A 56,436-nucleotide genomic window follows, 5' to 3' on the forward strand; every position below is an offset into this window, starting at 1 on the left:
AAGCCAGGCAAGCTGGTGGTAGAGCGGCGAGACCACCGAGCGGCGGACATGGTAGCCATAATCGACCGGCGGCACGAAGAAGTGCTGGTAATGCCAGAACAGCACCCCGCACGCCGCCAGCAGGCGCGACAGGTCGAGCAGGTTGAAGTGCCGCTTTTCGAGCCTGAGGCCGGGGAGAAGGGCGGCTGAACCGCTCACAGCCAGCCCGAGACGAAGCCTAGCGCGACCACGGCGGCGCCGGCCAGCGCGGAGAACACATAGCCGCTCCAGCGCGGCGCGCGGCGGCGGTCCCACATCAGTTCGATGGGCGGCAGTGGTGGCGCTTCGGGCGCGCCGCCCTTGGGCGGGAAGCGTTCCTCGATCCGGCGGACAAGGTCCGGGATGCGCAGCAGCGTTTCGGTGTCGGTGCGGATGCGCTCGGCAATCGCGGCCTCCGGCCCCAGCTCGTCGCGAATCCAGTTGCGCACGAAGGGGGCGGATACGTCCCACATGTTGATTTCGGGATCGAGCTGGGTGGCGATGCCTTCGACCATCACCATCGTCTTCTGCAGCAGCAGCAGGTGTGGCTGGGTCTGCATGTCGAAATCGCGGGTGATGGCGAAGAGGCCGTCGAGCATCTGGCCCACGGACAGTTCGCTCACCGGCTTGCCGCGCATCGGTTCGCCCACCGCGCGCAGCGCCGTGGCGAACTCGTCGACCAAGTGATAGCTTGGCACGTATTGCGCCTCGAAATGGATCTCGGCCACGCGGCGGTAATTCCCGGTGGTCAGGCCATAGAGGATTTCCGCCAGCCACTGCCTTGCCTGGCGGTCGATCCGGCCCATGATGCCGAAGTCGATCGCGGCGATGGTCCCGTCCGGTTCCACGAACAGGTTGCCCTGGTGCATGTCGGCATGGAAGTAGCCGCCGCTGATCGCCTGGGTCAGGAAGGCGAGGACGAGGCGGCCGGCCAGCGACTTGCGATCATGCCCGGCGGCATCCAGTGCGGCAGTATCGCTGATCTTGATCCCGTCGATCCAGTCGAGCGTCATCACCCGGCCGTTGGTGCGGTCCCAGTCGATGGTGGGCACACGGTAGCCGGCATAGGCCTTCATCAGCTCGGCCAGTTCCGAGGCGGACGCCGCTTCGCGCCGCAGGTCCAGCTCGCGCACTGTCCAGCGCTTGAAGTTGGCGATGACCAGCCTTGGGCGCAGGCGCGATGCTTCGCCGCCCAGCGCCTCGAGATGGGCGGCGGCCCATTCGTAGGTATCGATGTCGCGCGCGAACTTTTCCTTCACGCCGGGGCGCAGCACCTTCACCGCCACCTTGCGCCCGTCGGTGGTGACGGCGCGGTGGACCTGCGCGATGGATGCGGCGCCGACCGGTTCGGGATCGAAGCTGGCGAACAGCGCCTCCAGCGGGCGTTCGAAGGTGCGCTCGATCTCCGCCCTGATCAGCGCGAAGTCCACCGGCGGCAGGTTGTCCTGCAGCGCCAGCAGGTTGTTGGCTGCCTCCTCTCCCACCAGGTCGGGCCGGGTGGCCAGCGTCTGGCCCAGCTTGATCGCTGCCGGGCCGATCGCGCGAAAGGCGCCGGCATAATCGGGCGTGCCCGGCTGGCGCGCGCCGAAGCGCGCCACACGGCACAGCGTGCGCACGGGGGATGGCGTGTTCGGGTCGTTCTCGATCCCGCGCAGCGCCCCGTGCCGGGCGAGCGTACGCCCCCAGCCGAGCAGGCGACGGATATGCGTGGCGGGCAGCGTCATGGAGCCGCGCCTCAGGCCTTCCAGCCGGAATGGATGGCGACGAGGCCGCCCATGATCGGTTCGACGCGCGTGTGGCGGAACCCGGCGGCAGCGATCATCCCCTCGAATTCGCGCATCTTGGGAAAGCGGCGAATCGATTCGATCAGGTACCGATATGAATCGGCATCGCCGGCAATCGCCTGCCCGATCTGCGGCACCAGCTTGTGCGAATAGAGGTCATAGGCCTGGGCGAAGCCGGGCCATTCGGTGGTGGAGAATTCGAGGCAGAAGAACCGCCCGCCCGTCTTGAGCACGCGGTAGGCTTCGGCCAGCGCGCGGTCGATGTGGGTCACGTTGCGGATGCCGAAGGCGATGGTGTAGGCATCGAAGGCCTTGTCACCAAACGACAGCTCCTCGGCGTTCTGCCGCGACCATTCGAGCCCGTGGATGCCGCGTTTTTCCGCGCGTTCCATGCCCACGTCGAGCATGTCCTGGTTGATGTCCGACACGGTGATCGCTGCGCCCGAGGGCGCCATGCGAAAGGCGATGTCGCCCGTGCCGCCCGCCATGTCGAGAATCGCCTCGCCACTGCGGGGCTTTACCCGGCGGACGAAGCGATCCTTCCATAGCCGGTGCATGCCGCCCGACATCGCATCGTTCATGATGTCGTACTTGCGCGCGACGCTGGAAAAAACGGCGCCCACGCGCGCCTGCTTCTCCTCGGCGGGGATGTCCTCGTAACCGAAGGTTGCGGTTTCGCCGGCGGTGTTTGGATCGGTCATGGTCATGGGCCTTTAGTGGGGAATTGCCGCCACCGCAAAGGATGATAGGGGTGGGGGCAAGATGCCTGAACTCCCAGAAGTAGAAACCACCGTCCGCGGCCTTGCCACCGTCCTCGAAGGGCAGGTCGTCTCGCGGCTGGCGGTCCACCGGGCGGACCTGCGCCGCCCCTTTCCGGTCGATCTGGCGCAGGCGATGACCGGGGCGCGGATAACCGGCCTCAGCCGGCGCGCCAAATACGGCCTGATCCACACCGACCGTGACCGCACGATGGTGTTCCATCTCGGCATGTCGGGCCGCTGGCGGATCGATCCGGGCGAGATCGGCAAGCACGACCATCTGGTGATGGAAACGGGCAACGGCCATGTCCTCGCCCTCAACGACGCACGCCGCTTCGGCTCGGTGGATCTGGTCGATACGGCAGGCCTTGAGGACTGGCCGCCCTTCGCCGCGCTGGGGCCGGAACCGCTTGGGCCGGGCCTTGCACCCGCCCACCTGGCGACCGCGTTCAAGGACCGCATTGCGGCGGTGAAGCTGCTGCTGCTGGACCAGCGAATCGTGGCTGGGCTGGGCAACATCTATGTCTGCGAGGCGCTGAACCGCGCGCGCATCCATCCCGAGCGCGAAGGGGGCATGGTCACCCGCCCGATGCTGAACCGACTGGTGCCCGAAATCCGCGCCGTGCTGGAGGAATCCATCGCCGCAGGCGGCTCCACGCTGCGGGATTATGCCCGGCCCGATGGCGAACTGGGCTATTTTGCCAAGGACTGGCGGGTTTACGGACGAGAGGGCGCCCCCTGCGTCTGCGGCGGCACGGTGGAGCGCATCGTGCAGGGCGGTCGGTCGACATTCTTCTGCCCGCGCTGCCAGAAATGAAGCCCTGAGGCGTTACTTCGGCGCCAGCCAGCCGGCCTTGCGCGCCTGCGCCTCTTCCTGCGGACCCAGCGCATCGCCTGCGGCCATGTCCTGCGCCTGCTGCATGATCTCCTGCGCGCTGCCAGCCTGGCGGTATTCGCCACTGCCTGCGCCCGGCGCACCCGCCCCCTCCAGCTTCCAGCCCTGACCGTCCCTGCAGGCGATCCCTGCGCTGGCGCCATCGGCAAAGGCGCGGCAGAACGCGCCGCTGCGGGCCCTGAAGCTCAACAGGATGCGGCGGGCGCCGCCCGGTTGCTGGTCAGCCACCAGCTGGTTGTCGAGCATTGCCGCCAGTTGCGACCCGGCATAGCCGGCAGGCGGCGGCGAAGGCCGCAGCACCACCGCCAGCGCGACCGAAGCCGCCAGTGCGGGCCCGGCCAGCCAGACCCAGCGCGGCCGTGCGCGGCGAACCGGCAATGCGGTGACATTGTCCGCGCCGGTCAGGGTCTTCAGATGATCAAGGTTGGGCGGTTGCCGCATCAACGGGGCAAAGTGGGCGGCCAGCCGGTCGCGCAGCGCCTTGTGCGCGGCCACTTCGGCCTGCAGCGCTGGCGAAGCGCGCACCGCAGCTTCCACCGCCAGCGCCTCTGCGCCTTCCAGCTGACCATCGGCCCAGGCGGCGACCTGTTCGGGCGTCGGCGTCATGCGGCTTCTCCCAGTTTCGCCAGCAAGGCATCGCGCCCGCGCACCAGCCGCGAATTGAGCGTGCCCACCGGACAGCCCACGATCTCCGCCGCCTCCTTGTAGGAATAGCCTTCCACCATCACCAGGATCACGGCCTCGCGCTGTTCCTCGGGCAGGGTGGCCAGCGCGCGATCGATATCGCCGAGCGTGGCACCCGCTTCCTGCCCACCGTCCGCGCCAATGGCCACGCCCATTTCCTCTTCCATGAAGGTCTGTCCGCGCCGGTTGCGGGCGCGCACCTCGTCAATCCAGATATTGCGCATCATCTTGTAGATCCAGCTGTCGAGCCGGGTTCCGTCCTGCCATTTGTCCCGGTTGCGCAGCGCGCGTTCCAGCGTCGTCTGGCACAGGTCATCCGCCTCCACCCGATCGCGCGACAGGCCGCAGGCGAACCGCCGCAGCCGTGGCAGCAGGCCGAGCAGGGCCGATGAAAACGAATCCAGGGCAATTGGGTCGGACAGGAAAACCGCCTTTCTGCCGGATGCAACGGACGGGCTCGCCCGTTTCATCCATCAGCAATGCGGTTTATGGAAAATGGCGATGATGTACAGACACTTGGCTCTTGCAGGACTTGCCGTCGCGCTGGCCGCCGTCCCATCATCGGCGCAAGTCGGGGTGCCGGCGGTGCGCGATGCGCTGGGATCGACAACCGGCGCGGTGCGCGGCGTACTCAATCCTGCGCTGGACGACCTGGCCCAGTTGCCTGACCGGGCACAGGACCTTGCCCGCCAGCGGATCGAACGGATCGACCGCCTTGTGCGCCGGCAGCGTGAAGCCATCGAGCTCGATCCCGAAGGCCAGCCTGCACGCAAGGGTGTCCTGCTGGTCATGGACCCTGCGCCCGATCTCGCGCAGCGCCTGGCCGGAACCGGCTTTCGCGTGGCTGCAACCGAGAGCCTTGGCGAACTCGGCCTGTCCGTGGCGCAGGTGGAAGTGCCGGAAGGCCTTTCGCTGGACACGGCCCGGAAACGGCTGGTGCAGCAAGTGCCCGGTGCGCAGGTGACGGCGGACAATATCCTGTTTCCGCAAGGGACGACCCTTTCCGGGCGAAATGCCACCAGCGGCAGTGCGCGCACCCCCTTTGTGGCCGCGCCCGTCGGCGTCATCGATAGCGGGGCAGCCGGCACGCTGGAGGAGCAGAAAGGCTTTGCCCGGGGCGGACCTTTTCCCGCCAACCATGGCAGCGCCATCGTCTCGTTGCTGCGTGGTGCGGGCGTGCGCCGCGTGCTTGTCGCCGATGTCTATGGCACTGACCCGGCGGGCGGCAATGCGCTGGCCATCGCGCGCGCGTTCGATTGGCTGGTGGGCCGCAAGGTGCGCGTTATCGGCATCAGCCTTGTCGGCCCGCCCAATCCGGTGCTGCAACGCGCCGTGGCGGGGGCGCAGAAACAAGGCGTCACCATCATCGCGCCCGTGGGCAACGATGGTCCGGCCGCGCCACCCGCCTATCCCGCTTCGTTCAACGGCGTTCTCGCTGTCACCGGCGTTGATGCGCGCAATCGGGTGCTGATCGAGGCCGGCAGGGCGCTGCATCTCGATTATGCGGCGCCGGGCGCAGACATCTTGGCCAGTGATGCAAAGGGCCAACGGCGGCGGCTGCGCGGCACATCCTTCGCCGTGCCGCTGGTCGCGGCGAGGGCGGCCGCTGCACAGGGCAGCGTCGTATCTGCGCTGGATCGCGAAGCGGTGGACCTCGGCCCGAAGGGGCCGGATTCCCGCTATGGCAGGGGCCTGATCTGTGCAGTCTGCCTCACTCCGTGAAAGTTTCTGCGGTTTCGATGCATTAAACCCGAAAGCCGGTCCGTTCCCCAATTCGAAGGACGCGAAGACGTGAAGCGTCTGTCTGACGATGAAAGGAACCTTGCGATGCGCACTCTCCTGATTGCTTCGGCTGCCATGCTGTTCACCACCATGCCCGCCCATGCCCAGCTGCTTGGCGGCGGAGGATTGGGCGGCAGTCTGGGCGGTACGCTAGGCGGCACCCTGGGCGGCACGCTGAATGGTGGGCCGCTCGGCTCGACCATGGACTCGGTTGAAGGCACTGCCACGGGCAGCGTGCGCGGCTCCGGCTCGGCCAGCGCGCACAAGTCGGTCGACCGCAAGAGCGGCAAGGTCCACGCCGATGGTGCGGGCCGCGGCTCGCTCACTGGCAACGCCACTGGCAACCTGACCTCCGCCACCGCCCCGCTGACTGGCGACGCTTCGGGCATGGCGACCGGCCGCGCGAAGGGGCAGGGTTCAGCCAGCGTCGACGGCCAGCTGATCGGCACTGACGCGGTGCGCAACTCGGCCGCTTCGGCCAAGGGCATGGCCATGGGCGCATCCGATACGGCGCTCACGGCAACCGGGTCGGCTGTGGGCACCTTGTCCGGCACGGCCAGCGCGACCGGCAGCATGGCAGGTTCTGCAGCGGCGAACGGAAGCGGCGCGGCGCAGGGGGCTGCCAGCAACCTGGCCCTGGCCGGAAGCCTCGCCTCGTCTGCCGACGGCGCATTTTCGGTGTCGAAGGGCATGCCGGTCAACGCGCCCGATGGCAGCCGGATTGGCACCGTGCGCAAGGTGATCAATGATGCGCGTGGCAACGTGCAGTCGCTGGTGGTGAAGGCAAAGGGCGAGACCGCGACCCTCCCGGCCGGAAACTTCACCGCCAGCGGCAATGCGCTGATCTCGGCCGCTGGCACAGGTGAACTGGACAAGCAAGCCAAGGCTCCGGCTGGTTCCGGCGCGGCCAAGTCGGCCAAGGAAAGCGCAAAGTCCGCAAAGGCTGGCAGCAAAGATGCCCGCTGATCTCTGAGCCTGCCGCAGCTGCGGGATCAGCACATCGAGGAGCCGTGGCCCAAAGGCCATGGCTCCCTGCGTGTTCAGGATCAGGGCCTGTTGAATGGCGAGACAGGCAAGCAGTCAAGCCGAGCTGGCCTGATCCGTCTTTCATCGGGGCCAAGCGTGGGCGAAAGTGCACGGATGGCAACCAGCCTGTTCAACCGAAGGCTCCATCCAAAGGTGTCGGGCGCACCGGGGATGCCGGGCAATTCAGTCTCTCGCCAAGTTCCCGACAAGGGTTGCCAGGCTGCCTATCGCCAGCCTCACCAGATCGGTTTGCCGGGACACGCCGATCTTCGCGAGGATTCGCTTGGTCTGGGTTCGAACGGTGTGCTCGCTGAGATCGAGCGCCTGCGCAACTTCCGCAATCGCCCCTCCCGCGGCCAGGCCTGAGAGCACCCTGGCCTCTGCCGGTGTGAGGTCGAACAGTGTCGCCAGAAACTCGGGCGGCGGTGCCGGGGAGGCTGCACGATCATGGAGATAGGCCACAAGTGCGGGCGCGCTCACGAGACCGAAGTCGTGTCCGGGATCAATATTGATCAGCAGAACTTCGACCACACGTTCCGGCGTGTTGGGGTCGATGGTGCACAACAAGCGCGGCTCAGGAGCAGTGCCGTTAGCCAGGCTTTGCCGGAGCATGGCTTGGTGTTCAGGGCGAGCAAAGCGCAGTTGAGCGTCTTCTGAAATCCTGATCTGGCCCGACGTTCCAACGATCTGTCTGGCGGCCGCATTGCTATAGAGCACTCCCGCCTCGCGGTTGAGTATCATCATTCCCAGCGCCATCCGGTCCAACACCTGCGCCTGGAGTCCGGCGACGAACTGGCTCAAGCGCAGGTGACCAAAAACCCGGACGGCGCGCGTGAAGGCCGGGGTGTGCGCCTCCCACCAGCGCAGTTGTTCCGGGGACAGGTCTCCCAGTTCAGCTTTGCGGACCAGATGGATCACCGCGTGGAATTCGCCCGCTGAAATGCAGAAGCCATACGCGTTGCCAACCCCGGAGGGGGTCAGATAATCGGTCCAGAAAGGGTGATCCTCGCCGACAAAGTCGCGGATCGAATAGACCTTTCCCTGCTCCATCTGCTCGAACGGCATCGGATTGATGTGCTGGTAGCGCTGCCCGTAATCGCGCCGCATGGAAGAGACGTCGGCGTCTGCGGCTGCTATCCCTATCCCGACGGCACCTTCCTGCACCGGTCGGAAGGACATGTAGACCAGGCGTGCGTCCAGTGCTGCGCGAAAGCTGGCCAGCGCGGCTTTCCACGGTCGCTCTTCCAGCGGCGCATCATAGATCGCCTCGCGCAGGTCAGGCAGGTCAGGCATGGCTCCCCATCGGTTCTCGCGCGAACGATACACCAAATGGTGGATGGCAGCCCGCAGCGTCTCCCCTAGCACACTCTCAAAGCACGACGACGAGAGGACGTCCATGACAGATGCACTGCCCGGGGCCCGATTTGACCCGATGAGCGAAGAGGCCAAGGCCGACGCCGGCAAATTCTATTCCGAACTGCGCCGCGAATGTCCGTTCTACCATCGGCAGGGTGAAAAGTACGACTTCTGGATGCTGAGCGAATATGCCCAGATCAAGAACGAGATCCTCAGCGACAAGACCGTCGGCGACTGGACATTCAAGTACGGAAACTCGTTGCGCACCTATGCGCACAACACCGGCATCGTCACCGATCCGCCAGAGCACGACAAGTGGCGCGCCTTCCTGCTCCCGGCCGTGGTCCAGCCCACGCTGAAATCGCTCGACCCGGTGATCAAGGAACTGGCCGACGAGATCATCGACGCCATGCTCGCCAAGGGCGGCGAAGCCGAACTGCACGATGACTTTGCCCTGCCGCTGACCGGCCAGGTGATGTGCATCATGCTGGGTGCCCCGCGCGAGAACTACAAGCTCTACAAGCATTGGGGCGACGAGCTGATGATGGGGATCTACGACGATCCCGAGAGCGGCCGCGACCGGGCCGTGTACCCCGAATTCGCCGCGCACTTCGGCGAACTCATCACCCAGCGGCGCGCAGTGGCGGCAGCCGCCGGCATCACCGAACCGACGGACGATCACGTCGGCACCGTGCTGTCGGATGACTTCCTGTCGCGCATGCTTGCGGCGCGGATCGATGGCCGCTCGCTGACCGACCCTGAAATCGCCAACATGTGCGCCACCTTCCTGACCGCGGGGCAGGAGACCTCCACCTCGCTGATCATGAACTGCGTCTGGCGGCTGCAGCAGGAACGCGAAACCCGGTGGGAGCGCGTCGTGGCCGATCCCGAACTGGTCAAGCTGGCGATCGAGGAAAGCCTCCGGTTCGATCCGCCGGTGCTGGGCCAATGCCGCGCCGCCGCGCGCGAGGTGGAGATCAACGGCGCGACGCTCCAGCCCAAGGACCGCCTGTTCTTCTCGATTGCCGGGGCGAACCGCGATCCGGCGGTGTTCAGCGATCCTGACAGCTTCAGCCTGGACCGCCCGATGGGCGAGGCGATGAAGCACCTCTCCTTCGGCTGGGGTTCGCACCTGTGCATCGGCGCGCCGCTGGCCCGGCTCGATGCGCGGATCGGCATTGCCGCGCTCGTGCGCCGGGTGCCAACCTTGCGCATGACCGGCGAAACCCGCCGCATCCACCCGTGGATGAACTGGGGACGGAACTACCTGCCCGTCACCTGGTGACGGGCCAGCCGGCAGCACAAGAATAAAAGGCATTGGGAGAATTTGGACATGGCCGAAACGGCGGCACCGGCATTCGAAGAGGTGCAGATCAGGCTTGGTGACACGGCGCAGACGGTGCGACGCCCGGTCGTCCCCGAAGGCGCGGACTTTTCCGAAGCCGCCATCGTCGCGGCGGCGCGCAAGCAGACCGGCCTGCACTTCTTCGGGGACGATCCGTTCCGCGCCAACCTGCGCGTCCTGATCCGCTCGATGGAGGACGAGGCGAAGCTCAACGCCTTTGGCCGGGTCATGGCGCGGCAATTCCTGATCGCCCGGCTGGCCGACCGCCTGCGCGCGCAGGACCTGTTTGATCGACACCCCGAAATCCTCGAGACCAAGCTGGGGCCGATGACCTTCATCGTCGGCGCGGCGCGATCCGGCACGACCCGCGCCCACCGGCTTCTGTCCAACGATCCGCGCTTCCTTTACCTGCGCGACTGGGAGATCAACTTCCCGGTGCCCGTCGCCGCCAGCTTCGGCGAGGGGCCGGACCCGCGCATCACCCGCGCCCGCAAGGCTCATGCGGCATTCCTGGCGATGAACCCGGAGAACGCCAACATCCACACCCTGGAAGCCGAAGCGCCCGAGGAGGAGATCGGCCTCCTCAACATGAGCTTCGCCACCCAGATGATCGAGGCGCAGCGCTTCGTGCCGACATACGGCCGCTACTGCATGGAGACCAACCAGCAGGCCGCCTATGCCTACATGAAGAAGCTGATCCAGCTGATCGCCTGGTTCCGCAAGGACGATCCGCAGCGCCCATGGGTGTTCAAGTCGCCCCAGCACATGCAGGATCTCGACGCGCTGATGCAGGTGTTCCCGGAGGCGAAGATCGTGTTCATGCACCGCGATCCGCGCAAGACGGTGGCATCGACCTGCTCGATGTTCTGGAACATCTCGATCCTCGGCTCGGACGAGAACGATCCCGAGGCGCTTGGCGCCTACATCGCCGAAAAGGTCCAGCGCCAGGTCGAGAAGGTCGAGGAAGAGCGCGCGACGCTTGTGCCGCCCGGCCAGCAGCTCGATGTCCGCTATGCCGATATCAACGCCGACTGGGAGCGGGAGATGCAGCGCATCTATGACTTCATCGGGCTTGATTTCAGCGCCGAGGCCCATGCGGCCCTGAACGCCGCTTCGGGCGACAAGGAAGCCCGTCACGGCGGCCATCGCTACAGCCTTGAACAGTTCGGCCTGTCGGCTGACGATATCGACCAGCGTTTTGCCGGCTACATCGGCAAATACGGCATTCCGCAGGAGGGCAAATGATAGACCTTACCGACAAGATCGTCGTCGTGGCCGGGGCGAGCAAGAGCACCGGACGGATCATCGCCCTCGCCGCGGCAGACGCTGGCGCCAATGTCGTCGTTGCGGCAAGGTCCGCCGCCGGGGTTGAAAGCGTTGCCGCCGAGATCGTTGCCAAGGACCGTGAGGCGCTGGCGGTGACGGCGGATTTCGCCTCGGTCGAGGAATCGCGCGCCGTGATTGCCCAGGCCGTCGAACGTTTCGGCCGGGTCGATGCGCTGATCTACAACGCCGCCTATCTGGTGCGCCGCTCGATCTTCAAGATCGACGAGGCGCACTGGGACCAGATGCTCGACACCAACCTGAAGGGCTATTTCTTCATGGCCCAGGCTGCGGCCAAGGCGATGGTCGATGGCGGGGTGCGCGGGGCGATCGTCGGGATCAGTTCGACGGCAGGTTCGGTGGGCTATCCCGGCATTGCCGACTATGCGGCATCGAAGGGTGGTATGAACGCGCTCACCAAATCGCTGGCGCTGGATCTTGGGCGCTGGGGCATTCGCGCCAACTGCGTTGCTTCGGGCTTCATCAACGGTGAATCGGTGGCCGAAGGCGAAGCTGCCGGTGGCGGAGCCGTGCTGAACGCCTTGCGTCAGTTCATTCCAAGCCGGCGCTTTGCCGAGCAATCGGAAGTCGCCTCGGCAGCCTTGTTCATGGCAAGCGACCTTGCCGGATATTGCAACGGATCGATCCTGATGGTGGACGGCGGGCTGACCCTGGGCAACCTGCCCGCGGTCGGCTGATGGGGGAGACCCGCACAGCCCACTCCTTCTGCCGCATCTGCTCGGGCAGTTGCGGCGTGGTTCTCGACGTGGCTGATGACCGGATCGTCGGCATCCGGGGCGACAAGGCGCACCCGCTGACCCGTGGCTACGCCTGCATCAAGGGGCTGCAGGCGGCGGACATGCTGCACGGCCCCGACCGGCTGAGCCAGCCCTTGCGCCGCGGGCCTGATGGCCGCCACGTCCCGATCCTGCTCGACGAGGCGCTCGACGAGATTGCCGAGCGCCTCGGCACCATCATCGACCGGTTCGGCCCGCGCGCCGTGGCCGGGTGGCGTGGCACCAATCCCTGGTTCCAGACGCTCAGCCATTATGCCCTGCCCGGCTGGCTGGCCTCGCTCGGCAGCGACCAGTTCTATTCGAGCATGACGATCGACCAGTCGGCAAAATGGGTGGCGATGGAGCGGATCGGGGTCTGGGCAGCCGGACGCCAGTTCGTGACCGAATCCGATGTCTGGATGCTCGTCGGCAACAATCCGCTGGTCTCGGTCTCGGCGGGCGCCCTCTCGTTCAACCCGCAGAAGACGTTGAGGGACCTCAAGGCCAGGGGCCTCAAGCTGATCGTGATCGACCCACGGCGGACCCAGACCGCCGAAATGGCCGACCTGCATCTGGCTGTCCGCCCCGGCGAGGATGTCACCCTCGCTGCCGGATTGCTGCACGCCGTGCTGGCAGAGGGGCTGGAGGACCGGGAGTTCTGCGACACGTTCGTGGCGGGCCTTGATGCGCTGCGCGCTGCCGTCGCGCCCTTCACGCCGGCTGCCGTGGCCGAACGGGCCGACGTTCCGCAAGAGGATATCCTGGCCGCAGCCCGCCTGTTCGCGGCAGGGCCGAAGGGCTGCGTCCAGACCGGCACCGGGCCTGACATGGGGCCACGTTCGAACCTTGCCGAACATCTCTATGAATGCCTCAACGTGATTTGCGGACGCTTTCCCCGCGCCGGAGATCGGGTGGGCAATCCCGGCGTGATGAGCCGGCCCTTTCCCCGCCGCGCCCAGGTTGCTCCCCCGCGTCGGCGCTGGCAGCAGGGCCGCCCCAGCCGGGTGCGCGGCATCGGTCCGCTCCAGGGCGAAATGATGGCCGGCACGCTGGCCGAAGAGATCATGGCTCCGGACGAGGACCGCGTGCGGGCGCTGTTCGTCGTCGGCGGCAATCCCGCAAGCTCGATGCCCGACCAGCAGCGCATGGTCGAGGCGCTGCGCGAGCTGGACCTGCTGGTGCTGATCGACCCGGCCTGGAACGAGACGGCCCGCCTGGCCGATTTCGTCCTTCCCGGCCGCCTTCTCTACGAGGTTCCCGCAGTCCCGCTGCTCAACGTCGAGCCCTATTTCTTCCCGATCCCGTTTGCCCAGTATACTCCGGCGGTGGTGCCTGCCCCGCCCGAAACGCGCGATGACTGGCGCTATCTGTGGGAGCTGAGCCGGCGGATCGGCCGTCCCTACAGCTTCAACGGCATCGCTCTCGACATGGAAGCGCCGCCCACATCCGAAGCGCTGCTCGCCCGCCTGCTCGAAGGGGCGCAGGTCCCGCTCGAGGAGATCGCCCGCCATCCATCGGGAGGCGTGTTCGAGGTGCCCGAGCAATTCGTCGAACCGTCCACGCGCGAAACCCGGTTCGAGGTGATGCCCGCCGATGTCGCCGCCGAACTGGGCACAGTGGCGCAGGAAGGCTGGGCGCGGACAAGCGCCGTTGACGCGGCATGGCCCTTCCGCCTGATCGTCCACCGCGTGCGCGAGACCTACAACGGGCAGTACCGCGACCTGCCGGCCATCCGCAAGCGCCTGCAGACCAACCGCGCGTGGTGCCACCCGGACGATCTTGCCGCTGCCGGTTTCGCGCCGGACGACCTAGTGGACATTGTCTCCGCATTCGGCCGCATCCCGGCCGTGCTCGGCGAAGATGCCTCCGTTCGGCGCGGAGCCATTGCCATGACCCACGGCTTTGGCGGGCTGCCCGACGACCCGCAGGATGCGCAGGCGCGCGGCGCCAACCCCAACCGCCTGATCGACGCTGCGCGAGACTGCGAGCCGATCAACGCCATGCCGCGGATGAGCGCAATTCCCATCCGCATCGAACCGAAAGGACAAGCCCGTTGACCGAGACACTCACGCCCGAGGCCGCCCGCGCCATTGCCGAGGAAGCCTTCGTCTATGCCTATCCGATCGTGCACGGCTACCGCGCGATCCACTGGCTGGGCGTGCGCAAGGGCGGGTTCAACCGGTTGGACCACTACCGCCACATCATCGACCCGGCGGACGACCTCAACAAGGAAGTCCAGATCAACCTCGACACGCTCTACACACTGGTCCCGTTCGACATGCGGCGCGAACCGCTGGTGCTGACCGTACCGGCCTTTCCGGACCGCTATTTCAGCGTGCAGTTCTCCGACTTCTACATGCACAACTATGCCTGGCTCGGCACCCGCACGACCGGACAGGGCGGCGGCCGCTACCTGCTGGCCGGGCCCGGCTGGAACGGGGAAAAGCCTGAGGGTATCGACGCGATGATCCCCTGCGACACCGAGATTTCCTACTTCATCATCCGCATCCTGTGCCGCGGCAAGGCCGACGAGCCTGCCGTCAACGCCATCCAGGACGGGTTCCGGCTCGAGCCGCTGTCCACCTTCCTCGGCACCACGCCGCCGGCCGAAGCACCGGACCCGGAATGGATGTGGCCGTCAAAGACCATGTTCAACAGCACCGACATCTATTCCTATTTTAATTACCTGCTGCGCTTCCTGGAACCGCGCGAGGATGAGCGGGAGCTTTTCGCCGAGTTCGCCCGGATCAATCTCGGCTGGGGCAAGCACTTTGCTCTCGAAGACTTTGCACCGGACATCCAGCAGGCGATCCGCGAAGGCGCCACCGCCGCGTTCGAGCGGATCTGCGCCGCCGCCGCCAGCCCGGGCAAGATGGTCGACGGCTGGTATCTCGTCCCCCGCATCCGCGGAAACCGCGAACTGCTGTCAGGCACGGCGGAAAAGCGCTTTACCCGTGCGGTCCAGGCACGGGTCGGGATCTACGGCACCGATCTGGAGGAATGCGTCTACATCCCGTCGGAACACGAAGCCGATGGCAGCCGCGTGGACCCTTCGACCGGGGACTATATCCTTACCCTCAAGCCGCCGGTTCCGGCCACGGGGTTCTGGTCGATCACGGCCTATGCCGCCGACACCCAGTTCCTCGTGCCCAACGAACTTGGCCGCTATGCCCTGGGGGATCGCGATCCGCTGATCATCGATCCGGACGGGCTGATCCGCATCCACCTCCAGCAAACCGCACCCAAGGCAGAGCGGATGGCCAACTGGCTGCCGGTTCCCGGCTGTCCGCTGCTCATCGTGCTGCGTCTTTACATCCCCTCGGCCGAGGTGGTGGCGGGCAACTACGTCCCGCCGCCCATCGTGAAAGCGGCCGCATGACTGTGCCGGCTGACAAACCGATCATCATCGTGACGGGCGCCGGTAGTGGTATGGGCCGGGCAATTGCACAAGTCCTGCTTGCTCAAGGCTTGCCGATCCTGCTGGCCGGACGGCGGCGCGAACGGCTGGATGAAACTGTGGCCGGTGCGGCAAATCAGGATCTTGCACGCGTGGCGGTTGGCGATCTCGGTTCGCCCGCGGGTGCCGATGCCCTGCTTGACGCAGTATGCGGCTGCAGGGTTTCTGCATTGGTCGCATCAGCCGGCGGTCAAGGCGATTTCATCAGGCCCGGCGCCGGTGCGGCCGCCGCAGAGACCGCCTGGCTTGCGGCCTTGCGCATGAATCTGTTCACCGCAGTCCTGCCGATCGAGGCAGTGCTGAGCCGGATCATTGACGGCGGCCGTATCATACTGATCGGATCGACCGCCGGGATTGATGGCCAAGGTGGTCCCTATGCTACGGCCAAGGCGGCGCTGGCCGGCTATGGTCGCGATCTGGCCCGGCGCGTGGGTGGGCGTGGCATCACGGTGAACACGCTGGCCCCGGGTTTCATTTCCGATACAGATTTCTTCGAGGCTGGTGGATTTGGTCCGGTTAATTCGCTGATCGACGCCGCTGCTCGCCAGACCCTGCTCGGCCAGGTCGGTCGGTGCGACGATGTGGTTGCAGCCGTCGATTGGCTGCTCGGTCCAGGTGGGCGCTGGGTGACTGGCCAGACGATTTCCGTCAACGGGGGCACCATAATGGTCCAGTGACCAGCCGCACCTCGCTTTGAGGTGCGGCCTGTCTTGCGGGCCATCAGGCGGCGGGCGAGTTGTTCAGGCCTAGCCCATGACTGCCGATTCCCGTCAGTGATCGAATCGCCCATGTCAACGATCACCCGCAGAGCGTTGTTGGCAAGAACGCTTATGGCCAAGAACACGGGTCGGGCGCCGCGCGAAATATAGCTCACCCATGGCTTCGCCATCTCTGCCCAGGTGTCGAGACGTCGACCGTGTAGGCTCGACGCGGTGCCTGGAACGCCATCTTGGTGTCGTTCGCCGCCTGGTTCCGCGCGCTCAACCGGACAGGCCTAGGCATAGCAATGGACGATGGCCTCGGCCCTGGACAACATCGATTCGATCGGATCGGTCACGTTGTGTGACGTGTCGATCATTTGGCAGGGATTGAAGCCGTCACTCCTGTTGCCCCTGGGGCAGCACCGCCTCGGTCGGATCCGTCGAACCGAGCTGGCGGCCGATCTCGATGCATTCGATGTTGTGCTCGATTGCCTGACGACGGGCGCCGGCATCCTGGGAGGACAGCGAACCGTTGGCGTAGCTGTGGGCTTGCGTCGGCTGGTCCTGGAAAGTGCTTGCGTTGACTTGCAGCATGGCTGCCAGCCGTCGGTCGATCTCTTCATCTTCGAGCTTCGAGTCGAGATGGTCGATCCGCAGATGGTAACCTCGCTCGAGGCAAGAGCGGTACGCGCCTCTCTGCACTTTGATGGTGTAGTTGGGACCGGGGTTGTCGATCAGCAGCCCGATGATGAAGGCGTGTGCACCGGCTAGCGATCGCGCTGCGACATCGGCACATAAGACAAGCCGCCATGACCTTATCGCGCATCTTCTGCGAGACGTGGGGTTCTCCATTGACCACGCGCGACACACTCTTGATCGAGACACCCGCCGCCCGCGCGACATCTTCGATCGTCGCACGTGCCGCGCCGCTCCACTCCAGTTTCCATTGTCACGCCATTGTTGCGGCTGCGATGGTCCTTATGCCACGATCGTGCCGAGAAACGCCCGTGCCCTGATGACCGATTGCATCCGGCTGTTCGCGAACGGTGGATCCTGCTCGATATAGTAGTGCGAGACGCCGGCTGCTTCGGCAGCACGCAACAGTCTGGGCCAGTTCTGCATGCCCGTGCCGACATCCGCCGGGGCCTGCTGCATGGCGAAGTTGGGCTGGTTGCTGGCCATGATGTCCTTGACGTGGATCGCCTGCACGCGCCCGCGCAGCCTGAGCAACTCGTCCGCCGGATCGATGCCGGCCGCCGCGACCCACCCCACATCCAGTTCGACCCGGACCAGGGCGGGATCGGCTTCTTCGAGCAAGATATCCCACCCCCGGACCGTTCCTTCCAGCGGTTGGAACTCAACGTTGTGGTTGTGATATGCGAGGGAAATTCCATAAGGGCGCAGCGCCATTGCGCGCTCATTGAGCAGCTTCGCGCCTTTCTTCCAGTACGCTACGCCACCTGCGTTGGTGGCAGCAGCAATGGCCAGGCCGATGTTGCGCTCCTTGGGAATCTGAAAGCCCTTCGGCGTTGGAAGGGAAGGCATGACCACGTGACGAACGCCGAGCACATTCAACGCATCGGCAATTTCCTGCGCTGGATTGAGTATGGTCAGCGCATCGGGATAGAATGGACTGGGCGCGAACAGGTGGATCGAGCTGAAGCGAACCCCGGCGCGATCTGCTGCTGCCCTCAGTTGCTGTGGAGAGCGCCCTAAAAAGCCCGGCAGTTCAAGATCGGTGATGCCGAGCTTCGCCACGGCTGCCAAAGTGCCGTCGAGGTCCTGCTCGACATTCTCACCCACCGTGTAGAGCTGCAGCCCGATGGGCTTGCCGATGCGCTCGAAAAAGGGGCGACGGCGGGCGGCGAGCAGGGGTTCGTTCGTCATTGCGGCCAATCCCGTGGCACCCAGGGCGAACATGGCCGAGCGACGGCTGAGCTGCATTGTCCGATCTCCCGTAGCTGCAGCATCCCGTTCGCCCAGCCGTTGCAGGCCAAGATGTCGATATGATTGGCAGTGCTGTCAACGTCCGATACCGCAAGGCCTTGCTGGCACACTCATCCCCGGGCTGCGGTTCGGAAATGTTCGTTCACGTGTTCGCATTTCGCTGGAATGATAACGTCAACGCCGAAGACAGGCTTCGGGCCCGAGAGGCCATCAGTTGGCCAAGTCGGTCCCATACGCGCTCACCGGTGTCATGGTACTCGTGGTTGAGGAGGCGTTTGCCTCGTATGAGAAGCATCCTCGTCATGCCAGATTGCTGGATTGGCTGGTGCCGTTCGATCTCTAGGGATCAGCAGGCTTGGTCGATCAGAGATTCAATCCGGGCGTGCGGTAACGCGGCATTCGATGTCCTGCGCGCAGCAGGGATTGCGAACTGCATGGTCGCGGCAACCAAGCTTGCCCACCCCCACCGTCGCCGCTCGAGCTTTGTCGGACACCGGTTGGATAAAATTGTTATGCCATATACCAAATGGGTGATGCCGATCCTGCCGTGATGTATACGATGTTCCCAAAGGCAAGCATTCTTAGGTCGCGCCGCAGGGAGATGGTTCGTATGACATTTGCAATTCGTCTGGTCGTTGGTGCGTTGGCCGCCATGCTGCCCGCGCAAGTGCCGGTCCTGGCCCAGCAGCAACTACCTGCGCAATTGCAATCGGGGGCCAGCTCGGATGTGCCCGTTGCCACGCAGGTGATGCGTTGGCACATGAACGATGCCGACGTGAACAGCTTTGCCTTCCGCAACATGGACCAGCTGTTTACGACGCGAACCGTGGCGCATTCCGGATCAACCTGGACCTTTCCCAAGGTCGAGCGGCCGATGGACTTTTCCTATGCGTTCGATGGCAAGACGTTCACCGCCCAGCAGGCGCTGGAGCGGACCTATACCAATGCCCTGCTGATCATGAAGGACGGGCGGATTGTCACCGAGATCTATCGCAACGGTTCGAACGAGCGCACGCGCTTCATGGGCTGGTCGATGACAAAGTCGATCACCTCGACGTTGGTCGGCGCAGCGTTGGCTGATGGGCTGATCGGCTCGCTCGACGATCAGATCGTGAAGTATCTGCCCGAACTGAAGGGCAGCGGCTATGATGGCGTGACCATCCGCCAGATCCTGCAGATGCGTTCGGGCGTCGATTATGAAGAACGCTATGACTTCGCCAATCCCGGCATCGCGGCAAGCAATCACATCAATGCGCTGGTCAAGAACGTCGTGCGATTTGCCGATGCAGCCCGCACGATCAAGCGCAAGTCGAAGCCGGGTGAGGTTTTCGCCTACAAGACCATAGACACTGCCGTGCTGGGCTGGCTGATCGAGCGTGTCAGCGGGGGATCGGTTGCCGCCTATACCGCCCGCAAGCTGTGGGAGCCGCTCGGCACCGAGGCTGACGGGTTCTACATCATGGACGGCCAGCCTGGCACGGGCCGCGAATTCAGCGGCGCAGGCTACAACGCCACCCTGCGCGATTGGGCGCGTTTTGGCCAGATGATGCTCAATGGCGGCATGGCCAACGGAAAGCGCGTGGTTAGCGAGGAGTGGGTAACGGCGGCGCAGGCGCCCGCTGGACAGGAGACTGGTCCCGAAGGCGGCTATGGCTATCAGTGGTGGACCATGGGCAATTCGCCAGCCTATTCGGCCATCGGCCTCCAAGGCCAATACGTATACATCGATCCGGCAAGCAAGACGGTTGTAGTCAAGCTCAGCTATTTCCCGCCCCAAGACGATGTCGTTTCTCAGGAAACGCTGGCGTTTCTTGCCGCAGCTTCGGCGTGGAAGCCGGCACCGTAATAGACAAATACAGGGAGGACATAATGAAGACTCAGTTTACGCTGGGCTGCGCCATGGCGCTGGCCCTCGCCACGCAGGCCGGCAGTGCTCTTGCGCAATCTGCGCAGGAGACGGTGACTGCACCCGAGGTTGCCGAGGAAGGCGTTGGCGAAATCATTGTCACCGCGCAGCGCCGCAAGGAAAAACTGCAGGACGTGGCGGTATCGGCCACTGCATTTGATGCTGGCGCGCTGGCCGACAAGGCGGTGACCAACCTTGCCGATCTGCAGAACGCCAGCCCTGCGCTGTCGATCTCGGATGGCGGCATCACCCAGTCCATCAACATCCGCGGTATCGGCCTTGCCAGCAACTCGCCTAGCGTGACTGCGGGTGTCGCAACCTACGTCGACGGCCTGTTCCAGCCGCCGATCGTCCAGGCCAACAGCTTCTACGATCTCGCCAGCGTCGAAGTGCTGCGCGGGCCGCAAGGTACGCTCGTTGGTTCGAACTCCACCGGGGGCGCTATCTTCATCAACACGCAAAACCCGCAGCTAGACGCAGGTCTTGGGGGTTATGCGATGTTTGGCGGCGGCAACTACGGTTCTGTCCAGTCCGAGGCGGCAATCAACCTGCCAGTCTCCGACACCTTCGGCTTCCGTGCTGCGGGTTTTTACCGCAACCGCGACAGTTTCTACAAGAGCGTCGGGCCCGTCTTCAATAATGCGGGCAGGCTGCGCGAAGGCGGCGGGCGCTTCACCGCGATGTGGAAGCCGGGGTCGTTCCAGGCCGTGGCGAAGGTCTCCTTCAACGATCGTGATACAGGCGGCTACGCCTATCGTCCGATCCTCGGAACACCCTACGATGTGTTCCGCGAAGGCGACATCCGCACGATCAGCTTCGACACGCCGGTCGCGAACCGCGAACGCGCGTTCCAGGCCAGCCTAGAACTGCGGCAGGAGCTGGCGAACGGCATCACCCTGCGCTCGGTGACGGGTTACCAGCACAAGCGCATTAACGCCCTGAACGACATTGACGCTTCCGCCGGTCCGGGCGGTATTGCTGAGGACTACTTCGCCGGCGAAAAGGTCTACACGCAGGAAGTGAACATTATCTCGCCCACCGAAGGCCGGTTTGACTGGATCCTCGGCGGCTATTTCCAGCGCAATGACATCTCGATCCGTATCCTGCAGGATCAGCAGGGTTTCCCGACTGACATCATCGGTGGCAACCAGCGCACGACCACCGGCGTGTTCGCGCAGGGCAACTACGAGATCATCCCGGGTCTCGAAGCGCAACTCGGTGTGCGCTATTCGACCTACAAGGCAACCGGCTATGGCGATGTGACGATCGGCAACGGCATTCCGGGCTTTCCGCCTGGTGGTCTGGCTGTTGCTTCCTTGGCGGGGAGCCACAAGGACTCTCTGGCCACCGGCAAGTTCGCGCTCAACTGGAAGATCGATCCGGACAACTTGCTCTATGCGCTCGTCGCACGCGGGTACAAGCCAGGCGGCTTCAATTCGCCCACCTCGAACTTCGATCCGGAGCGCGTGATCAGCTATGAAGCGGGCTGGAAGTCTGCCTTCCTGCGCAATCGCATCCGCACCCAGCTCAGCGCGTTCTACAACAAGTACGCGAACTTTCAATTCAACGTGGTCGAGCCGAGCACCGGCTTTGCCGGCGTCGAAAACATCTCGACGGTCGAGATCAAGGGCGTGGAAGCGCAGGTGCAGGGGCGCTTCGGCGGCTTCGGCTTCGATGCCAACGTGGCTTATGTGGACTCGGACCTGGCCAGCGTCACTTTCGTCAACACCCGGACGTTCGGCGGGGCCAACCTTGGCCCGCAGTGCCCGACCGGTACGCCGTCATCGCCGCCGTTCTGCTTCGACTATACGCCGTTCATCCAGACCACTGGCGGCGGCCCGAACCTCTATGCTCCCCGCTGGACCTGGGGCGGTGGCGTCGAATACGAGATCCCGCTGGGTGGCGAAATGTCCCTCACCCCGCGCGTCAACTATGCCTACGTCGGCGAGCAGTTCACCTACATCGGCTATTCGCGACTGTCGGACCGGCTCAATCCGCGCGGCCTGCTTTCGGCAATCGTCACGCTCAGGATCAACGACAAGCTGAAGCTCGAGGCCTGGGGTACCAACCTCACCAACAAGGAATACATCACCGGCCAGCTCAACTCGAACGAGTTCTACGGCGCCCCGCGTGAGTATGGCATCAAGCTGAACGTGACGTTCTGATACGAAAAGGTCCGGGACGGTGACCCGTTCCGGACCCTACAACCGTGCGAGGGACTGGCACACCTGCCGCACGAGATCGGCCTGCCGCCTGACGCCAGCCTTGCCGAGCGCGCTCTTGAGCTGCATCCGCGCCGTGCCCTCGGCGATGCCACGATGCGCGGCATAGTCCTTGACTGTCATCCCGCTGACGAGATGGGCAGTCAGCGTCGCTTCGGCCATGGTCAGGCCAAACAGATCGGCTACTTCGGCTGCATCGATGTAGGGCAATGTCCCTGGCGAACACAACGCCAGCAGTACCAGATTGCGACCCCAGCGGCGCTTGTCCGCGGCATCGCGGCGCAAGACGCGCAGGTGCAGCACGTCAGCCGGCTCGTCTCCCGGCACGCGACATACATCGCCCGACTCGCCAATCAGTGCTGCCTCGACCAAAGCTGCGCTTTCGCACGTGCGAAAGCGCAGGGTATCACTGACCAGTGCGACCTGCGGCAGCTGGTCAATCAGCCGTTCGGCCGCAGCGTTCATCCAGTGTACGCCAAAGCTGAGATCGCAGGCGAGAAGCGCAAAGCTGGTCGAATCCATGAAGGCTTCGGCCACCGACAAGCGCGCCCGCTGCTCGGCAAAGTCCTTCAGCAGCTGTGAGACTTGACGGAAATGGGGCATTAGCTGGTGCAGGAATTCCTCGTCGGCCTGCGTGATGTCGCGTGTATCGTCGACATGGCGATGAAGGATGATGGTCGTGTGTTCGCCGGCTCCGGTCCTGCAATCGAGCCAGAATCCCGGCCCCAGCCCGCAATTGGCAAGCCCGTTCCGCAACTCTTCGCGGTCTTGTGCGGTCAAGGCAAGGCTGCGTTGATCGCTCTCGATCCCATATGGGCCGTGCGGTACATTGTGGCTCCGAAAGCGTGGGTTGAGCGGCGAGTTGGCCCAGGCATCGTGCCGTGCGGCCTCCTGCGTCGACCAGCTGTCTCGCATGCTGAACATCGGAACCAACTCATCGCGGTCCACCACCAGGCGCTGGAACACCGCGCTCGCCACACCCAGACGCAGCTTGATTGCGTTGAGCACGCCGGTCCAGCGAGATTCCTCGCCGACTGCGCCGTACATCGCGGCGAACAGGTCGTTGTCGTTCACCGCCTGCCTGCGCTCCTGTCCCGCAATTCACGCTGCTGCATAGCATGATTTGCAGTGGCCATAGCCGATGCCGAGCACCAGGGCGATATCTGATCAGACACGCCGCATGATGTCCTGGTTCCGCGAGCAGCTCCGGCGTCCCGCACGGTCGTCCGCTAAAACTGCATAGCCGGTGGAAAAGACGGTGACCGGCTGATTGACGTCATCTACCCCGCATTTGGCCAGCTGACGTTCCCCGTAAGGCGAACTTCGCGCATCGCCTCGCCGCATCCCGGCCTCAACTTGTCGTCAACATTTCCTGCCTGACCCAGTCAGGTACCTTCATCGCTGCGGGTATCGAATTGTACACTTGCCGATTTCACCGATCGTACCCCACCGCCATGTGGCTGCGTGCTGATGCAACTCTTGCACTCGCTCTCTTGATTCGAAACAGGTGGCCTGTTCATTAGCTCCTTGGTCGGGTTGGAGCGGGATGCTGTCAAAGCCGCTTTTGTGGAGTTCATTGCCGGGCAGAACCTGAACGCAATCCAGATAGAGCATATCACCCTGATCATCGATCACCGGACCGAACGTGGTGTGATGGCCCTCCGTCGCCTCTACGAAAGTCCGTTTACCGACATGGACGACCAAGGCGTAGCGGCCTGTTCCCGCAAGCCAACGTCACGAAGATCGTTGCCGTGCTGAAGGCAGTGGCGCCGAGAGCCTTGGGACTTGCGGCATGAAGGAGGCGGTCAGGCTGGTGCGGTGTTGTCATATGGAGTGTGAACGATCTGTCTGGCTGGGAAGCCGATCCCATTGAAGCCATTGATATCGCCGGCGGGCTTTGGGACATTGCTGCCTTTCCAACGCCCTTGCCTGAAGGGCTTGATCCGCCAGTAACAGACACCAGGACGTAGTCCGAGATCTACCAAAGCTGCGCAAATTGCGAGAATGATCAGGCTGTGGCAGGATGCCTCGAAGAAACTTGTAAAAGCTTAGCTAGCAGGATGATTTGGTTCACATTCGCTGATGCAAGGACGAGTACAGCGACGTGCATCATAGATCGCCCTGAATTTTTCAAAAATGAACTTCTGGTCCGGTCGAAGAATGAACGAGTACCTTATGGCAATGTGCACCAGTGTAACTTGTCAAAGTGAACTAGTTTAGTAACATTATTGGATGGATATGATGCTGGCTGTACTGGAGGTTTCACATGCCACCGTCGAAATGCCGCCATCGCTTCGGGGAAGGAATCCATCACCCAGCTTGTTCGCTATCGGCGTTAAGGCACTAGCTTCGCAGAGTTGAGTTCCACACGACTTAGATCGGCAGGTCGAAATGTCACACAGCAGGCCCAAACCGAAGCTTTCGGACATTGCGGCTGTTGCGGGTGTCTCGGTCGCAACGGTATCGCGTGTGCTCAGCGATCATCCGGCAATTCTTCCAGCGACCAAGGCTCACGTGCGGGCGCTTGCACAGGAACTGGGATACCCATTGCCCGATCCCGCCAGCCCACGCCAGAAGGCGCGCGCGCGGCGCCCGAAAAAGCCGGGAACGATCTGTGCAGTGATGCCGGTTGCACTACCGAGCGGAAGCCGGTTGGCCAATGCCTTCGAGATGGACCTGCTTGGCGGCGTAGGCGCCGCGATGCGCGACCACCGTCTCGACTTTTCGGTGTCGGCAAAGGCACCCTACGACAATTCGTCACTGACAAGGTTCATGGAGCAGCACCCTTATGATGGTGTGATCTTCTTCGGCCAATCCCAGTTTCATGAAGGCCTGAATGCTCTCGCCGATGGTCCTCGCCCATTCGTGGTCTGGGGCGTCGAGACGCAAGACCAACGCTATTGCTCGGTCGGCAGTGACAACTTCGCGTGCGGGCACCGCGCGACCCAGCATTTGGTTTCACTGGGACGAAAGCGGATTGCCTTTGTCGGACAGTCCGCTCCGATCACGACGGCGCAGACCAGCCAATCGCAACTGTCCGAGCGGCTGGCAGGCTTCCGCAGCGCGCTTGCCGCAGCCGGATTGCCCACAGACATCACCGCCATGCGGCCGGCCGGCTCCGGCCTGGAAGCGGGCGAGCAGGGCCTGCGGGCCTTGCTGGACAAAGGCATCGCCTTCGATGCCGTGGTGGCTTCTTCCGACCTCGTTGCGCTGGGGGCGATCCGCGTGCTCCGCAGCGAAGGGCTGCGGGTACCTGAAGACGTCGCGGTAGTGGGTTATGACGATAGCGCATTCGCGCGCCTGATGCAGCCGCAATTGACCACGATGCGGCAGGATCCGATCCTTGCCGGGCATCTTCTCGTCACGAAGCTGCTGCGCGCAATGGCGGGTTACGAAGTCAAGTCCGAACGGCTTCCAACCGAACTGGTTATTCGGGAATCATGCGGCAGCCATCGCGACCTGCCCGCTATCCATAAGGCGAAACCGATGATCGCGACATAGGCGCAAGCCGGAACCGCAAAAGCAAAGGCAATGCCGACCCGGTCGGCGAAATAGCCTGCGGTCATCGACATGACTGCTCCGCCTGCGACCGCCGTAGACAGCAGACCTGAGATCGCTGCAGGAGGGGCGTCGGCATGGTCGAGCGTCAAGGCAAAGATTACCGGGAACATGAGAGCGTTGCAGAATCCGATCGAAATCAGGGCCCAGCCGGGCAGTGGGCCTGATCCGACGATCGCGCCAAGCGAGCCGGCAAACGCGAGCGTAGCAACGGTGGCAAGAACGGCGGTCGGAGGCAGCCGTTTGAGCACGACGTATCCGGCAGCACGGCCGATCAGTGCGCTCCCCCAATAGCCCCAGGCGACGTATTGGCCGGCGCTCGCCAGGTCGAGGTTCATGATCGAGGGCTGATGGAGATAGGGAATGAGAAGGCTGCCAATAGTCCCCTCTGCGCCGACGTACAGCGCGATGGTCACCGCCCCGATCCACGCGCCGGGCGAGCGCAGCGCCTCGCCGAGCGGCGTTCCCGGATCGTCCTGGGCAGAATACTGCCACGATGCGCGGGGCACGAAGAGGGCAACAGCAATCACGGCGGCAGTGACGATTCCGGTGATGGCATAGGCAATGCCGGCCCCCAGCCGGCCGCTTCCCAGTGCCAACGTGGCGCCGAGACAGACGCCCGCCAGCACGCCCAGGGAATTGAAGGCCTGCGCCGCCGCCAGACGCGCTGCGGACGTAGCGGCAGGTCCGGCACTCACTGCGCAAAGATTCGCCACGACCTGCAGCGCTGTTATGCCCAGCGCAACTACAGCGAGAGCGGCGACCAGCAGAGCAAATGGCAGTGGCGGGCTAATGGCCATTCCGACTAGCGCGCAGCCCCCTGCGACCACGCAAAGGCCGCCGAGCATCATGCTCCTCGGCCCTGACCACTGCAGCTGCCTTGCCAGCAGCAACGAGGCCCCACCGCTGACCACGAGCGCGATCCACTGTACGGTCATGGCAGCCGTAAGCCCGACATCGAACAGACTTGGCACCAGCGGGACGAGCGTGGTTGCCATCGCCCCGGCAACGCCCATGACGAAAAATGCCCCGAAGGCGCAGACCAGCATGGCGCGCGACTCAGCGGTTCCGGCATTGGCGGGAGGCTTTGGGCTCATGGCTTGCTTATGCCTTTGCGCTCCCGCTCCGAACAGGGGCGCGAGATTTGCATATGCAAACGGATCGACAGTTTATTGCAATCGATTGCCCAGGGGTTACTCCGGCAAGGGAGAAGGTCAGACCTGCAATTGCAGGAGCGCTGAACCTCACAGGGAGAGGACAGGTCACATGAAAGTACGCAACAGTCTTGTTTTGTCGACCGCGCTCGTCGCGCTGCTGTTCAGCGGCGCTGCAGTCGCGCAGGAGGCGGCATCGGCAACGTCAGGCGATGCGGTGTCGGGAAGCGACGAGCCTACGCCCGATGACGCGATCGTCGTTACTGGCCTGCGGGCCAGTCTCGAGCGTGCGCAGGCGGTCAAGCAGAACAGCACCTCTGTCGTCGAAGCGCTTGCTGCCGAAGACATCGGCAAGCTGCCCCAGTCCAGCGTCGCGGATTCGCTGGGTCGTCTTGCCGGTCTTGCCGGTGAACGGCGCGCCGGTCGCCTGAGCGGCATTTCCGTTCGCGGCTTCCGCGAAGACTTCGTGGGCACCACGCTCAACGGGCGCGAGCTTATCGGGATCGGCGACAATCGCGGCGTTGAGTATGATCTCTATCCTTCGGAAATCATTGACAGCGCCGTCGTCTTCAAAACTCCCAGTTCCGACCTTATCGCGCAAGGTGTGGGCGGCACTGTCGACCTGCGCACGACCCGCCCGCTTGAGCACAAGCGCACACTGGTGGTGAACGGGTCGTTCGAAAAGAATGGCATGAAGTCGAAGAATCCGGACTTCAAGGATACAGGTTATCGCGCTGCCCTGTCGTTCAGCGACAAGTTTGCCGACGATACCATCGGCATCGCACTGACTGCCGCGACCACCTCGTCCCCGATGCAGGACAACTTCTTCAGCGTGTGGGGATACGACAAGGGCGCGATCACTTCAGGTCCCGACGCTGGCAAGTTCGTCCCCGCCGGCATCGACATCTCGTCGCGCTCACGCGTGCTCAAGCGCGATACGATTGCAGGCGTCCTCGAATTCAAGCCATCCGACCAGTTGTCGATTGCGGTCGATGCACTCTACATCAAGTTCTCCGACAGGGGCATCTCGCGCGGGTTCATTGAAGCCCTTCCCGTGGCCTCGAATGGCAGCACGGTGATCTCGTCGGCGAACACTTACGTGACATCTGCCCGCACTACAGGCTTCAATTCGGTTCTGCGCACCGATCCGCTCGACAAGCGCGGCGAACTCAAGACGTTCGGCGGCAATCTCAAGTACGAGCCGGCATCGGATTTCCACATCGCGCTCGATGTCTCGCATGCCCAGAGCAACAAGCAGGACACGCGCGGCGAGAGCTATTCGGGGCTTGGCCGTGCCGGCCTGACCACGCAAGGGCCGGACAATCGCCGCACCTACACGTATACGCCCAACGGGCTGGTGTTCTCCAACAACTCTCAAGCCTACAGCGACTACAACATCGTCCGCCTGGCCGGTCCGCAGTCATGGGGCGGTGGTCTTGCTCCTATCACGGAACTGAACCAGACAGCGGTCATCGGATCTAGCGGCCAGCCCATTGGCTTTGCCCAAGCGCAGGACGGGTTCGTCAACACCGGCATCTTCGACGAGAAGCTTGATGCCCTGCGCTTCGAAATCCAGAAGGACTTTGACGGCTCGTTCATCAAGCACATCAACCTTGGCGTGCGCTATTCGAACCACAAGAAATCAAAGGTAAACCAAGGCTTCTTCCTGACCGCCAAGACTTATCCGCTCGATGGTCCGATCCCCGATGATGCCCGCCGCGGCGTCGCCGATCTTAACTGGATCGGCCTGGGCGACGTGGTTGCGTATGACGCGCTCAGCCTGATCAACAGCGATTTCTACAAGCGCTACGATGCAGGAGCGCTGGAGCCCGATCGTCTCGGCGACACCTATTCGATCCGGGAAAAGGTCTGGCAGCCGTTCGCGAAGGCCGACTTCGAGGCCGAGTTCGACGGCATTCGCATGTTCGGCAACGTCGGCGTGCAGGGCGTGTTCACCAAGCAGCGCGGCCAGGGCTTCAACTCGGTCATCGGCGCACAATTGCGCACGATTGCAACCCCGGTCAGCGACGGGGCCAATTACTCGAAGATCCTGCCGAGCCTGAACCTGAACTTCGACCTCGGGAGTGGTCACACGCTGCGTCTTGCGGCATCAAAGGTAATAAGCCGTCCGCGCATTGACTATCTCAATCCAGGCTCATCGGTAAAGTTCCGCAACAACGTGGCCAACGTCACCAATACCGATCCGGGTCTTGGGCCGTGGGTTTCGACCAGTGGCAATGCGCAACTGCGGCCATATGAAGCCAACCAGTTCGATGCGTCATACGAATACTATTTTGCTCCCGACGGCTTCATTTCGATATCGGGGTTCTACAAGGACCTCGTCAACTGGAACGTCGCTGCGACAACCATCCGGGATTACACGCAGTTCTACATTCCCGGCTACCATCAGGCCGTCAGCAGCGATGGTGCGACGATTTACACGCCTGCCACGTTCAAGGGCCTCAACACCACCTTTACCGGCGGTCTCAAGGGTTCGGTCAAGGGCGTGGAACTTCAGGCAAGCGTCCCGTTCGGTCGTCTGACTTCGGCGCTCGACGGCTTCGGCCTGATCGGGGCGGTGGCGTTCACAGACGGCAAGCTCGACAACGGGTCGGACGTTCCTGGCCTGTCGAAGGAAGTCTACAAGCTGACCGGGTACTTCGAAAAGTGGGGTTTCTCGGTCCGTGGATCGATGAACAAGCGTTCGGCCTACCTGTCGGAAGATCGTGGTGGTTCCAACACCATTTCGCCGGTGAACCGTGCGGGCGAAACGCTGGTCGATGCGCAGATCGGGTATGACTTCAAGTACAGCGGCCTGAAGTACCTCGAAGGCCTGCGCGTCTCGCTGCAGGGCCAGAACCTGACCAACCAGAAGGACATCTACACCGATACCGGCAGCGGGCTCGTATCTCGTGCGGAAACCTTCGGGCGCAACTTCATGCTGAACCTCACCTACTCGTTCTTCTAGGAAGACGGCTTCACCAAGGTTCCCTGTCGGTCGCAAGGCCGACGGGGCACCGGAAAGCATGTTCGTCAGGGGAAGAGAATGAGCAATCTCATTCGCAAGGTCGTTATTCTTGGCGGTGGCACCGCCGGATGGATGACTGCGGCGTTGTTGTCGAAGGTGCTGGGCGAGCAGATCACCATAGAACTCGTCGAGTCCGAAGACATCGGCATAATCGGTGTAGGCGAGGCAACGATCCCGCCAATCCAGCTTGTCAACTCGGTCCTAGGGATCGAAGAAGCCGATTTCCTGCGCGAGACGAAGGCCACGATCAAGCTGGCCATCCGGTTCGAAAACTGGAGAGCGATCGGGGATTCCTATTACCACACCTTCGGCACGGCAGGCCGCAATCTCGCGTTCGCCTCGTTTCACCATTTCTGGAACCGGGCGCGCAAGCTTGGCAGCACGACGGATTACTGGGATTTCGATCTCAACTATCTCGCCGCCCGGGAGGGCAAGTTTGCACCGACGCGCGGCAACGACCCGGTCTGGGACATGCCGTACGCGTATCACTTCGATTCCGCGCTCTATGGCCAGTTTCTGCGCCGCTATTCCGAGGCACGCGGTGTCACCCGGACCGAAGGACTGGTCGCCGACGTCACCCGGGCTGCAGGCGTTGGTGACATCATGGCGCTGGTGCTGCGTGATGGGCGAACGGTTGCGGGCGACCTGTTCATCGATTGCTCGGGAGCGCGCGGAGTTCTGATCCAGCAGCAGCTTGGCACGGGTTACGAAGACTGGAGCCACTGGCTGCCATGCGATCGCGCCATGGCGGTGCCATCCGAGCGGTTCGAAAAGACGTTGCCGTTCACCCGTGCCATCGCTCACAGCGCGGGTTGGCAATGGCGCATTCCCCTGCAGCATCGCAACGGTAATGGCCTTGTATACTCCAGCCGCCACTACAGCGACGACGAGGCGGCGAGCATACTCCTTGGCAATCTCGATTCCCCGGCGCTGGACGACCCGCGGATCATTTCCTTCCGCACCGGCCGTGCGCGGCGTCAGTGGAACCGCAACGTGGTGGCCGTCGGGCTATCGAGCGGCTTCCTTGAACCGCTGGAATCGACGAGCATCTATCTCATCCAGTCGGCTATAACGCGATTGCTGCATCTCTTCCCGCACGCCGGGATCACGCCGGATCTGGTGAACGAGTATAACCGGCAGTCGCAGATCGAGATCGAACTGATCCGTGACTTCATCATCCTCCACTATCACGCCAACGCGCGCCGGGATTCGGCGTTCTGGCGCACGATGCGCATGCTCGAGGTGCCCGATCGCCTCGCCCGCAAGATCGCGTTGTTCCACGGCAACGGCACGCTTGTGCAGGATCAGTACGACATTTTCATGGAGCCCTCATGGGTGCAGGTGATGATGGGACAGGGCATCATGCCTGAAGATCATCATCCTCTTGCCGATGGTCCCAGCGAAGCCGAGTTGCGCGAGCAGCTCGCCCATCTGGCCGAATTGAAAGCGCGCCCCTTGGCCAAGCTTCCGAGCCATGATGCGTACCTTTCGCAAATGATCGCGAGCGGGCGGTGAAATCGCCCCCGCGCATCGCCATCGCCGGAGGCGGCAGTGCAGGCTGGATGACGGCATGCCTGCTTGCCAACCGCTGGAAAGCGCTCGGCATCCACGTCACCCTGGTCGAAGCGCCCGAGATCCCGACCATCGGCGTGGGCGAAGGTTCGACGCCGTCGCTGAAGAAGTTCTTCGAATTGCTCGGCATCGCCGAAGCGGACTGGATGCCCGCCTGTGATGCCACCTACAAGGCCAGCATACGCTTTGTCGGCTGGAGCCCCGCCTCCGGATGCGACGACTACAGCCACCCGTTCACGACCCAGATAGACCTCCATACCGAGCCAGCCTTCATCAACAACTGCAACAACCGGCGTCTGGGCCATGACGTGCCCACCCGTCCGGACCTGTTCCTGCTGAACGGTGTGCTGGCAAAGGCAAACCTGGCCCCCCTGGCCCCTGCAAATTTCCCGTTCCGGATGGAGTATGGCTATCACTTCGATTCTGCAAAGCTGGGTGCCTTCCTCCGCGAACATGCCGTCTCGCTGGGGGTCGCGCACCTGTCACGCCGCGTGGTCCGGTGCGAGCACGCGGAGAATGGAGATCTGACTGCACTTGTCACCGACCGGGACGAGCGCGTTGCGGCCGATTGGTTCATCGATTGCAGCGGCTTTTCGGCCATGCTGTTGCGAGGCGCACTGGGGGTGCCGTTTGCGAGCTTCACGGACAACCTGTTCAACGATGCCGCCGTCGTCCTGCCGACGGCGATGGGGAATGTCATTCCGGTCGAGACAGTTTCGACGGCGCTTTCCAGTGGCTGGGCCTGGTCGATCCCGCTGACGACGCGGTCTGGCAACGGATATGTCTATAGCCGCGACCATCTGTCACCTCACGGCGCCGAGGCCGAACTGCGCAACCATCTGCGGCTGACCGACGAAACGGTGGAGGCACGCCACCTGACTTTCGTGCCCGGCCAACTGGTGCGGCACTGGGAGCGCAACTGCCTCGCCGTCGGCCTCGCGCAGGGCTTCGTCGAACCGCTCGAGGCGACTGCGCTGCATCTGGTGCTGAACAGTGTCGACCTGTTCATTGACCATCTCGAGCGCGGCGATTTCACGGCCCGTTATCGTGATGCCTTCAACGCTGTGATCACCAACCGAGTCGAGCGCGTACGGGATTACATCGTCGCGCACTACAAGCTCAACACCCGCGACGACAGCGAGTTCTGGCGAGCCAATCGCGCCAACCAGACGCTGTCGGCGCCGCTTCTGCAAATTCTCGACGTCTGGTTCCGGCGGGGCGATCTGGCGCGAACCCTCGCCGAGATGGACGGCCTCAGCCACTTCCAAAGCCTGTCGTGGCACTGCCTGCTGGCAGGCTACGGGGCATTTCCGCCGCTCACTGCGCAGCCGCGCGACGACGTTGATTTCTATCGTGACCACGACGTCGCGCGGTTCCTGACCGGCTGCGCAACGAACTTTCCCGCGCATCGCGCAGCGCTGAAGCACGGGACACCAGCATGACCAGAGGAGAGAGCATGACCATCGCCAACCGAGCCGCCAAAAAAGCTTGGCGCGTAACGGCCGCCCTGCTTCCGGCGCTGCTGGTATTTGCACCGATCGCAGCCTCCGCTGCTCCCCAAGCGGAACAGCAACCGTGGTGGGCCACTGCGGTGATCTATGAGATCTATCCGCGCAGCTTCCAGGATACGAACGGAGACGGCATCGGCGATCTCAAGGGCGTGACGCAACGGCTGGATTATCTCGAGAAGCTTGGTGTCGACGCGATCTGGCTCACGCCGTTCTTTCCCTCGCCCAACAAGGACTTCGGCTACGACGTAGCCGACTACACCAACGTTTCCCCCGAGTATGGCACGATGGCAGACTGGGACGAGCTGACCCGCGAGGCCAGGAAACGTGGCATTCGCGTCATGGTGGATTTCGTCCTGAACCACTCTTCGGATCAGCACGCGTGGTTCAAGGAGAGCCGCTCTTCACGCAACAATCCCAAGCGCGACTGGTACGTCTGGAAGGACCCGGCTCCCGATGGTGGGCCACCCACAAATTGGGAATCGATCTTCGGTGGTTCGACCTGGGAGTATGACAAGGCCACCGGGCAGTACTACTACCATGTCTTCTACAAGGAACAGCCGGACCTCAACTGGGCGAACCCGGAACTGCGCAAGGCGATGCACGATGTCGTGCGTTTCTGGCTCGATCACGGCGCCAGCGGCTTTCGCCTGGATGCCACGCCTTACCTGTTCGAAGATCCGAACTGGCCAGACGACCCAGACGTCAAGGGTGGGCCATTGCCTGGCCTCAAACCCTATAACAGCAACCTTCCCGCTACCCGCGCAGCGCTCAGGGATTTGCGGAAGCTGACTGACAGCTACCCTGGGCAGCGCGTGCTACTGGGAGAGAACGCGATTTCGAGCATCGAGGACTTGCGTCGGATCTACGGCGCCAATGCCGACGAAATCAATCTGCCGATGGATTTCCTCTACACAGGCGTGAAGTCGCTGGATGCGGCTACGTTCAAGGCAAGGATCGACGAGGCGCACCTGCAACTGGATGGGCTGCCGCCAGTCTTCCATTTCAGCAATCACGATACCTCCCGGCAGTGGACACGTTTTGGCGATGGCCAGAACGATGACCGCATTGCGCGCCTCACCGCCGCCATGACGCTCACCCTGCGGGGCACTGCACTGATGTATTATGGCGAGGAACTCGGCATGGCCGACTTGCCGGCCGACTTGCTCAAGGACTTTCCGCTCGGTCCCAAGCGGACCGTTGCGGACAAGCGCGATCCCGAACGCTCACCGATGCAATGGACCGGGGGGGACGCTGCCGGCTTTACCACGGGATCGCCGTGGCTTCCGGTTCATCCCAACCGGAGCACGGTGAATGCCGAGCGCCAGCAAGCCGACAGCGGCTCGATGTTCCATTGGTATGCGCGATTGCTCCAATTGCGCAAGAACCACCCGGCCTTGCGGGATGGGGCCTATGTGCCACTTCAATCGGGTAATCGCGATGTCGTCGCCTACGCGCGTCGCACGCCTTCGGGCGCCGGCGTGCTCGTACTGCTGAACATGAGCGGGCAGCGGCAGCAGCTCAAGATCACCGGCTGGACAGGCTCAGCACCAAAAGCCGGCGAGATCATCATGCAGAGCGCTCCTGCGGGCGCGGCGAACCTCTACGATCCGGTGCTCGCCCCCTTCGCGACCCAGATCCTGAGCATTGTTCCTGAAAATCATGAGTGACACCATGTCTCTTGCCACGACCGCGTCCGAATGCCTTGCCGATGCCGAAGAGGTCGGTCAGGTCTTGATCCATGGAAAGTGCTGGGCCGCGTCCGATTTGGCCTACCTTGATCCTTCGCAGGTATCGCATTTTCCGGTTTTATGTGCCGAAGAGGTTGGAAGGGTCCTTCCCGATCTCGATGTCTGGGATGCCTGGCCGCTCGCCGATTGCGCTGGACGCCCAATCGAATGGCGTGGTGGAGAGCTGTGGTTCGCGCTTGCCGCCCCGGCTTTTGCAGATCCCGAAGAGCGGCACGGGCACGCGCGTATCCATCATTTTCACCGGCTAGGCAGCAAGTTCCGCCATCTCGGCGTGACCATGCCTGAAGGCCTGTCGCCGGGCAGCCGCGAATGGTCCGGCGCAGCGCGGCTCGAAGGCTCAGAGGTTGCTCTGTACTTCACCGCAGCCGGTATGCGCGGGGAACTCAGGCACACTTACCGACAGCGGCTGTTCGTTACGCGGTCGCGCCTGCCGACCGCCGGTTCGGTATCCTTTCCCGAATGGTCGCATCCGTGCGAGTTGCTGGCAGCAGGCGGCCCGTATCAGCCGGCAGACCAGAGCGAGGGGGCAATCGGAGAAATCAAGGCGTTCCGCGATCCCTTCCCCTGGCGCGATGACGAAGGCCGTGACTACTTGCTCTTCACGGCTTCGTCAGCCGCTGCTCCGCGAGCGTTCAACGGGCTCGTGGGGCTCGCTGCATGGTGCTCGGAAACTGGCAAATTTCGTCACCTGCCGCCGCTGATCGACGCAACCGACGTTAACAATGAACTGGAACGGCCGCATATCGTCTTTCACAACGGGCGCCTCTACCTGTTCTGGTCGACACAGGGTAAAGTCTTTGCACCGGGCCTTTGTGCGCCGACCGGGCTGTACGGGGCGACCGCCGCTTCCATCGAAGGGCCTTGGGAGTTGCTCAACGGCCATGGGCTGGTGGCGGCGAACCCTGAAAACGAGCCGTACCAGGCTTACAGTTGGTGGGTCCTGCCCGATCTTACCGTCGCAGCCTTTGTCGATTACTGGGGCGTGGACGATCCCATGGCCGCAGCAAAGCCGAACGGCCGGGACCACTTCGGCGGCACCTTTGCGCCATTCTTCTCGCTCTGGCTCGAAGGCACCAACGCCGGGCTGGCTACAACGCGCCAGAGGTAGAGAAGCGCGGCTGGATTAGGTCTGATTCTGGGTGGTTAGTTGCCGTTCCGGTTCCCTCTTCCGTAAAATTTGCCGGGCTGCCGGCGATCCTTGCCAAGCCAGCGGAATACCCGAACGTTGAGGCTTGTCAGCGGATGAAGAGATTGAGTTCTATCAATCAAATTGCACAATCGAAGCAGGCGGTCAGCGCTTAGTGGTTCAGGCGCAATAGCAGCCACTGTCCACTGCAACGGGCGGATTCGCGCAGGAACAGTAACTTCGAACCCGTGCAGCCGAAGGACACGTGCAATGCTTCCCACCTCTTTCAGCGAGGCCCGGAACCGAAACCTGTTGGGTCGCTCATCTCGCCGTGGCTTCTTCAGCCTAATCCATTTTCGCGCTTCATAGGTCCAAGGCTTGTCGGTCATTTTAAGAGGGTGAGGCTTTTTCGGAACGTCTTCAAGTGGGCGAAAGCTGACGTTAGAATTAGTCCACGCCCCCTAACGTTCTTGGATCGAGATTGAGTTCCCGTCGCGGGGCAAGCTTCCGAGGATATCTAGCAGAGTCCGTCGACGCACGGCCGAACGCTGGGGCAGCTTTCAATTTATGCAGCGCTGAGTGGTCGGAATCACCCGTCCGTTCAGCGCTTGACCCGATGACAACTGGCTAGCGTCTCATTGGCTGATCTTGGCAGGGCAAGTGCTAAAGCCGACAACCAAGTGAGGCGACCAGTCCCATCTCGAAAGGATCAGGCATTGGGAGTGCTTGCCGGGATCGCACTTTCGGCATGGAGATAGTTCAGACGGTCGGCATGGTGCCGCCGTCGATCACGTATTCAGCGCCCGTGATCGTGCCCGCACGATCGGATGCGAGAAAGGCAATCAGGCTCGCGATCTCCGACGGCTGCGACGGCCGGCCGATCGGCACCCCGCCGAGCGATTGCATGATCATCTGCCGGCCCATCTCCACTGTAACGCCATGCTCTGCTGCCAGGCGGCGTGCCAGATCAACCGAGGATTCGGTTTCGATCCAGCCGGGCGATACCCGCACCACGCGCACACCTTGCGGTGCCACTTCCTTCGACAGGCTCTTGCTGTAGGTCGACAGGGCGGCCTTGGCAGCCGCATAGGCCGTGGTCGCGTCGGGCAGGGGCAATTCGCGCTGGATCGATGTCACGTGGATGACCACACCGGAGCCGCGCGCCGTCATGGCGGGGACGAGCGCGCGATCGAGCCGAACCGCGGGCATCAAGTTGAGATCAAGCTCACTTTGCCATTGGGCCTCGCCCAGCGCTTGATAACCGCCCGCCGGTGAGGAAGAGCCGCCCAGCATGTGGACAATGATGTCGACCCCGCCGAGCCGCTCCAGCACCGTTTCAGCCACTGCGGCGCATCCTGCGGTTGTCGTCAGGTCGGCGGCAATGAATTGCTCGTCTGGCATGTCGGCCGGCTTGCTGCGCGCGGTGGTGAGGACGTGCGCGCCAAGCTCTTCGAACAGCGCAACCGTGGCGGCCCCTGCGCCCCGGGTTCCGGACGTGACGAGGGCGCGTTTGCCATCCAGCGTCAGGAACGGGCTCATGCGACGATCTCCAGCCTGGCGATCCGGTCGCCCTCGATGATGAACCGATAGCGCAGGTCTACCGGGCTGCCGGGGAAATTGCCCGCCAGGTGGCTTGTGACGACAATCCGGTCATCGTGATGCGCAAGAGCGAACGGTTCGACGGTGTAGGTGTATTGGGTGGAGGCATTCGTCATCCACTGCCGGATCGCATCGAGTCCGGCATAGGTGTTTCCCTCGTCAATCACGATTGCATCAGGGGAGAAGCAAGTGGCCAGTGATGCGGCACTCCCACGCCTGTCAGCAGCGAAATAGCGGGCGATCGGATCAGGCAGATCGATGCTCATGATCATTCTCCGGTTGGGTCAGTTGGTGCCCGACACCTGGATAGGGCTTTGACGCCGTCCGCATAAGCAGGATAAAACGAGATGAGCTATTGCGGATTACAGGACAATGCGAAGCTACAGTCTCGGTGATTTCGACGCGGTCCTGGCTATTGGGCGAAGGGGCTCGTTCCGCGCTGCCGCGCTTGATCTCGGTTTGTCGACGAGTGCGCTCAGCAACATGATCGCCAAGCTGGAAAGCCAGTTGGGAGTGCGCCTGTTCAACCGCACCACGCGCAGTGTTGCGCTGACGGATGCGGGGCGCCGCTTCATCGAACAGGTTTCGCCCGCGCTAACGGACATCCATCAGGCGCTCGACACAGTTCGCTCGCAGCAGGATACCCCCGCCGGTACCTTGCGCATCAACACCTTTGCCACCGCCGGGCGCGAGGTGCTCGGCCCCTTGGTGCTCGAATGCCTGAAGCGTTTCCCACAGGTCCGCATTGATCTGGTGACTGAGGGTAATCTCGTGGACATTGTCGCCCATGGTTTCGATTTCGGGATCCGCAGCCAGAACCTCGTGCCCAGCGACATGATCGCCATTCCGCTCGGACCGCCGCGCAAACATGCCGTGGTCGCCTCGCCCGCCTATCTGGCGGAGCGCGGCCAGCCGCGTGTGCCCGCGGACCTCGCCGGGCACGCCTGCATCCGTACGCGGCTGCCCAATGGCGCTCTTTTCCGCTGGCAATTCGAAGCTGATGGTCAACCTTTGCAGGTGGATGTCGATGGCCCGCTCACGCTCGACGAGGCCAGTCTGGCGCGGATCGCGGTGCTCGCTTCGGTCGGGATCGGTTTCTTCATGGAATCCGATGTGCGCGAAGATATCGCGGCCGGAAGGCTGGTGCGGCTGCTCGAGGAGTGGACGCCGCCGCTTGCTCCGATTTGCCTCTACTACCCCAGCCGCCGCAATCCGCCGGCTGCCTTCAGGGTCTTTGTCGAGCTCGCGCGTGAGCTGGCGCGAGCAAGAGCTGCATGAATTGCCACGGCCCGGTCAGTCGTGCGGCTGACCGGGCCGTGGCTTGCCATGGCATTATGCCTCGGTGACCACCTCAAGGCGGACCTCGATGTTCCCACGCACCGCATGGGAATAAGGGCAGATCGTATCGGCTTCGGCGACGAGGGCTTCTGCCTCGGCAGTGCCAAGCCCGGGCAGCGTGATGGCGAGCGTCACAGCGAGGCCAAAGCCCTTGTCCGCGCGCGGGCCGATGCCGACAGTGGCGCTGACACTGGCATCGGCTGGCACCTTTGCGAACGTGCCCTGCGTGCCAACGAACTTCATCGCACTGAGGAAGCACGCGGCATAGCCGGCGGCAAACAGCTGTTCAGGATTGTTGCCCTGGCCATTGCCGCCGAGTTCCTTCGGCGTCGCCAGTGCTACCTCGAAACTCCCGTCATCGGTGCGGGCGCGGCCATCGCGGCCCCCTGTGGCAGTGGCGCGGGTGGTGTACAGGATCTTGGTCATTCTAACGGTCCTTGTTGTTTGGCGTATCAGGGAAGTCAGTTGCCGAAAGCGCCGCGCAGGCGTGCGGCACCAAGGGAAATGGCGGCGCGGGCCGGTTCACTCCGGGCCAGCGGGTTGAGCATCACGAAATCGTGGATCGTGCCACCGAAGCGGGTCGTTGCAACCGGCACCCCGGCGTCGATCAGGCGGCGGCCATAGGCCTCGCCCTCGTCGCGCAGCAGGTCGTTTTCCGCCACGATGATCGTGGCCTCAGGTAGACCGGACAGCTGACTGGTCGTGGCGCGTAGCGGGAACGCGAGCACGTCCTTCCGGTTTTCAGCCGGGTAGTTGGCCTCGAGGAAGTAATCCATCGCCTTGCGGGTCAGGAACGGGCCATTGCCGAACTCGCGGTACGAGGCATCGTCCGAGACATCATCGGTCACCGGATAGAACAACAGCTGGTGGCTGATGCGCGGCCCGGCGCGATCCTTGGCCATCATGGTCACGGCAATCGCCATGTTGCCGCCGGCGCTGTCACCGGCCACCGCCAGCCGCGTGCCGTCGATACCGAGCGGCGAACCATGGGTCGCGACATATTCGAGTGCGGCATAGGCCTGCTCGTTGTTCACGGGGTAGCGGACTTCGGGCGCATTATCGTACTCGACGAAAACCACCGCTGCGCGGGTCTGCACCGCCAGTTCGCGGATCAGGTGATCATGGGTGTGGCGGTCGCCCATCACCCAGCCGCCACCATGATAATAGAGGACCGCAGGCAGATTGCCCTGCGCGTCTGCCGGACGGACGATGCGGATGCGCACCGCGCCGGTGGGCCCGATTTTCCAGACCAGATCCTGCGTGGTGGTGGGGGCAGAGGCTGCCACCTTGTCCTGCTGCACTCCGGCCAGCACGGCGCGGGCATCGATATAGGACCGTTCGTAGATCGGCTTGCCAGCGGCGGCGGCCTTGGCAAATCCGGCCGCGGAGGGTTCAAGCGTCTGGGCAAGCGCGAGCGCGGGGGACAAGGCCAGCAAGGCGCTGGAGGCAAGGGCAGAGAGCAGGATGGACTTGGTCATGGCGTGGACTCCTTTAATATCGATGGCGATTAAATCGTGTGCGATCTAAATAGCTGGATCATTCGCCTTGTCAACCATTGCGATTTAATCGCGTACGATTTATATCGCCTGACATGACCGAAACCCCTGCCCCTGCCGGCAATCCGCTCGATCAGTTCCTGTGCTTTTCCGTCTATGCGGCGGGACTGGCGTTCAACCGCGTCTACAAGCCACTGCTCGATCCCTTCGGCATCACCTATCCGCAGTACCTCGCGCTGGTGGCGCTGAGCAGCAGGGACGGCCAGACTGTCAGCGAGCTGGGCGAGCGGCTCCATCTGGAATCCAACACGCTCACCCCGCTGATCAAGCGGCTGGAAGCGGCCGGGCTGGTAACCCGCACGCGCGACAAGCAGGACGAACGGGTTGTCCGCCTTGGCCTGACATCGGCCGGCAGCGACCTTGCCAAGACAGCTCTGGGCTGTGTCCCGGGCGAGGTTCTCAAGGCAACCGGGATGGACCAGGCTGCGCTGGAAAGGCTGAACAACAGTCTAGCTGCGCTCGGTGCCGCGCTACGCGATCCTGCTGCGCGATAGGCACTCATCGGCCAGTCTTATAGGCCATTCAGACGGTTTGACGTTCCTGATCGCCACGCCAGTAAGTGTCATTGGACGTGAACCTTTTCCGGCCTGACCCGGTCAGGTACCGCCAGTGGTGGGGGTATCGAATCGGCCATTGGCGGATACCCCCCGATTATACACCCATCGCGATGTGGCTGCACGCGGACGCGTCTCCACATTGCGGGCCTCTTGTTGGCAGAATGGCGTGGGTGAAGGGCGCGTATCCAGATGCGATGGATGGATGGATCTGGATGGTAACGTGGAGCGGTAGCGGGAACCACAAAGACCCTCAAAAATGACGAATTTTCGAGTTTTTCCGCCTACGTGTTTTTCAGGTGGCCCCCAATATGGCCCCCAAATGCATTTGATGGCGATAGCTAGTGAACTCGAGACGCAAGGACCAGAGTCGCAGTTGGCTGCTTAGAACTAGGGCATGGCCTCCAGCGCGTTAGGCATCGCCCCGGATCGCTCTTGAGTTCAGTCTCGCGCCGACAAGGGACTCAACGATCTTTTGCTCAATGATTTCGATATTGTCTTCTTTAATGAGGTGCACGTCATAAATCCGGCCCAAATCAGCCAATTCCTTCCGCGAAAGGTACGCGTCCTCAAGGATTTTTGCAGCTTGGGTACGATCGGTCGCTTCGAGAAGGCGTTGGGACAGGGCGTTTAGATCGACCCGAACCTTCGATTTGGCTTTACTGCTTGACGCAGGCTGGCGGGACTTAGCCGTCTTTGATGGCTTCATAGCCTCGGTTAGTTCCGCAATTTCCAACGGGCTATTGCGTTCAATGACATCGGCAATGGCCCGCAGGAGAGAGGCAATTTCAGGGGTGCTCATGTTCATAGCCCAATCATAGATTCGAACTCGGTCGTTACTGCTTCGAGGCCATCGACCACACTTTGAAGGCTATAGTTGTTGTGCGTTGTCAGAACTACTGGAACTCCATATTGTGGGGCTCCCGCAAATAACGTATCATTTCGCTTAATATATGAACTAAAAACTGGAAGTCCGGCTTCACGCCGCACGCGAGAAATGTAGCTTCGTTGGGCAGCTATAGGTTGATTATCGTATTCCTGAATCATTGTAAATACGACCCCCACCATAGCTGGTTGAACGGGTTCATCTTTCGATGAATTATCGACCTTGATGTAGTCGTTGTAGTCAGAAATAAGGCCACGTATACTTCGCATTAGATAATCGATGCCAAGTGTAGAAAGTTCATCAGGGCGAGTCGGCACGAGAATGTAGTCACTAGCAATAATAGCAGTTTTAGTTACAATGTTAAAATTCGGCGGGCAATCGATTAAAACGATGTCATATTCATCTTGTTCAGCTAATTCCTGCAGAACTACGGAAAGTCGATTGTGAACGCTAATAAAATTCTTTTTTGCTTGAACGAGATTGGCCCCGCCAAGCTTCGTTGCTAACTCAAGATCAACATTAATTAGGCCCAAGTGACTGAATATGATCTCTAGCTTACCTCTCCCTTGTAGCCTTTGAGTAACACGGGATGGGGATGCGATCAGAGTCTCTAGCCCGATGGGCGTGCCTCCATCATGCGCGTCAAACCAAGCCTTTATAGTCCCGGCAGGCTCGTACAGCGTGCTCCATTCGTCTGGAGTAATGAACGAAAACGTGAGGCTTGCTTGCGCATCTAGGTCGATCAAAAGGACACGCTTGCCGCGCCATGCGAGTTCTGCGCCAAGGTTGGCAGTAAGAGACGTTTTGCCGACGCCGCCCTTGTAGTTGATGATCGAAACAACGTGCATCATCTTCTCCCGTGGATTCGGCAATCATAGCGCCTGTAGTGCGCCCGCGCGAGCCGATCTGCGCATGCAGTCCGGCCAGCCATAGTTCGATGTTGTCATCCTAACTCTGGTGATGGCATCGGCGCGTTTCGAAAGCTAGGGTACACACCCTACAACTGGCGCCAAAAAGTCATGTAAACCAGCTTTTTGCGCAAAACGTCGCTTCTCAGGTAGACTACCGTATCCGGGCTGCGGGCAAGTCACTTTACATTGCATTGGCATGAAAAGCGCGGATTTCCGCCATTTCGATCCGCCCGCGCACCCGTCTGAAGGCCCTTTCCAGCAAGTCACTTCAATAGGCGGGCCAGGTCTCGCAGATATCGCGCCGTGGCCTTCGTTTTGGCCGAATACCCGCCATGCTTGTGGGCGTTCCGATTGCCACTAGGTGCGCCGGGGTTAGTTCCGCCGTGCATCCTGCAACGCTGTCTCCCTTTGACCGCTGGCGATTGGCACTCCGATCCCGTGCGGGTCCGGGCTAGGCAGCGAGGGGCCTTGGCCAGCCGTTCCGGTTGCATGGGATTGTTCATCGAAATTTCCATTTTTTTCCTGACCCCCATGATGGTGGAACTCATCGGCAATGACGGCCTGCCCGCCTTCGTTCACATGCACATGCCGCACGGTCTGTTCACGCGGCTGGTGCAGCTTCGCCAAGGCTTCCAGACTGGCGCGACAGTTGCCCTGTGCTTTAAAGGCCAGCCGGGCATAGCGTTCCGCCATCAGGGGATAGTCGCCAAGGTTCATGGTCGCGCGGCGCGCCAGTTCGGTGAACAGCATGTCCAGTGACAACGCCTGTGCCGCCAGTATCTCGCTGGCCAAGGTCATTTCACCTTTGGAGGCTAGGTCCGCCTTCGCCTTGATGTCCTTTGCAAAGTCTTCGAATTTCGGCTCGCCGGGCAGCTTGCCCGCCATCTTTTCGATGATGCCGTTGGCGACAATACCATGCCGCAGATACGGCCCCACCATTACGCGGGCCATGGTTGCAGCCTCACATTCATCCCGTTTCGCATCAACCGTGATGGCCTTCGCCGGGCTGCCAGCGGGCTTTTGCTTCATTGTCATGCCGCCATGCTCCGATGATTGCTGGTCAGCACCGCCGCGAAGGTCAGGGCTGCCAGTTGGGGGGTGAAATCGGGCTGCCACCAGCCGATCAGATTGCGGCGCGCACCACTACCCATGGTAGTAGCTATATGTGTGGCGGAATCCTGAATGCTCGACTTTGGCTGAAAACTGCCATTCTGCATATTGGGCGTATCGGAATCCAATACCGCACCGGGTGCCAGATCGGGGTCAAAATGCCCTATCGTATCGCAATCCAATACCGGCAATTTGCTTCCATCGCGGGCCTTGCGATAGGCCTTCAAGGCGCGCTGGCCACGCTCCATGCGCTTGCGCGCCGGGGTTTGTGGCTCAGGTTCCCGCTCCAGAAATTGCGAAGATGGGGCTGTGCGACCGGGACCGACAAGCCAGGTCAAACGCCAGCACCGCGCGCGCGATGTCTCCGACGCCTTCACCTTGAAATGCGCCTCCTGCGCCAGTTCGATAAAGCCCATCGCCACAAGGTCATCAAACGCCCGGCTGGCGGCTGTCAGATCAGCAACACCCATGCGGTGCGCACCATCGCGCACGCTAAGATAGAGGCTGCCATTGTTCTCGCCATTATAGAGCATCACCAGTTCCACCAGCAGCGAGCGTCCGTTGGGGCTAAGGCTGCGATAGGCGTTGCTGCCAAGTATGCGGTAGTCCAGCCGGACAAAGCGGCTCGTATCGCTTCGCCCGGTCGCATTTGGCTTTCTGCGGTTGCGCGGGCGGGCCATCGGTTCACGCCTGTCCGCCGATCAGCGCCCGCAACGATGCGGCTGGGATCAGCGTGCGCTTGCCGATCTTGCGCACTTCCAGCCGCCCTTCGCCGATCAATTGGTAAAGGCGCGTGCGGCCCAGCGAGGAAACGCGGCAGGCTTCGTTGATTGAATAGGCCAGCGGCTCGATAATCATGTTGGCAGTGTTCATTGGAAAACCCCTGTTCGGTTGTGAACGGGGCCAACCTGCGCTGGATGCTGGCGGCTGGTCCGCCGCTTACCTGCAAAAACCTTCTAAAACTGGGTTTTTGTCATTCGTGTTCCCAAGCCTCAAAGGCTTCGAAAATGCGCTTGGCATGGATGCGGATAACCGAATCAGACGGGTGCAAATCCTGATTGCCAAGCCATGAGGCCAGTTCGCGTCCAACGTCAGCGATGTTCTTTGGCTTGAAGTCGCCGCGATAGTAGTGACCCGCAATTTCTAGTGCAGCCAATTCCCAATCGGCGGCGGGCGGTCTCCCGCCCTTGGCTTTAGTGATGGCTGGTTCGGTAGGTTCTGTCTCGGGTTCCGGATGATCCTCGCGCACGAATAATGGCCATATTGAGATATCCCAAGCTGAAAACCATTCTTCATAATAACCGCTGTCCCACGCCGATTTGTCAGGCGGACACAGCGCAGTAGAAAACTGGTTTTGGCCGGGCTGCCAATCATACGGCTCCGTCTCTCTTATCTCCAGTTTCTCCAGAGTGATTTGACTATCGGGCCACTCATCATTCGAAAGGAACAGCCATTCATCGGCAATGAGCTTTTGCAGCGTTTGCCATCGGTTTGCGCGAATAAGAGCGGCCCCCTCTTCAAGATAATAGAACTCACCCCCTTGATACTTCCGCCATCTGAATGAGCCTTCCGCCAGCAGATCGCCGCGACTTAGTAGGGCCAAGATTGCGGACTTCGGACTAGCTGCACCGTCCATGGCGAGCCTGTTAAGCGCTTCGCTTAGGTCCATTTTGCCAGCAAAGGGCCTTTCTGGATTGGACGGCCACCACCATTGCCGCATGATATTCAATGCTGCATCGGCTGGTGAGACTTGCTGCTCCATGATGCCAGGCCCTTAGTCCAACGCCAGATCGATCGTGCCCATGATGCGGTCTGTCTCGGTCAGAATCTTGATGATCTTCTGGTAGTGGCGAATGTCATCCCAGCTAAGGGCGCGGCCCTTGCGGTCTTTCAGCCATTTTTGCGCGGGTTGGTAGCCGCCAACGGGGAACTCCCATGCCGCGGCTGGCACGTTGTCGAAATACTGGCTTGCGTTGATCCAGACGCGGCCCTCGCCGTAGCTGGGCTTCTCCACCACGCTCTCGCCCTCACCGTGGAAGGGATAGGGCGTTTCGCCGATGGCAGCATCTTCCATCAGGTGCAGGCGGCGCAGTGCCTCGCCCTTGGTGCTGACATCGGCAAACACTTCGGGCGATGCGGGGAAGGGGACGCGGGGGAAGTCGATTTTCAGGAACGCGGCATAAGTCTCCCGATAGGCAGGGCAATGCAAAACGCCGTAGATGTAGTCGAACACCTTGACCTCATCGGGGCGGGCATCGCCGGTGGCCTTGCGGAAGGCGTCGGTGCCATCGGGCGCGACTTGCGGGCCAGTCAGGCCAGCCGCTTCGCGGATGCGCCCGTAGAGCTTGGGATCGAAATTGACCCGGATGGTTTGGTCTAGGGTGCCTTCCTCGGGGTAGAGGTAGAGGGGCATTCCGTAGCCTCGCTCCCGTGAGAGGTTTGATACACAACTATCGTCCACAATATTTGCGACAGCCATCACATGATGCCAATTCGCTTGGATGGTCTGACGACAGATCATTGCTGTGAGATTAGGGCCTGCCAAAAAGTGTTGCATCACTTCGCTACGCGGCCTGCATTGAAAGCCGCGTGAAGTGCCGGTGTAATATGTCCAGCGTGTATCGAGAGGGCGATACGCAATGCGTACGAGCCGCGACGGCGACAGATTGGCGATAATGTCGGCTTTAGCGCGTGCCACGCTCCAGTCTTGAACATCCTTCCCCAAAGCATAGCGAATTCGCAGAACTTCGGGTTCGGTATGGGTAAAATCCTGCACCCGTGCCCAAAGTGCGTCGCGGTCCATATCAATGGTCAGATCATCGCGGGCAGTTACAACACCCACCGAGTTAGTGGGCATGAGTTCCGCAATCGAAAAGCCCTTAGCGTATTCCAGTTCCACATCATAATCACGGGCGACAAAGGGATAGGCCGGTGCCTTATGGGGCAAAAGGCTGGTTGACAGCGCTGGCAAACTTCCTCCCCAAAGCGCCTCCCCTTTGGCATCCCGGCTGCCCCAAAGTTCGCCATGGCGGACCTCGGCCAGAGGCTTGGCCTCTTTGCCATCCCGCCGATGCTTGACCGCCACAATGATCGCCACGCCCTGCATGATGTCGAACACATTCTTGTCGGGCGAACCGTCGGGGCAGACTTCCTTCTTTTTGGAATTGCCGTGCAGGTCCAGCACATGAATGCGGTCAAAGCTGTGCATCAATTGCCAGCGCATCCCGCGAAAGGTGGGGTTGTCCAAATAGCCGTGATTGGTGATGAAGCCCAGTACGCCCTCGCCGCGCCCGTCGCGGTCAATCATGTGTTCGGCAAGGCGGATGAACTTCACATAGTCGTCGTTGATCCACTTGGGATTGCGCTCCTGCAACTTCTGGGCGCCACCCGGCTCCTTTTTGTAGGCTTCCATCAGGCCCATGATCCAAGCGCCCTTGTTTGCGCTCTCGCCCGAATAGGGCGGGTTCCCGATCACGCACATGATGGGCGTCTGGCGCTTGATGTCGCTGGCCGCCTTGGCTTCCTCGGCAATGGCGCGGGAAAGGCCGAACAGGGTCTGTTCCACCCGCTCGCCTTCCTCCAGCGAATTGGTGAGGTAGACGCCAAGGCGCGGCGGGCTGGCCGATGGCTTGTAGCCCAGCCCGGTCAGGATCATGTCCAGCTTCATGTGGCACATGGCGTAGCTGGCCATCAGCAACTCGAAGCCATGCAGGCGCGGGATCAGATCATTCTCGACATAGCTGGACCATTGCCCCGGCGCGATGCCATTCACCCGTGCCGCCACCAGCTTCACGACTTCGGCCAGAAAAGTGCCGGTGCCCGTTGCCGGATCGAGAATCTGGACGCGGTGAACCTCCTTGCGGATGGTGGCAGGCTTGCCGTCCTTGCCGTTCTGCCCCGTATCCCAATCAATCGTGATGCGGCTGGTATCGGCCAGTCCGTCCGCCAGCCCGAACTCGGTTTTCAGCACTTCGTCCACCGCGCGGACGATGAAATTCACCACGGGTTCGGGCGTGTACCACACGCCCCGCGCCTTGCGCTTGTCCGGGTTGTATTCGGCCAGGAACACTTCGTAGAAATGCAGGAACGGGTCTTGCCGGGCCGTGATCTTGCCGAAGTGCTTCAGCACCTCGCCCATGTTCACCGCAAGGAACACATTGCACAGTTCATCGATCACCCTGCGCAGGCGTTCGTCCAGATTCGGCCCAGCGATGTAGAGAAACAGTTCGCGCAAGAATGGGTTGGACTTGGGCAGTAGGTCCAGCGCTTCACCCCGTGTGAAGGTATCCGGCGTTTCATCGTGCAGGCGCGCCGCAAACAGGCCGTAGGCGATGGTTTCGGCGTAGATGTCGGCAAAGTCCGCCACGGTGATATCGTGGATTAGGTTGGCCTTGAAAGCCTCATACTGGCCGATCAGGTCGCTGGCCGGGCCACCGCCCTCCCGCGCCTTCACGTCCGCCACCAGCGCGCGGCCCATGATGTCCTTGATGATCGCTGCCTTGCCTGCCATCATTTCGGCCAGCCGCTTGGATGACGTGATCGTGAGCGGGGTGGCGCTGGCAAAATCGCGCAGCCGATTTTCGAGCAATGGGAAATTGGCAGGGCGCGCGGTCAGGGTGGGGATCAGATCAGCGATGGTGATGAAATCCACCGCCTCGCCTTCGCGGATGAACTCGAAGTCCAGCCCATTCGTGTAGATCAGGTTTGGCAGGCCTTTGCGGTATCGGTCCTTTTGCGCCTTGCTGTAGTCGTTTGCGGCGAACTTGCGGACATCCTTGCCGATGTCCTTCGCCTCGCATCAGCCGATGGCGACCGCGCCGCGATTGAACACAAAGTCAGGCGCGCCAACTTCGGTCAGGTGTTTGGGTTCGTTGATAACCGTGATGTCTGGCGCAATCGATCCAAACAGGCGGGCCAGCGCTGGGCGGAAACTATGTTCGGTGGATTGCCCGCTGGCATGGAGAGCGCGGATTTCAGTAAGATAACCTTGAATATCCATCGGCGCGCTTGCCCCCTCGCTTACTGCAAAGGACTTACGGCCAGCCGAGCAATTCGCCAAGCCGCGATAGTTCAAACTGCCCCGCGATTCGAGAATGGCACAATGTCCGCCCCTTTCCGTAGCTGGTCGAGATAGTCGGACCACCATTGCGCCATTTCAAGCCGCTCCTGCCAATGCGCGCCGCGATGATAGGCTGCTCGCACCTTGTCGCTGTCACCATGCGCCAGCGCCCGTTCTATGGCGTCAGGATGCCATTTGCCGCTTTCGTTCAGCAGCGTGGAAGCCATGGCCCGGAAACCGTGCGCCGTCATTTCGTCGCTTGCATAGCCCAGCCGCCGCAATCCGGCGTTGATGGTGTTTTCGCTCATGGGGCGGGTGCGGGTGCGGATCGATGGGAACACATAACCGGCTGGCCCGGTGACGGTCTGCACTTCCCGGAACAGCGAGACAGCTTGGCGCGAAAGCGGAACATGGTGCGGCCTTCGCATTTTCATCTTTTCCGCTGGGATAATCCAAAGCGCGCCGTCCAGATCGATCTCGCTCCAGTCGGCATGGCGCAGTTCGCCGGGCCGGACAAACACATGCGGGGCAATTTGCAGTGCCAGCTTGGTGAAGCCTTGCCCCTCATAGCCATCAATGGCGCGCAGCAGTTCACCAACGCGGCTGGCATCGGTAACAGCGCCGTAGTGAGTGACGGTCGGGGCAGTGAGCGCGCCGCGCAGATCGCGGGTAGGGTCGGATGCCAGCCGCGCCGTCGCCACCGCATAGCGAAGCACCGCGCTGGCCAGTTGCAGGGTCCGCCGCGCGCTTTCCAGATTGCCCTTGCCTTCAATCTTGCGAATGGCCCCCAGAACGTCCGCCGGTTCAATCTCGCCTATCGGCATGGCCCCCAATGCGGGGATCAGCAACGACAAGAGATATTCGCTGCGAACCGCCGTTGCTGGTGCCCATGCCTTCGCCCCATCGCGCCGCCGCTTCTTGCAGTATTCGGCGGAAATGGCAGCAAAGGTATTATCCGCCTCCAGCTTCGCGCGCACCTTGCTGCGCTGTTTTTCCCGCGAAGGGTCTTTGCCTGCTGCCATCATTTCGCGCGCATCATCGCGCCGTCTGCGTGCTTCGCTCAGGCTGACTTCGGGATAGGTGCCGATGCCCAGCTTTTTCTCTTTGCCGTCCACGCGGTATTTCACCCGCCACAATTTGCCGCCGGTCGGCTGGACCAGCAGGAATAGTCCAAGAGCATCGCCCAGCTTGTACGGCTTTGCACGGGGCTTGGCATTTCGGATGGCTATGTCTGTGAGAGCCATTTTCCGCCACTTTCCTAGCAAGTGGCCCCCACTTTGTGGCCATTTCATCTGGCCTCGAACGAGTGGCCCCCATGATGGCCCCCAACGATCGGCGGCTTTCAGTGAATGGAACCGGACGCAGTTGGCCTGCTAAGTGCTAGAATATGGCGGGTTTTAGGGGTTTGTCCAGATAGATACGGACGTGTCCGGACAGGAAAATGGAGCGGGTAGCGGGAATCGAACCCGCATAACTAGCTTGGAAGGCTAGGGCTTTACCACTAAGCTATACCCGCTCGTGCCTGCCATAGCAGGAAGAGCGCCCTGCCACGGATGCTCTGTCTTCGTCAACCATGTGCGTGGCCGCAGGGGCAAATGAATCGCGCTTTACCTCCTTGGCGCGATTGTTATATAGTATAGCGGAATTTGGAGGATGCCATGACCGACCAGCACACCATCGCGCCCGCCGCGCTCGACCGTTTCCTGCGCCCGCGCTCGGTGGCCGTGGTCGGTGCCTCGGACAAGCCGGGGGCACTTGGCTGCACGTTGATCACCAACCTCGATCGCAATGGCTACGATGGCACCATCTACCCCATCAACCCGAAGCGCGAGGCGATCGGCGAGCGCAAGTGCTATCCTTCGGTGGAGGCACTGCCGGAAGGCGTCGACGTGGCCGTGCTGGCGATCCCGCGCGTCGGTGTGCTCGATGCGGTGAAGGGCCTGGCGGCGCGCAAGTGTGGCGGCGTGGTGATCTTTTCCGCCGGGTTTGCCGAGGGCGGTGAGGAGGGCCTTGCCGAACAGCGCGAGATCGCGCGCATCGCCCGCGAAAGCGGCATGGTGGTCGAAGGGCCGAACTGCCTTGGCCTCGTCAACTATGTCGATTCTATCCCGCTGACTTTCGTGGAAACGCTGGCCACGCCGCCCACTGGCAAGCGCGCCATCGGCATCGTGTCGCAATCGGGTGCGATGGCCGCCGTGCTCGGCACCATCCTGCTCGCCCGCGATGCCGGCGTCTCCTACTCGGTCTCCACCGGCAACGAGGCGGCGAGCGGCGTGGAGGACTATGTCGACTGGTTGATCGACCAGCCCGATACCCACGTGATCGCCATGATCGTCGAACAGTTCCGCAAGCCGCAGCGCTTCCTAGCTGCGGCGCGGCGGGCAGCGGCGGCTGGCAAGCCGATCGTGCTGCTGCATCCGGGCAAGTCCAGCGCGGCGCGCGAATCCGCCGCCACGCACACCGGCGCGATGGCTGGCGATTACAAGCTGATGCGCGCGATGGTCGGCCGCGCCGGGGTCATCTTCGCCGAAACGCTGCAGGAACTGGGCGACATTGCCGAGATCGCCCTGCGCTGCCCCTCGTTGCCTGCCGGCGCCACCGCCGTGCTGGGTGAATCCGGCGCGTTCAAGGCGCTGACGCTGGATCTGGCAGAGGAGCTGGAACTGCCGCTGGCGCCGTTGCACGATGATGACTCGCCGTTGCTGCGCGCCGCATTGCCGCCGTTCGTGCCCGTGTCCAATCCGCTCGACATCACGGCACAGGGCCTGTCCGAACCGGCAATCTATACCCGCTGTGTCGAAGCGCTGCTGCAGGATGATCGCGTCGGTACGGTGCTGGCCGGGATCATCCAGGCCGAACCGATCACCTGCGCAATCAAGTACCCGCCGATCCTGGCCGCCGTGGAGGGCAAGGCCCTGTCCAAGCCGCTGGTCTTTGCCGGGCTGGACGAAGGGGCCGAGGTTCCCGCCGAGCGCATTGCCGCGCTGCGCGCCGCGGGCATCCCCTGGTTCCCCACCACGGAGCGCGCGCTGACCGCGATCGCCCGGCTCACCCACTGGTCCGCTCGCGACGTTTCGGCAACCGACAAGCCGGCGCTGCCGGTGGCGGGGCTCGCGGCCGAACATGGCGTGATCCCCGAGTATCGCGCGAAGCAGCTGCTTGGCCCCGCAGGCATCTCGTTCCCCAAGGGCCGGTTCGCCGCCAGTGCGGACGAGGCGGTCGCTGCCGCGGATGCCGTCGGCTATCCCGTGGCGATGAAGGCGCAGGCGGCGGCGCTGGGGCACAAGAGCGATGCCGGCGGCGTCCTGCTCAACCTCGCTGATGGCGCGGCGGTGCACGAAGCGTGGACACGCATTCACGCCAATGTCGCTGCCTACAGCGACAGCATCCGGCTCGACGGTGTGCTGATCGAGGCGATGGGCAAGCGTGGCATGGAGATGATTGTCGGCGCGAAGAACGATCCTGACTGGGGCCCGGTCGTCCTGGCCGGCTTTGGCGGTGTGACGGCAGAGATCCTGCAGGACGTGCGCCTGTTGACGGCCGACATGACCGAGGAAGCGGTGGTGACCGAGCTGATGAAGCTGAAGAGCGCCGCCCTGCTGGCCGGGTATCGCGGTTCTCCCGCGCTTGACGTGCCCGCTCTGGCCGCGCTGATCGTCAAGGTCGGGCAGGTGCTGCGTGCGGAACCCTCGATCCGCGAGATCGACCTCAACCCGGTTATCCTGCATCCGTCGGGCGAGGGCGTGGTCGCGCTCGACGCGCTCATGCTGGTGGACTGATGGCTGCTCCCGGGCCTCAGTGCCCCGGGAACTGCATCAGCGCATCCACGGTAAGGCCGGCCGCGCGCAGGCGGTCGGCGCCACCCAGGTCGGGCAGGTCGATCACGAAGAAGGCGTGCGTCACCACCGCGCCTGCTTGCCGCAGCAGGTCTGCCGCGGCAAGCGCGGTGCCACCCGTGGCGATCAGGTCGTCCACGATGGCGATGCGTTGGCCCGCCAGCACCGCCGTGGGGTCGATCTCCAGCCGGTCCTGTCCATATTCCAGCGCATAATCGACGCCGATGGTCGGCACCGGCAGCTTGCCCGGTTTGCGCACGGGCAGGAAGCCCAGGCCTGCCCGTGCCGCCGCTCCCGCGCCGAAGATGAAGCCGCGCGCCTCCATTCCCGCAAGCGCCTCCGCGCCCGCCGCGGCGGTTCGTTCGGCCAGGTGGCCGATGCAGGCGGCAAAGCCGGCGCCATGCCCGATCAGCGTGGTCACGTCGCGAAACAGGATGCCGGGTGCGGGGAAGTCAGGCACCGTACGCACCAGCGTCTTCAGGTCATCGGGGCTCATGCAGGCTCAACCCAGTACGAAAGGGGAGTGATACGAAAAAGGGCCACCGTTGCCGGTGACCCCTTTCGAGCTGGCGCTGGCCAAGCGAACGATCAGTGCTTGTTGGCCCAGACGTTCTTCTTGGCAAGGTAGGCAAGGATCGTCGCCGCCAGAAGGAAGCCGAGCACGGCGAGGCCGGTCTGCTTGCGCTTCTCCAGCTTGGGTTCTGCGGTCCAGGTCAGGAACGCGGCCACGTCTTCCGCCTCCTGCTTCACGGTGGCCTTGGTGCCATCGGCATAGGTCACCTGGCCGTCCATCAGCGGTGCGGGCATCGAGATGTTCAGGTTGGCGAAGTAGGGGTTGTAGTAGAGGCCGTCGGGCGTCTTGGCGTCCGGGAACTTCTTGATCAGCTCGGCGGGCTGGTCCTGATAGCCCTGCAGCAGCGAGGCGACATACTCAGGGCCTTCATGACGAGCCTTGGTGATCAGCGAGAGGTCCGGCGGGCTGCCCGAACCGGCATAATACACCGGGGGGAAGTGGTCGGCCGGGGTGTTGTCGCGCTCGCCGGTTTCGCCGGTCTTGGGGTCAAAGGTCTTGGCCTTCGTGCCCCACTGCTTGGCGATCGCCTTCACTTCGGCTTCCGAATAGCCGAGGTCGGTCAGGTTGCGGAACGCCACCTGCTTCAGCGAGTGGCAGTTCGCGCAGACTTCCTTGTAGACCTGGAAGCCGCGCTGCAGCTGGGCGCGGTCGAACTTGCCGAAAACGCCGTTGAAGGAGAACTCCACTTCCTTGGGGTGAAGGTGGAATTCGTGCACCGCGGTGGCTGGCTCGGGTTCGCGGATCGCCTGGAGAGCGCCCACGCCGAACGACCAGAGCAGCGCGACGGCGAAGAAGAGGCCGACCAGGGGGCCAAAAAGACGGACCATGGGGTTATCTTTCTCTAACGCTTCGGCTGGCTCAGGCAGCAGCGGGGTTGGAGGTCAGCACGGCGCCTTCGTCCTTGCCCAGCACCGCTTCGGTGATCGAGAACGGCAGCGGAGCCGGCTTCTCGATCGACGACACGATCGGCAGGATGACGAGGAAGTGCAGGAAGTAGTAAGTTGCGGCGATCTGCGAGATCATCACGTAGGGTTCCGCCGCAGGCGCACCGCCGCAGTAGCCCAGCACCAGCACGTCGACCAGCAGCACGTAGAAGAACTTGCGGAACAGCGGACGATAGTGGCCCGAACGCACCGGCGAGGTATCCAGCCAGGGCAGGAAGAACCAGCACAGGATCGCCGAGAACATCGCCAGCACGCCCATCAGCTTCGCCGGGATGATGAAGAAGTCCGCGGTGAAGGCGCGCAGGATCGCGTAGAACGGCCAGAAGTACCATTCGGGGACGATGTGCGCAGGCGTCGAAAGCGGGTTGGCCGCGATGTAGTTGTCCGGGTGGCCCAGCATGTTCGGCGCGAAGAACAGCACCGCGCAGTAGCCCAGCAGGAACACGCCCAGGCCGAAGCCGTCCTTGGCGGTGTAGTAGGGGTGGAACGGCACGGTGTCCGATTCCGTCTTCACTTCCACGCCGGTCGGGTTCGACGATCCGGGAATGTGCAGCGCCCAGATGTGCAGGATCACCACGCCCAGGATCACGAAGGGCAGCAGGAAGTGCAGCGAGAAGAAGCGGTTCAGCGCGGCGTTGTCGGGCGCGAAGCCGCCCAGCAGCCACTGCTGCAGCGGTTCACCCACCAGCGGGATCGCACCGAACAGGCCGGTGATGACCTTGGCGCCCCAGAAGCTCATCTGGCCCCAGGGAAGCACATAGCCCATGAACGCGGTCGCCATCATCAGCAGGAAGATGGTCACGCCCAGCAGCCAGATCATCTCGCGCGGGGCCTTGTACGAGCTGTAGAAGAAGCCGCGGAAGATGTGGATGTAAACGACCACGAAGAACGCGCTGGCGCCGTTGGCGTGCGCATAGCGCAGCATCCAGCCCCAGTTCACGTCACGCATGATGTGTTCAACGCTGTCGAAGGCCACGCCCGCGTTCGCGGCATAGTGCATCGCCAGGACCACGCCGGTCACGATCTGGATCATCAGGCAGACCCCGGCAAGGATGCCGAAGTTCCACATGTAGTTCAGGTTGCGCGGCACCGGGTATCCGGCGCCCACCGCGTTGTAGACGAAGCGCGGCAGCGGCAGCTTCTCGTCCAGCCACTGCATCAGCGGGTGGCTTGGCTTGTACTCGTTCGCCCAGGGAAAGCTCATCGGGTCTGTCCTCAGCCGATCTTCACGACAGTGTCGGAAGTGAATTCATAGGGGGGCACCTCGAGGTTCTTCGGTGCCGGGCCTTTGCGGATGCGCGCCGCGGTGTCGTAGGACGAACCGTGGCAGGGGCAGAAGTAACCGCCGAACTCGCCCTTCACCTCGCCTTCGCCGGCGCCCAGCGGCACACAGCCGAGGTGGGTGCAGACGCCCATGGTGATCAGCCAGTTGGTCTTGCCTTCCTTGGTGCGCTCTTCCAGCGTCTGCGGATCGCGCAGCGAACCGGGGTCAACCTTGCCCGCCTCGGCGATTTCCGCCGGGGTCAGGTTGCGCACGAACACCGGCTGCTTGCGGAACACGGCCTTGATCGCCTGTCCCGGCTGGATCGCCGAAATGTCGAGCTCGGTGGAGCTTTCCGCCAGCACGTCGGCCGACGCGCTCATCTGGGAGATCAGCGGAACCAGCGCGGCCAGACCGCCCACGCCCGCAAAACTTACCGCCGCGATATTGATGAAATCGCGCCGCCGCACACCTTCGCCGGTGTCGTGCGCCGGATCGATGCTCGCCTCATCAGCCATTGAAATTCCCTGCCTGCTGCCGCCGCGTCCGCGGACCGGGCGCGGTCCAACTTGCCCCTCGTGATGCGCGATGGAAGTGCCCGTTCGGGAACCTCCCTCGCACAAGGACCGCGCGCAACGCAAATGCACTTCGCCCGACCCAACTTGGCGCGCCTGATAGACGCAATTCCCCGCGTTTGCCAACAGGCATTTTAGGGAAGGGAAAGGCACGGATTCACAAGGGTTAGCGGCCCTGTCCCGGCCTCTTTTGCGATGGGTTCGCAACCGGGGGGCACAGGCCCCGCCCGTGGCGGATTCGCTCAGAAGCCGGCCCCGTCGGGCCAGCCCGGTGCGGCCAGCCCCATGACCTTGAACAGCGCACCCATCTGGCCCTCGCCGGTCAGCCGCTCCAGCGCGGTGGCGATCGCCGGCTCGTGCTCTGGCGCGGCGGCGGCCAGGGCCTGCGCCCGCGCCTCGATCCCCAGCGCGCGCAGGAAGCGGCCCTGCTCGGTCGTGCCCAGGTGCCGCACCTCGCGCGCGGCGGCGATTGCGGCCAGGGCGCTGAAATCGACATGCGCGGTCAGGTCGGCCGCGCCAGGCGTGGCGAAGGGATCGACCTTGCGATGTGCGCGCA

52 protein-coding genes and 1 tRNA gene (2 of these 53 only partly in view) are annotated in these 56,436 nt (G+C 62.7%); 23 read left to right on the forward strand and 30 right to left on the reverse strand.

From position 1 onward, the window contains the following. The 3 genes in view from POM99_RS02075 to POM99_RS02085 are tightly spaced (at most 11 nt apart) and all read right to left on the reverse strand, a layout consistent with a single transcriptional unit that may run on beyond the window. Positions 1 to 198: the beginning of an acyltransferase family protein gene (locus tag POM99_RS02075; protein ID WP_277275130.1), read on the reverse strand. The gene continues 927 nt to the left of window position 1, outside the view; 198 of the gene's 1,125 nt are visible here — the first part of the coding sequence; the start codon lies at positions 196 to 198; its stop codon lies beyond the left edge, outside the window. Then, positions 195 to 1,742: a 2-polyprenylphenol 6-hydroxylase gene (gene ubiB / locus POM99_RS02080; protein ID WP_277275131.1), complete on the reverse strand. Its 1,548-nt coding sequence runs from the start codon at positions 1,740 to 1,742 to the stop codon at positions 195 to 197. Before ubiB ends, POM99_RS02075 begins: the two co-directional genes overlap by 4 nt. Before the next feature lie 11 nt (positions 1,743 to 1,753). Next, complete coding sequence (locus tag POM99_RS02085; RefSeq protein ID WP_277275132.1) at positions 1,754 to 2,503, reverse strand: class I SAM-dependent methyltransferase; 750 nt, start codon at positions 2,501 to 2,503, stop codon at positions 1,754 to 1,756. A 61-nt stretch (positions 2,504 to 2,564) separates the two neighbouring features. Between POM99_RS02085 and mutM the strand changes: the two genes are divergently transcribed. Next, positions 2,565 to 3,377, forward strand: coding sequence for a bifunctional DNA-formamidopyrimidine glycosylase/DNA-(apurinic or apyrimidinic site) lyase (gene mutM / locus POM99_RS02090; protein WP_277275133.1), 813 nt, complete (start codon positions 2,565 to 2,567; stop codon positions 3,375 to 3,377). 12 nt (positions 3,378 to 3,389) lie between these two features. On the opposite strand, the gene POM99_RS02095 is transcribed toward mutM, so the two are convergent. Continuing rightward, positions 3,390 to 4,061 carry an anti-sigma factor gene (locus POM99_RS02095; RefSeq protein WP_277275134.1) on the reverse strand — a complete coding sequence of 224 codons (672 nt, stop codon included), beginning with the start codon at positions 4,059 to 4,061 and terminating at the stop codon, positions 3,390 to 3,392. Further along, complete coding sequence (locus POM99_RS02100) at positions 4,058 to 4,609, reverse strand: RNA polymerase sigma factor (protein WP_277275135.1); 552 nt, start codon at positions 4,607 to 4,609, stop codon at positions 4,058 to 4,060. The genes POM99_RS02095 and POM99_RS02100 overlap by 4 nt, the downstream gene beginning before the upstream one ends. A gap of 31 nt (positions 4,610 to 4,640) precedes the next feature. Between POM99_RS02100 and POM99_RS02105 the strand changes: the two genes are divergently transcribed. Together POM99_RS02105 and POM99_RS02110 are read left to right on the forward strand one after the other, a co-directional pair. Then, the gene (locus POM99_RS02105; protein ID WP_277275136.1) at positions 4,641 to 5,861 is read left to right on the forward strand and encodes a S8 family serine peptidase; all 1,221 of its coding nucleotides are present in this window, start codon (positions 4,641 to 4,643) and stop codon (positions 5,859 to 5,861) included. 105 nt (positions 5,862 to 5,966) lie between these two features. Further along, positions 5,967 to 6,887 carry a hypothetical protein gene (locus POM99_RS02110; protein WP_277275137.1) on the forward strand — a complete coding sequence of 307 codons (921 nt, stop codon included), beginning with the start codon at positions 5,967 to 5,969 and terminating at the stop codon, positions 6,885 to 6,887. 243 nt (positions 6,888 to 7,130) lie between these two features. Here POM99_RS02110 and POM99_RS02115 read toward each other — a convergent pair whose 3' ends face one another. Continuing rightward, a complete protein-coding gene (locus POM99_RS02115; RefSeq protein ID WP_277275138.1) occupies positions 7,131 to 8,240 on the reverse strand; it encodes a helix-turn-helix transcriptional regulator in 1,110 nt (369 codons plus the stop codon). A gap of 139 nt (positions 8,241 to 8,379) precedes the next feature. Here POM99_RS02115 and POM99_RS02120 point away from each other — a divergent pair, with 139 nt between their 5' ends. The 7 genes from POM99_RS02120 (at position 8,380) to POM99_RS02150 (ending at position 16,676) form a co-directional block, all read left to right on the forward strand. Further along, positions 8,380 to 9,588: a cytochrome P450 gene (locus tag POM99_RS02120; protein ID WP_277275139.1), complete on the forward strand. Its 1,209-nt coding sequence runs from the start codon at positions 8,380 to 8,382 to the stop codon at positions 9,586 to 9,588. 48 nt (positions 9,589 to 9,636) lie between these two features. Next, entirely contained in the window at positions 9,637 to 10,893 is a 1,257-nt protein-coding gene (locus POM99_RS02125; RefSeq protein WP_277275140.1) for a sulfotransferase family protein, read from the forward strand. Then, a complete protein-coding gene (locus POM99_RS02130) occupies positions 10,890 to 11,669 on the forward strand; it encodes an SDR family NAD(P)-dependent oxidoreductase (RefSeq protein WP_277275141.1) in 780 nt (259 codons plus the stop codon). Before POM99_RS02125 ends, POM99_RS02130 begins: the two co-directional genes overlap by 4 nt. After that, positions 11,669 to 13,804, forward strand: a complete 2,136-nt coding sequence (locus POM99_RS02135; protein WP_277275143.1) for a molybdopterin-containing oxidoreductase family protein — start codon at positions 11,669 to 11,671, stop codon at positions 13,802 to 13,804. Before POM99_RS02130 ends, POM99_RS02135 begins: the two co-directional genes overlap by 1 nt. Then, positions 13,801 to 15,126, forward strand: coding sequence for a DUF1254 domain-containing protein (locus POM99_RS02140; RefSeq protein ID WP_277275144.1), 1,326 nt, complete (start codon positions 13,801 to 13,803; stop codon positions 15,124 to 15,126). The genes POM99_RS02135 and POM99_RS02140 overlap by 4 nt, the downstream gene beginning before the upstream one ends. Continuing rightward, entirely contained in the window at positions 15,123 to 15,881 is a 759-nt protein-coding gene (locus tag POM99_RS02145; RefSeq protein WP_277275145.1) for an SDR family NAD(P)-dependent oxidoreductase, read from the forward strand. The genes POM99_RS02140 and POM99_RS02145 overlap by 4 nt, the downstream gene beginning before the upstream one ends. A 336-nt stretch (positions 15,882 to 16,217) precedes the next feature. After that, positions 16,218 to 16,676 carry a hypothetical protein gene (locus POM99_RS02150; RefSeq protein ID WP_277275146.1) on the forward strand — a complete coding sequence of 153 codons (459 nt, stop codon included), beginning with the start codon at positions 16,218 to 16,220 and terminating at the stop codon, positions 16,674 to 16,676. A gap of 207 nt (positions 16,677 to 16,883) precedes the next feature. Here POM99_RS02150 and POM99_RS02155 read toward each other — a convergent pair whose 3' ends face one another. Then, positions 16,884 to 17,849 carry a sugar phosphate isomerase/epimerase family protein gene (locus POM99_RS02155; protein ID WP_277275148.1) on the reverse strand — a complete coding sequence of 322 codons (966 nt, stop codon included), beginning with the start codon at positions 17,847 to 17,849 and terminating at the stop codon, positions 16,884 to 16,886. Positions 17,850 to 18,462: 613 nt separating this feature from the next. On the opposite strand from POM99_RS02155, the gene POM99_RS02160 reads away from it, so the two are divergent. Both POM99_RS02160 and POM99_RS02165 read left to right on the forward strand, forming a co-directional pair. Further along, positions 18,463 to 19,698: a serine hydrolase domain-containing protein gene (locus POM99_RS02160; RefSeq protein WP_277275149.1), complete on the forward strand. Its 1,236-nt coding sequence runs from the start codon at positions 18,463 to 18,465 to the stop codon at positions 19,696 to 19,698. Between the two features lie 23 nt (positions 19,699 to 19,721). Next, positions 19,722 to 21,923, forward strand: coding sequence for a TonB-dependent receptor (locus tag POM99_RS02165; RefSeq protein WP_277275150.1), 2,202 nt, complete (start codon positions 19,722 to 19,724; stop codon positions 21,921 to 21,923). Positions 21,924 to 21,959: 36 nt separating this feature from the next. Here the strand turns inward: POM99_RS02165 and POM99_RS02170 are convergent, their stop codons facing one another. Beyond that, a complete protein-coding gene (locus tag POM99_RS02170) occupies positions 21,960 to 23,054 on the reverse strand; it encodes a helix-turn-helix transcriptional regulator (RefSeq protein WP_277275151.1) in 1,095 nt (364 codons plus the stop codon). 453 nt (positions 23,055 to 23,507) lie between these two features. Here POM99_RS02170 and POM99_RS22460 point away from each other — a divergent pair, with 453 nt between their 5' ends. Together POM99_RS22460 and POM99_RS02175 are read left to right on the forward strand one after the other, a co-directional pair. Continuing rightward, complete coding sequence (locus POM99_RS22460; protein ID WP_369011634.1) at positions 23,508 to 23,738, forward strand: type I restriction-modification enzyme R subunit C-terminal domain-containing protein; 231 nt, start codon at positions 23,508 to 23,510, stop codon at positions 23,736 to 23,738. Between the two features lie 633 nt (positions 23,739 to 24,371). Beyond that, positions 24,372 to 25,481, forward strand: a complete 1,110-nt coding sequence (locus POM99_RS02175) for a LacI family DNA-binding transcriptional regulator (protein ID WP_277275153.1) — start codon at positions 24,372 to 24,374, stop codon at positions 25,479 to 25,481. Here POM99_RS02175 and POM99_RS02180 read toward each other — a convergent pair. Next, entirely contained in the window at positions 25,370 to 26,587 is a 1,218-nt protein-coding gene (locus POM99_RS02180; protein WP_277275155.1) for an MFS transporter, read from the reverse strand. The genes POM99_RS02175 and POM99_RS02180 overlap by 112 nt on opposite strands. A gap of 217 nt (positions 26,588 to 26,804) precedes the next feature. Here POM99_RS02180 and POM99_RS02185 point away from each other — a divergent pair, with 217 nt between their 5' ends. The 5 genes from POM99_RS02185 (at position 26,805) to POM99_RS02205 (ending at position 35,659) form a co-directional block, all read left to right on the forward strand. After that, positions 26,805 to 29,660: a TonB-dependent receptor gene (locus tag POM99_RS02185; RefSeq protein WP_277275156.1), complete on the forward strand. Its 2,856-nt coding sequence runs from the start codon at positions 26,805 to 26,807 to the stop codon at positions 29,658 to 29,660. Between the two features lie 78 nt (positions 29,661 to 29,738). Continuing rightward, on the forward strand, positions 29,739 to 31,235 hold the full coding sequence (locus tag POM99_RS02190) for a tryptophan halogenase family protein (protein WP_277275157.1): 1,497 nt from the start codon (positions 29,739 to 29,741) through the stop codon (positions 31,233 to 31,235). Then, a complete protein-coding gene (locus POM99_RS02195) occupies positions 31,232 to 32,734 on the forward strand; it encodes a tryptophan halogenase family protein (RefSeq protein ID WP_277275158.1) in 1,503 nt (500 codons plus the stop codon). Before POM99_RS02190 ends, POM99_RS02195 begins: the two co-directional genes overlap by 4 nt. A 14-nt stretch (positions 32,735 to 32,748) precedes the next feature. After that, on the forward strand, positions 32,749 to 34,470 hold the full coding sequence (locus POM99_RS02200) for an alpha-glucosidase (RefSeq protein WP_277275159.1): 1,722 nt from the start codon (positions 32,749 to 32,751) through the stop codon (positions 34,468 to 34,470). Then, a complete protein-coding gene (locus POM99_RS02205; protein WP_277275160.1) occupies positions 34,463 to 35,659 on the forward strand; it encodes a glycoside hydrolase family 68 protein in 1,197 nt (398 codons plus the stop codon). The genes POM99_RS02200 and POM99_RS02205 overlap by 8 nt, the downstream gene beginning before the upstream one ends. A 35-nt stretch (positions 35,660 to 35,694) precedes the next feature. Here the strand turns inward: POM99_RS02205 and POM99_RS02210 are convergent, their stop codons facing one another. From POM99_RS02210 to POM99_RS02220, 3 genes are all read right to left on the reverse strand, one after another. Next, complete coding sequence (locus POM99_RS02210) at positions 35,695 to 36,066, reverse strand: hypothetical protein (protein WP_277275161.1); 372 nt, start codon at positions 36,064 to 36,066, stop codon at positions 35,695 to 35,697. 370 nt (positions 36,067 to 36,436) lie between these two features. After that, positions 36,437 to 37,216: an SDR family oxidoreductase gene (locus tag POM99_RS02215; RefSeq protein WP_277275162.1), complete on the reverse strand. Its 780-nt coding sequence runs from the start codon at positions 37,214 to 37,216 to the stop codon at positions 36,437 to 36,439. Continuing rightward, positions 37,213 to 37,542 carry a nuclear transport factor 2 family protein gene (locus POM99_RS02220; protein WP_277275163.1) on the reverse strand — a complete coding sequence of 110 codons (330 nt, stop codon included), beginning with the start codon at positions 37,540 to 37,542 and terminating at the stop codon, positions 37,213 to 37,215. The genes POM99_RS02215 and POM99_RS02220 overlap by 4 nt, the downstream gene beginning before the upstream one ends. 106 nt (positions 37,543 to 37,648) lie before the next feature. Here POM99_RS02220 and POM99_RS02225 point away from each other — a divergent pair, with 106 nt between their 5' ends. Beyond that, entirely contained in the window at positions 37,649 to 38,554 is a 906-nt protein-coding gene (locus POM99_RS02225) for a LysR family transcriptional regulator (protein WP_277275164.1), read from the forward strand. A 54-nt stretch (positions 38,555 to 38,608) separates the two neighbouring features. Here the strand turns inward: POM99_RS02225 and POM99_RS02230 are convergent, their stop codons facing one another. After that, positions 38,609 to 39,040: an organic hydroperoxide resistance protein gene (locus tag POM99_RS02230; protein WP_277275165.1), complete on the reverse strand. Its 432-nt coding sequence runs from the start codon at positions 39,038 to 39,040 to the stop codon at positions 38,609 to 38,611. 35 nt (positions 39,041 to 39,075) lie between these two features. After that, positions 39,076 to 40,092 (reverse strand): alpha/beta hydrolase, encoded by a 1,017-nt coding sequence (locus tag POM99_RS02235; protein WP_277275167.1) that lies wholly within the window; start codon positions 40,090 to 40,092, stop codon positions 39,076 to 39,078. Between the two features lie 113 nt (positions 40,093 to 40,205). On the opposite strand from POM99_RS02235, the gene POM99_RS02240 reads away from it, so the two are divergent. Further along, complete coding sequence (locus POM99_RS02240; RefSeq protein ID WP_277275168.1) at positions 40,206 to 40,664, forward strand: MarR family winged helix-turn-helix transcriptional regulator; 459 nt, start codon at positions 40,206 to 40,208, stop codon at positions 40,662 to 40,664. A 472-nt stretch (positions 40,665 to 41,136) separates the two neighbouring features. Here POM99_RS02240 and POM99_RS02245 read toward each other — a convergent pair whose 3' ends face one another. From POM99_RS02245 to POM99_RS02275, 8 genes are all read right to left on the reverse strand, one after another. After that, positions 41,137 to 41,526 carry a hypothetical protein gene (locus POM99_RS02245; RefSeq protein ID WP_277275169.1) on the reverse strand — a complete coding sequence of 130 codons (390 nt, stop codon included), beginning with the start codon at positions 41,524 to 41,526 and terminating at the stop codon, positions 41,137 to 41,139. Between the two features lie 2 nt (positions 41,527 to 41,528). Beyond that, positions 41,529 to 42,461, reverse strand: a complete 933-nt coding sequence (locus tag POM99_RS02250; protein WP_277275170.1) for a ParA family protein — start codon at positions 42,459 to 42,461, stop codon at positions 41,529 to 41,531. 323 nt (positions 42,462 to 42,784) lie between these two features. Continuing rightward, the gene (locus POM99_RS22465) at positions 42,785 to 42,997 is read right to left on the reverse strand and encodes an HGGxSTG domain-containing protein (protein WP_369011635.1); all 213 of its coding nucleotides are present in this window, start codon (positions 42,995 to 42,997) and stop codon (positions 42,785 to 42,787) included. After that, positions 42,894 to 43,556, reverse strand: coding sequence for a hypothetical protein (locus POM99_RS02255; RefSeq protein WP_277275171.1), 663 nt, complete (start codon positions 43,554 to 43,556; stop codon positions 42,894 to 42,896). Before POM99_RS02255 ends, POM99_RS22465 begins: the two co-directional genes overlap by 104 nt. Then, complete coding sequence (locus tag POM99_RS02260) at positions 43,553 to 44,311, reverse strand: hypothetical protein (protein WP_277275173.1); 759 nt, start codon at positions 44,309 to 44,311, stop codon at positions 43,553 to 43,555. Before POM99_RS02260 ends, POM99_RS02255 begins: the two co-directional genes overlap by 4 nt. Before the next feature lie 4 nt (positions 44,312 to 44,315). Continuing rightward, a complete protein-coding gene (locus POM99_RS02265) occupies positions 44,316 to 44,504 on the reverse strand; it encodes a helix-turn-helix domain-containing protein (RefSeq protein WP_277275174.1) in 189 nt (62 codons plus the stop codon). 100 nt (positions 44,505 to 44,604) lie between these two features. Next, a complete protein-coding gene (locus POM99_RS02270) occupies positions 44,605 to 45,393 on the reverse strand; it encodes a hypothetical protein (protein WP_277275175.1) in 789 nt (262 codons plus the stop codon). Positions 45,394 to 45,405: 12 nt separating this feature from the next. Continuing rightward, positions 45,406 to 47,997 carry a type ISP restriction/modification enzyme gene (locus tag POM99_RS02275; protein WP_277275177.1) on the reverse strand — a complete coding sequence of 864 codons (2,592 nt, stop codon included), beginning with the start codon at positions 47,995 to 47,997 and terminating at the stop codon, positions 45,406 to 45,408. A 121-nt stretch (positions 47,998 to 48,118) separates the two neighbouring features. Between POM99_RS02275 and POM99_RS02280 the strand changes: the two genes are divergently transcribed. Next, on the forward strand, positions 48,119 to 48,328 hold the full coding sequence (locus POM99_RS02280; protein WP_277275178.1) for a hypothetical protein: 210 nt from the start codon (positions 48,119 to 48,121) through the stop codon (positions 48,326 to 48,328). Between the two features lie 101 nt (positions 48,329 to 48,429). Here POM99_RS02280 and POM99_RS02285 read toward each other — a convergent pair whose 3' ends face one another. From POM99_RS02285 to POM99_RS02295, 3 genes are all read right to left on the reverse strand, one after another. After that, positions 48,430 to 48,630, reverse strand: coding sequence for a hypothetical protein (locus POM99_RS02285; RefSeq protein ID WP_277275179.1), 201 nt, complete (start codon positions 48,628 to 48,630; stop codon positions 48,430 to 48,432). Between the two features lie 71 nt (positions 48,631 to 48,701). Continuing rightward, positions 48,702 to 49,934 carry a tyrosine-type recombinase/integrase gene (locus POM99_RS02290; RefSeq protein WP_277275376.1) on the reverse strand — a complete coding sequence of 411 codons (1,233 nt, stop codon included), beginning with the start codon at positions 49,932 to 49,934 and terminating at the stop codon, positions 48,702 to 48,704. 198 nt (positions 49,935 to 50,132) lie between these two features. Beyond that, a tRNA-Gly gene (locus POM99_RS02295) sits at positions 50,133 to 50,206 on the reverse strand. A gap of 142 nt (positions 50,207 to 50,348) precedes the next feature. Between POM99_RS02295 and POM99_RS02300 the strand changes: the two genes are divergently transcribed. Beyond that, positions 50,349 to 52,469 carry an acetate--CoA ligase family protein gene (locus POM99_RS02300; RefSeq protein WP_277275180.1) on the forward strand — a complete coding sequence of 707 codons (2,121 nt, stop codon included), beginning with the start codon at positions 50,349 to 50,351 and terminating at the stop codon, positions 52,467 to 52,469. Positions 52,470 to 52,485: 16 nt separating this feature from the next. Here POM99_RS02300 and POM99_RS02305 read toward each other — a convergent pair whose 3' ends face one another. The 5 genes from POM99_RS02305 to POM99_RS02325 form a co-directional block, all read right to left on the reverse strand. After that, positions 52,486 to 53,022 carry an adenine phosphoribosyltransferase gene (locus tag POM99_RS02305; protein ID WP_277275181.1) on the reverse strand — a complete coding sequence of 179 codons (537 nt, stop codon included), beginning with the start codon at positions 53,020 to 53,022 and terminating at the stop codon, positions 52,486 to 52,488. A gap of 92 nt (positions 53,023 to 53,114) precedes the next feature. Further along, positions 53,115 to 53,927, reverse strand: coding sequence for a cytochrome c1 (locus POM99_RS02310; RefSeq protein WP_277275183.1), 813 nt, complete (start codon positions 53,925 to 53,927; stop codon positions 53,115 to 53,117). Positions 53,928 to 53,958: 31 nt separating this feature from the next. Then, positions 53,959 to 55,248, reverse strand: a complete 1,290-nt coding sequence (locus POM99_RS02315; protein ID WP_277275185.1) for a cytochrome b — start codon at positions 55,246 to 55,248, stop codon at positions 53,959 to 53,961. Between the two features lie 11 nt (positions 55,249 to 55,259). Continuing rightward, on the reverse strand, positions 55,260 to 55,823 hold the full coding sequence (gene petA / locus POM99_RS02320; RefSeq protein ID WP_277275186.1) for a ubiquinol-cytochrome c reductase iron-sulfur subunit: 564 nt from the start codon (positions 55,821 to 55,823) through the stop codon (positions 55,260 to 55,262). A gap of 299 nt (positions 55,824 to 56,122) precedes the next feature. Then, positions 56,123 to 56,436: the 3' portion of a class I SAM-dependent methyltransferase gene (locus POM99_RS02325; protein ID WP_277275188.1), read on the reverse strand. It continues 763 nt past the right edge of the window; only the last 314 of its 1,077 coding nucleotides appear in the window; the start codon falls outside the window, past its right edge; its stop codon occupies positions 56,123 to 56,125.

The organism is Novosphingobium cyanobacteriorum, assembly GCF_029436685.1.
Lineage (GTDB): Bacteria > Pseudomonadota > Alphaproteobacteria > Sphingomonadales > Sphingomonadaceae > Novosphingobium > Novosphingobium cyanobacteriorum.

Excerpts from the sequence above, each read along its gene's own strand:
- ubiB (WP_277275131.1), bottom strand. The coding sequence starts at position 1,742 with ATGACGCTGCCCGCCACGCATATCCGTCGCCTGCTCGGCTGGGGGCGT.
- POM99_RS02085 (WP_277275132.1), bottom strand. The coding sequence starts at position 2,503 with ATGACCGATCCAAACACCGCCGGCGAAACCGCAACCTTCGGTTACGAG.
- mutM (WP_277275133.1), top strand. The coding sequence starts at position 2,565 with ATGCCTGAACTCCCAGAAGTAGAAACCACCGTCCGCGGCCTTGCCACC.
- POM99_RS02095 (WP_277275134.1), bottom strand. The coding sequence starts at position 4,061 with ATGACGCCGACGCCCGAACAGGTCGCCGCCTGGGCCGATGGTCAGCTG.
- POM99_RS02100 (WP_277275135.1), bottom strand. The coding sequence starts at position 4,609 with ATGAAACGGGCGAGCCCGTCCGTTGCATCCGGCAGAAAGGCGGTTTTC.
- POM99_RS02105 (WP_277275136.1), top strand. The coding sequence starts at position 4,641 with ATGATGTACAGACACTTGGCTCTTGCAGGACTTGCCGTCGCGCTGGCC.
- POM99_RS02110 (WP_277275137.1), top strand. The coding sequence starts at position 5,967 with ATGCGCACTCTCCTGATTGCTTCGGCTGCCATGCTGTTCACCACCATG.
- POM99_RS02115 (WP_277275138.1), bottom strand. The coding sequence starts at position 8,240 with ATGCCTGACCTGCCTGACCTGCGCGAGGCGATCTATGATGCGCCGCTG.
- POM99_RS02120 (WP_277275139.1), top strand. The coding sequence starts at position 8,380 with ATGAGCGAAGAGGCCAAGGCCGACGCCGGCAAATTCTATTCCGAACTG.
- POM99_RS02125 (WP_277275140.1), top strand. The coding sequence starts at position 9,637 with ATGGCCGAAACGGCGGCACCGGCATTCGAAGAGGTGCAGATCAGGCTT.
- POM99_RS02130 (WP_277275141.1), top strand. The coding sequence starts at position 10,890 with ATGATAGACCTTACCGACAAGATCGTCGTCGTGGCCGGGGCGAGCAAG.
- POM99_RS02135 (WP_277275143.1), top strand. The coding sequence starts at position 11,669 with ATGGGGGAGACCCGCACAGCCCACTCCTTCTGCCGCATCTGCTCGGGC.
- POM99_RS02145 (WP_277275145.1), top strand. The coding sequence starts at position 15,123 with ATGACTGTGCCGGCTGACAAACCGATCATCATCGTGACGGGCGCCGGT.
- POM99_RS02150 (WP_277275146.1), top strand. The coding sequence starts at position 16,218 with ATGGCCTCGGCCCTGGACAACATCGATTCGATCGGATCGGTCACGTTG.
- POM99_RS02155 (WP_277275148.1), bottom strand. The coding sequence starts at position 17,849 with ATGCAGCTCAGCCGTCGCTCGGCCATGTTCGCCCTGGGTGCCACGGGA.
- POM99_RS02160 (WP_277275149.1), top strand. The coding sequence starts at position 18,463 with ATGACATTTGCAATTCGTCTGGTCGTTGGTGCGTTGGCCGCCATGCTG.
- POM99_RS02165 (WP_277275150.1), top strand. The coding sequence starts at position 19,722 with ATGAAGACTCAGTTTACGCTGGGCTGCGCCATGGCGCTGGCCCTCGCC.
- POM99_RS02175 (WP_277275153.1), top strand. The coding sequence starts at position 24,372 with ATGTCACACAGCAGGCCCAAACCGAAGCTTTCGGACATTGCGGCTGTT.
- POM99_RS02180 (WP_277275155.1), bottom strand. The coding sequence starts at position 26,587 with ATGCTGGTCTGCGCCTTCGGGGCATTTTTCGTCATGGGCGTTGCCGGG.
- POM99_RS02185 (WP_277275156.1), top strand. The coding sequence starts at position 26,805 with ATGAAAGTACGCAACAGTCTTGTTTTGTCGACCGCGCTCGTCGCGCTG.
- POM99_RS02190 (WP_277275157.1), top strand. The coding sequence starts at position 29,739 with ATGAGCAATCTCATTCGCAAGGTCGTTATTCTTGGCGGTGGCACCGCC.
- POM99_RS02200 (WP_277275159.1), top strand. The coding sequence starts at position 32,749 with ATGACCATCGCCAACCGAGCCGCCAAAAAAGCTTGGCGCGTAACGGCC.
- POM99_RS02205 (WP_277275160.1), top strand. The coding sequence starts at position 34,463 with ATGAGTGACACCATGTCTCTTGCCACGACCGCGTCCGAATGCCTTGCC.
- POM99_RS02210 (WP_277275161.1), bottom strand. The coding sequence starts at position 36,066 with ATGACCGACAAGCCTTGGACCTATGAAGCGCGAAAATGGATTAGGCTG.
- POM99_RS02215 (WP_277275162.1), bottom strand. The coding sequence starts at position 37,216 with ATGAGCCCGTTCCTGACGCTGGATGGCAAACGCGCCCTCGTCACGTCC.
- POM99_RS02220 (WP_277275163.1), bottom strand. The coding sequence starts at position 37,542 with ATGAGCATCGATCTGCCTGATCCGATCGCCCGCTATTTCGCTGCTGAC.
- POM99_RS02225 (WP_277275164.1), top strand. The coding sequence starts at position 37,649 with ATGCGAAGCTACAGTCTCGGTGATTTCGACGCGGTCCTGGCTATTGGG.
- POM99_RS02230 (WP_277275165.1), bottom strand. The coding sequence starts at position 39,040 with ATGACCAAGATCCTGTACACCACCCGCGCCACTGCCACAGGGGGCCGC.
- POM99_RS02235 (WP_277275167.1), bottom strand. The coding sequence starts at position 40,092 with ATGACCAAGTCCATCCTGCTCTCTGCCCTTGCCTCCAGCGCCTTGCTG.
- POM99_RS02240 (WP_277275168.1), top strand. The coding sequence starts at position 40,206 with ATGACCGAAACCCCTGCCCCTGCCGGCAATCCGCTCGATCAGTTCCTG.
- POM99_RS02245 (WP_277275169.1), bottom strand. The coding sequence starts at position 41,526 with ATGAGCACCCCTGAAATTGCCTCTCTCCTGCGGGCCATTGCCGATGTC.
- POM99_RS02250 (WP_277275170.1), bottom strand. The coding sequence starts at position 42,461 with ATGATGCACGTTGTTTCGATCATCAACTACAAGGGCGGCGTCGGCAAA.
- POM99_RS02255 (WP_277275171.1), bottom strand. The coding sequence starts at position 43,556 with ATGACAATGAAGCAAAAGCCCGCTGGCAGCCCGGCGAAGGCCATCACG.
- POM99_RS02260 (WP_277275173.1), bottom strand. The coding sequence starts at position 44,311 with ATGGCCCGCCCGCGCAACCGCAGAAAGCCAAATGCGACCGGGCGAAGC.
- POM99_RS02265 (WP_277275174.1), bottom strand. The coding sequence starts at position 44,504 with ATGAACACTGCCAACATGATTATCGAGCCGCTGGCCTATTCAATCAAC.
- POM99_RS02270 (WP_277275175.1), bottom strand. The coding sequence starts at position 45,393 with ATGGAGCAGCAAGTCTCACCAGCCGATGCAGCATTGAATATCATGCGG.
- POM99_RS02280 (WP_277275178.1), top strand. The coding sequence starts at position 48,119 with ATGATCGCTGCCTTGCCTGCCATCATTTCGGCCAGCCGCTTGGATGAC.
- POM99_RS02285 (WP_277275179.1), bottom strand. The coding sequence starts at position 48,630 with ATGGATATTCAAGGTTATCTTACTGAAATCCGCGCTCTCCATGCCAGC.
- POM99_RS02290 (WP_277275376.1), bottom strand. The coding sequence starts at position 49,934 with ATGGCTCTCACAGACATAGCCATCCGAAATGCCAAGCCCCGTGCAAAG.
- POM99_RS02300 (WP_277275180.1), top strand. The coding sequence starts at position 50,349 with ATGACCGACCAGCACACCATCGCGCCCGCCGCGCTCGACCGTTTCCTG.
- POM99_RS02305 (WP_277275181.1), bottom strand. The coding sequence starts at position 53,022 with ATGAGCCCCGATGACCTGAAGACGCTGGTGCGTACGGTGCCTGACTTC.
- POM99_RS02310 (WP_277275183.1), bottom strand. The coding sequence starts at position 53,927 with ATGGTCCGTCTTTTTGGCCCCCTGGTCGGCCTCTTCTTCGCCGTCGCG.
- POM99_RS02315 (WP_277275185.1), bottom strand. The coding sequence starts at position 55,248 with ATGAGCTTTCCCTGGGCGAACGAGTACAAGCCAAGCCACCCGCTGATG.
- petA (WP_277275186.1), bottom strand. The coding sequence starts at position 55,823 with ATGGCTGATGAGGCGAGCATCGATCCGGCGCACGACACCGGCGAAGGT.